This is a genomic window from Streptomyces sp. NPDC058812 (assembly GCF_042744565.1).
Lineage (GTDB): Bacteria > Actinomycetota > Actinomycetes > Streptomycetales > Streptomycetaceae > Streptomyces > Streptomyces thinghirensis.
Map to the genome: position 1 here is coordinate 57002 of NZ_JBHYOB010000019.1, position 51195 is coordinate 108196.

At 72.2% G+C, this 51195-nt stretch carries 39 protein-coding genes, 8 tRNA genes, 1 other RNA gene and 1 pseudogene (1 of these 49 running past the window's edge); 24 read left to right on the plus strand and 25 right to left on the minus strand.

The window, feature by feature from the left end:
- From ACFW48_RS30640 to ACFW48_RS30665, 6 genes are all read right to left on the minus strand, one after another.
- Nucleotides 1-438: the 5' portion of a Pycsar system effector family protein gene (locus tag ACFW48_RS30640; RefSeq protein ID WP_386320280.1), read on the minus strand. Its footprint begins 144 nt before the window's first position; 438 of the gene's 582 nt are visible here — the first part of the coding sequence; it begins with the start codon at nucleotides 436-438; its stop codon lies off the left edge, out of view.
- Nucleotides 435-1487 (minus strand): hypothetical protein, encoded by a 1053-nt coding sequence (locus tag ACFW48_RS30645; RefSeq protein WP_386320281.1) that lies wholly within the window; start codon nucleotides 1485-1487, stop codon nucleotides 435-437. The genes ACFW48_RS30640 and ACFW48_RS30645 overlap by 4 nt, the downstream gene beginning before the upstream one ends.
- Nucleotides 1480-4095, minus strand: a complete 2616-nt coding sequence (locus tag ACFW48_RS30650; protein ID WP_386320284.1) for a hypothetical protein — start codon at nucleotides 4093-4095, stop codon at nucleotides 1480-1482. The genes ACFW48_RS30645 and ACFW48_RS30650 overlap by 8 nt, the downstream gene beginning before the upstream one ends.
- The gene (locus tag ACFW48_RS30655) at nucleotides 4092-4961 is read right to left on the minus strand and encodes a hypothetical protein (protein ID WP_386320287.1); all 870 of its coding nucleotides are present in this window, start codon (nucleotides 4959-4961) and stop codon (nucleotides 4092-4094) included. Before ACFW48_RS30655 ends, ACFW48_RS30650 begins: the two co-directional genes overlap by 4 nt.
- Nucleotides 4962-5064: 103 nt before the next feature.
- Nucleotides 5065-5793, minus strand: a complete 729-nt coding sequence (locus ACFW48_RS30660) for a Crp/Fnr family transcriptional regulator (protein WP_386320289.1) — start codon at nucleotides 5791-5793, stop codon at nucleotides 5065-5067.
- A gap of 376 nt (nucleotides 5794-6169) precedes the next feature.
- Entirely contained in the window at nucleotides 6170-6616 is a 447-nt protein-coding gene (locus tag ACFW48_RS30665) for a hypothetical protein (RefSeq protein WP_386320292.1), read from the minus strand.
- 378 nt (nucleotides 6617-6994) lie between these two features.
- On the opposite strand from ACFW48_RS30665, the gene ACFW48_RS30670 reads away from it, so the two are divergent.
- From ACFW48_RS30670 to ACFW48_RS30680, 3 genes are all read left to right on the plus strand, one after another.
- A complete protein-coding gene (locus ACFW48_RS30670; RefSeq protein WP_386320296.1) occupies nucleotides 6995-8188 on the plus strand; it encodes a sensor histidine kinase in 1194 nt (397 codons plus the stop codon).
- Nucleotides 8185-8853, plus strand: a complete 669-nt coding sequence (locus ACFW48_RS30675; RefSeq protein WP_386320299.1) for a response regulator — start codon at nucleotides 8185-8187, stop codon at nucleotides 8851-8853. Before ACFW48_RS30670 ends, ACFW48_RS30675 begins: the two co-directional genes overlap by 4 nt.
- A 234-nt stretch (nucleotides 8854-9087) precedes the next feature.
- Complete coding sequence (locus ACFW48_RS30680; RefSeq protein WP_386320301.1) at nucleotides 9088-11268, plus strand: MMPL family transporter; 2181 nt, start codon at nucleotides 9088-9090, stop codon at nucleotides 11266-11268.
- Between the two features lie 191 nt (nucleotides 11269-11459).
- Here the strand turns inward: ACFW48_RS30680 and ACFW48_RS30685 are convergent.
- Nucleotides 11460-11547 (minus strand) — tRNA-Ser (locus ACFW48_RS30685).
- A gap of 74 nt (nucleotides 11548-11621) precedes the next feature.
- Here ACFW48_RS30685 and ffs point away from each other — a divergent pair.
- The 6 genes and pseudogenes from ffs (at nucleotide 11622) to ACFW48_RS30715 (ending at nucleotide 21013) form a co-directional block, all read left to right on the plus strand.
- An RNA gene (gene ffs / locus ACFW48_RS30690) (signal recognition particle sRNA small type) lies at nucleotides 11622-11716 on the plus strand.
- A 67-nt stretch (nucleotides 11717-11783) separates the two neighbouring features.
- The gene (locus ACFW48_RS30695; RefSeq protein ID WP_386320304.1) at nucleotides 11784-14147 is read left to right on the plus strand and encodes a DNA polymerase III subunit gamma and tau; all 2364 of its coding nucleotides are present in this window, start codon (nucleotides 11784-11786) and stop codon (nucleotides 14145-14147) included.
- A 119-nt stretch (nucleotides 14148-14266) separates the two neighbouring features.
- On the plus strand, nucleotides 14267-15520 hold the full coding sequence (purD, locus tag ACFW48_RS30700; RefSeq protein ID WP_386320307.1) for a phosphoribosylamine--glycine ligase: 1254 nt from the start codon (nucleotides 14267-14269) through the stop codon (nucleotides 15518-15520).
- 317 nt (nucleotides 15521-15837) lie between these two features.
- A pseudogene (locus tag ACFW48_RS30705) lies at nucleotides 15838-17104 on the plus strand (hypothetical protein); the annotation flags it as partial.
- A 1389-nt stretch (nucleotides 17105-18493) separates the two neighbouring features.
- A complete protein-coding gene (locus tag ACFW48_RS30710) occupies nucleotides 18494-19996 on the plus strand; it encodes a N,N-dimethylformamidase beta subunit family domain-containing protein (RefSeq protein WP_386320310.1) in 1503 nt (500 codons plus the stop codon).
- Between the two features lie 108 nt (nucleotides 19997-20104).
- The gene (locus ACFW48_RS30715) at nucleotides 20105-21013 is read left to right on the plus strand and encodes a phosphoribosylaminoimidazolesuccinocarboxamide synthase (RefSeq protein ID WP_386320311.1); all 909 of its coding nucleotides are present in this window, start codon (nucleotides 20105-20107) and stop codon (nucleotides 21011-21013) included.
- 76 nt (nucleotides 21014-21089) lie between these two features.
- On the opposite strand, the gene ACFW48_RS30720 is transcribed toward ACFW48_RS30715, so the two are convergent.
- The 8 genes from ACFW48_RS30720 to ACFW48_RS30755 form a co-directional block, all read right to left on the minus strand.
- Nucleotides 21090-21162, minus strand: a tRNA-Gly gene (locus ACFW48_RS30720).
- Between the two features lie 37 nt (nucleotides 21163-21199).
- Complete coding sequence (locus tag ACFW48_RS30725) at nucleotides 21200-21814, minus strand: response regulator (protein ID WP_386320314.1); 615 nt, start codon at nucleotides 21812-21814, stop codon at nucleotides 21200-21202.
- On the minus strand, nucleotides 21811-23046 hold the full coding sequence (locus ACFW48_RS30730; RefSeq protein ID WP_386320316.1) for a sensor histidine kinase: 1236 nt from the start codon (nucleotides 23044-23046) through the stop codon (nucleotides 21811-21813). The genes ACFW48_RS30725 and ACFW48_RS30730 overlap by 4 nt, the downstream gene beginning before the upstream one ends.
- A 30-nt stretch (nucleotides 23047-23076) precedes the next feature.
- On the minus strand, nucleotides 23077-23892 hold the full coding sequence (locus ACFW48_RS30735; protein WP_386320318.1) for an ABC transporter permease: 816 nt from the start codon (nucleotides 23890-23892) through the stop codon (nucleotides 23077-23079).
- A complete protein-coding gene (locus ACFW48_RS30740) occupies nucleotides 23889-24860 on the minus strand; it encodes an ABC transporter ATP-binding protein (protein ID WP_386320320.1) in 972 nt (323 codons plus the stop codon). The genes ACFW48_RS30735 and ACFW48_RS30740 overlap by 4 nt, the downstream gene beginning before the upstream one ends.
- A gap of 176 nt (nucleotides 24861-25036) precedes the next feature.
- Nucleotides 25037-25109 (minus strand) — tRNA-Gly (locus ACFW48_RS30745).
- 80 nt (nucleotides 25110-25189) lie between these two features.
- A tRNA-Gly gene (locus ACFW48_RS30750) sits at nucleotides 25190-25261 on the minus strand.
- A gap of 193 nt (nucleotides 25262-25454) precedes the next feature.
- The gene (locus ACFW48_RS30755) at nucleotides 25455-25772 is read right to left on the minus strand and encodes an Lsr2 family protein (RefSeq protein WP_310872538.1); all 318 of its coding nucleotides are present in this window, start codon (nucleotides 25770-25772) and stop codon (nucleotides 25455-25457) included.
- A 340-nt stretch (nucleotides 25773-26112) separates the two neighbouring features.
- Here ACFW48_RS30755 and purS point away from each other — a divergent pair, with 340 nt between their 5' ends.
- Genes purS through purL form a run of 3 tightly spaced genes read left to right on the plus strand, consistent with a single transcriptional unit; the run spans nucleotide 26113 to nucleotide 29317 of the window.
- A complete protein-coding gene (gene purS, locus ACFW48_RS30760; RefSeq protein WP_053133538.1) occupies nucleotides 26113-26385 on the plus strand; it encodes a phosphoribosylformylglycinamidine synthase subunit PurS in 273 nt (90 codons plus the stop codon).
- Entirely contained in the window at nucleotides 26382-27062 is a 681-nt protein-coding gene (gene purQ / locus ACFW48_RS30765) for a phosphoribosylformylglycinamidine synthase subunit PurQ (protein ID WP_386320323.1), read from the plus strand. The genes purS and purQ overlap by 4 nt, the downstream gene beginning before the upstream one ends.
- Nucleotides 27059-29317, plus strand: a complete 2259-nt coding sequence (purL, locus tag ACFW48_RS30770; RefSeq protein WP_386320326.1) for a phosphoribosylformylglycinamidine synthase subunit PurL — start codon at nucleotides 27059-27061, stop codon at nucleotides 29315-29317. Before purQ ends, purL begins: the two co-directional genes overlap by 4 nt.
- Nucleotides 29318-29374: 57 nt before the next feature.
- On the opposite strand, the gene ACFW48_RS30775 is transcribed toward purL, so the two are convergent.
- On the minus strand, nucleotides 29375-29950 hold the full coding sequence (locus ACFW48_RS30775; protein WP_386320329.1) for a Uma2 family endonuclease: 576 nt from the start codon (nucleotides 29948-29950) through the stop codon (nucleotides 29375-29377).
- A gap of 127 nt (nucleotides 29951-30077) precedes the next feature.
- Here ACFW48_RS30775 and ACFW48_RS30780 point away from each other — a divergent pair, with 127 nt between their 5' ends.
- The 7 genes from ACFW48_RS30780 (at nucleotide 30078) to purM (ending at nucleotide 37272) form a co-directional block, all read left to right on the plus strand.
- On the plus strand, nucleotides 30078-30611 hold the full coding sequence (locus tag ACFW48_RS30780; protein ID WP_386320331.1) for an ArsR/SmtB family transcription factor: 534 nt from the start codon (nucleotides 30078-30080) through the stop codon (nucleotides 30609-30611).
- Between the two features lie 55 nt (nucleotides 30612-30666).
- The gene (locus tag ACFW48_RS30785; RefSeq protein ID WP_386320334.1) at nucleotides 30667-31515 is read left to right on the plus strand and encodes a M23 family metallopeptidase; all 849 of its coding nucleotides are present in this window, start codon (nucleotides 30667-30669) and stop codon (nucleotides 31513-31515) included.
- Nucleotides 31516-31581: 66 nt separating this feature from the next.
- Nucleotides 31582-32838 carry a hypothetical protein gene (locus ACFW48_RS30790; RefSeq protein ID WP_386320336.1) on the plus strand — a complete coding sequence of 419 codons (1257 nt, stop codon included), beginning with the start codon at nucleotides 31582-31584 and terminating at the stop codon, nucleotides 32836-32838.
- A 10-nt stretch (nucleotides 32839-32848) separates the two neighbouring features.
- Nucleotides 32849-33646: a sterol carrier family protein gene (locus ACFW48_RS30795; protein ID WP_386320339.1), complete on the plus strand. Its 798-nt coding sequence runs from the start codon at nucleotides 32849-32851 to the stop codon at nucleotides 33644-33646.
- A 66-nt stretch (nucleotides 33647-33712) separates the two neighbouring features.
- Nucleotides 33713-34564 carry an META domain-containing protein gene (locus tag ACFW48_RS30800; protein ID WP_386320341.1) on the plus strand — a complete coding sequence of 284 codons (852 nt, stop codon included), beginning with the start codon at nucleotides 33713-33715 and terminating at the stop codon, nucleotides 34562-34564.
- A 62-nt stretch (nucleotides 34565-34626) separates the two neighbouring features.
- Nucleotides 34627-36153, plus strand: a complete 1527-nt coding sequence (purF, locus tag ACFW48_RS30805; RefSeq protein WP_386320343.1) for an amidophosphoribosyltransferase — start codon at nucleotides 34627-34629, stop codon at nucleotides 36151-36153.
- Nucleotides 36154-36204: 51 nt separating this feature from the next.
- Complete coding sequence (gene purM / locus ACFW48_RS30810) at nucleotides 36205-37272, plus strand: phosphoribosylformylglycinamidine cyclo-ligase (protein WP_386320345.1); 1068 nt, start codon at nucleotides 36205-36207, stop codon at nucleotides 37270-37272.
- Nucleotides 37273-37341: 69 nt separating this feature from the next.
- Here purM and ACFW48_RS30815 read toward each other — a convergent pair whose 3' ends face one another.
- Together ACFW48_RS30815 and ACFW48_RS30820 are read right to left on the minus strand one after the other, a co-directional pair.
- The gene (locus ACFW48_RS30815) at nucleotides 37342-37596 is read right to left on the minus strand and encodes a DUF3073 domain-containing protein (RefSeq protein ID WP_386320347.1); all 255 of its coding nucleotides are present in this window, start codon (nucleotides 37594-37596) and stop codon (nucleotides 37342-37344) included.
- Nucleotides 37597-37929: 333 nt separating this feature from the next.
- Nucleotides 37930-39024, minus strand: a complete 1095-nt coding sequence (locus tag ACFW48_RS30820; RefSeq protein ID WP_386320350.1) for a Leu/Phe/Val dehydrogenase — start codon at nucleotides 39022-39024, stop codon at nucleotides 37930-37932.
- A 219-nt stretch (nucleotides 39025-39243) separates the two neighbouring features.
- Between ACFW48_RS30820 and ACFW48_RS30825 the strand changes: the two genes are divergently transcribed.
- Both ACFW48_RS30825 and bldC read left to right on the plus strand, forming a co-directional pair.
- Nucleotides 39244-40095: a hypothetical protein gene (locus tag ACFW48_RS30825; RefSeq protein ID WP_386320352.1), complete on the plus strand. Its 852-nt coding sequence runs from the start codon at nucleotides 39244-39246 to the stop codon at nucleotides 40093-40095.
- Nucleotides 40096-40639: 544 nt separating this feature from the next.
- A complete protein-coding gene (gene bldC / locus ACFW48_RS30830; RefSeq protein WP_003949541.1) occupies nucleotides 40640-40846 on the plus strand; it encodes a developmental transcriptional regulator BldC in 207 nt (68 codons plus the stop codon).
- 430 nt (nucleotides 40847-41276) lie between these two features.
- On the opposite strand, the gene ACFW48_RS30835 is transcribed toward bldC, so the two are convergent.
- From ACFW48_RS30835 to ACFW48_RS30865, 7 genes are all read right to left on the minus strand, one after another.
- Nucleotides 41277-41471 carry a DUF6274 family protein gene (locus tag ACFW48_RS30835; RefSeq protein ID WP_386320355.1) on the minus strand — a complete coding sequence of 65 codons (195 nt, stop codon included), beginning with the start codon at nucleotides 41469-41471 and terminating at the stop codon, nucleotides 41277-41279.
- 179 nt (nucleotides 41472-41650) lie between these two features.
- Nucleotides 41651-41725, minus strand: a tRNA-Asp gene (locus ACFW48_RS30840).
- A 106-nt stretch (nucleotides 41726-41831) separates the two neighbouring features.
- A complete protein-coding gene (gene hrpA / locus ACFW48_RS30845) occupies nucleotides 41832-45785 on the minus strand; it encodes an ATP-dependent RNA helicase HrpA (RefSeq protein WP_386320357.1) in 3954 nt (1317 codons plus the stop codon).
- Between the two features lie 117 nt (nucleotides 45786-45902).
- A tRNA-Phe gene (locus ACFW48_RS30850) sits at nucleotides 45903-45976 on the minus strand.
- Between the two features lie 24 nt (nucleotides 45977-46000).
- A tRNA-Asp gene (locus ACFW48_RS30855) sits at nucleotides 46001-46075 on the minus strand.
- Nucleotides 46076-46111: 36 nt separating this feature from the next.
- A tRNA-Glu gene (locus ACFW48_RS30860) sits at nucleotides 46112-46184 on the minus strand.
- A gap of 80 nt (nucleotides 46185-46264) precedes the next feature.
- Entirely contained in the window at nucleotides 46265-47944 is a 1680-nt protein-coding gene (locus ACFW48_RS30865) for a metallophosphoesterase (RefSeq protein ID WP_386320360.1), read from the minus strand.
- A gap of 106 nt (nucleotides 47945-48050) precedes the next feature.
- On the opposite strand from ACFW48_RS30865, the gene ACFW48_RS30870 reads away from it, so the two are divergent.
- The 3 genes from ACFW48_RS30870 to ACFW48_RS30880 all read left to right on the plus strand — a co-directional run.
- A complete protein-coding gene (locus ACFW48_RS30870) occupies nucleotides 48051-48401 on the plus strand; it encodes a metallopeptidase family protein (protein WP_189869689.1) in 351 nt (116 codons plus the stop codon).
- Between the two features lie 96 nt (nucleotides 48402-48497).
- Nucleotides 48498-49052: a hypothetical protein gene (locus ACFW48_RS30875; protein WP_386320363.1), complete on the plus strand. Its 555-nt coding sequence runs from the start codon at nucleotides 48498-48500 to the stop codon at nucleotides 49050-49052.
- A 284-nt stretch (nucleotides 49053-49336) separates the two neighbouring features.
- A partial coding sequence (locus ACFW48_RS30880; RefSeq protein ID WP_386320365.1) for a DEAD/DEAH box helicase occupies nucleotides 49337-51195 on the plus strand: 1859 nt, incomplete at its 3' end.

Consider the following 51195-nt stretch of genomic DNA (forward strand, 5'->3'; position numbering starts at 1 on the left):
CCCGGCCTCGGTGATCCGGGCGGACAGCCACGCGAGGTCGCGGGCGGCCACCAGATCACCGAAGTACGTCACCCCGTCCTCGCCGCGGACCGTGCCGGTGCGTGGCATGAGCGCCCCGACCAGCGCGGTCACCGCGACCGCCCAGAGCAGCCCGGCGAGCAGCAGCGGCACGTCGACGAGCCCCCGCCAGCCGGGCGCGCCGTGCCAGCCGAGCAGGAACGCGGGCAGCGCCAGCGTCCCCGACAGCAGCACGGCCGCCTTGGAGTCGGCCCGGCCCAGGTCCTCGCGGACCGTGTTCAGCAGCAGCTCCGCGATGCGCTCCCCCGCCCGGTCCGGGCAGTGCCGACCCCCGTGCGGCACAGGCCCGGCCGGGTCGGGGGAGGCACGCCCCCCGCTCTCAGTGGTCCCAGTGGCCGGTTCCCCGCCCGCGGCGGTCACCGGTCCTCCTCCGCCCAGTCCCAGCCGTCGTCCCGCGAGCGTCTGCGGGAACGCGGCGGCGCGTCCTCGGCGTCCTGCACCGCGCCGGACCCGTCCCGGTACGGCGGCTCCTCCGCCACCCAGTCCGGGGTGAACGGCTCGGCGCGGGCCGGCTCCAGCCGCGCGGGCTCCCGGCGGGCGGGCACCGAGCCGATGGGCCCCTGGACGGGCCGGCCCCGCCCCTGGTTGAGGAGGTTCAGGGCCTGCGTCTCCACGTCGTTGGACTGGATCTGGCCGCTGTCGACCATCGCGAAGAGCCGGTCCACGCGCTCCTTCTCGTCCTGTCGCCCCTCCTGGCGGATCTGCTCCAGGAAGTCCTTGGCCCGCTCGGGTTCGGCCGCCAGCATGTAGCTGAGCTGCTCCAGGTCCCCGCCGCGCAGCATGGCGCGGAACGCGTCCTGTCGTACCCCGGTCAGCTCGGCCGAGGCGCGCGCGTCGCGGATCTCGTCCATGTGCTCGATGGTCCGATCGTCCACCCGCAGCCGGACGTACAGCCGTACCCGCAGACCGAGTTCGCCGCCCAGGCTGTCCCAGCGGCCGCCCGCGCACTCCCGGGTGAGGGCCCGGTCGGCCTGCTCGGCCTCGGTCACCCGGAAGGTCGAGGTGACCTCGCGCAGCCGCTCCAGCACCGGGGCGGTGAGCCGCTGGGCGACGTCGGTCACGACCTCGACGGCGGCCAGGTGGGGGTCGGTCACAGCCCAGTGGATGTCCACCTCGGCCTTGAAGAAGGTGGTGCCGCCGGCGGCCGGGAGGTCCATCTGGAGCCGCGTCTCATAGGTCCCGAGCGCGATCTCGCAGACGGTGTACGGCCGGGCCAGCGCCCGCTTGTCGACGTGCCGGGTGCCGGAGACGGTGACCACGCTGTGCCCGCCGTTGCGGTAGAACAGCACCGAGGCCCGCTGGGCGCTCACCGGCGGATGCCCGCCGGTCGGCGTGTACTCCCGCAGGAAGGGGCCCGCGGGACCCGCGTCCGCCCGAGCGGCCTGGTCCCCGTCCACGTCCTCAGCCATGCCTTGCCTCCTCGCGCGTCCGGTCCCGCGCCGCGACGGCGAGCCACCACAGGGAGCGCGCCTGCGCGTCGGGGAGCGGATCCTCCGGATCGTTCATCATTCGCCGCAGCAGCCAGTCCAGCCGCCGCCGGTCGTGCTCCTCGGTGGTCAGCGCGGGCAGCAGCGCCGCCAGCCCGGGCCGGGCCCACTCCGCCCCGTCACCGCGCACCGCCGAACGCAGCAGCGTCTCCAGCGCGTCCGTCGCCACCTCCTTGGAGCGCGGCGTGTTCAGCGCGGTCCACAGCAGGTCGGCCATGGGGCGTACGAGTTCGGGGCGGGCCGCGGCGAGGGCGAGCGGCAGCGGCCAGTCACCGCGGTCGCCCAGCGGGGAACCGGCGTCGTCGACCAGCACCTCGTCCACCGTCGTGAGCGCGAGCCGGACGGTGGTCACCAGCCCCAGGTCCTGGTGGATCTCGCGCTTGTGGTGGGTCCAGTCGGCCACTCGCCGCAGTACGGCCGGCGCGTCCGGGAGCGCCAGCAGCCGTACGACGTTGAAGGAGGCGACCGCCAGCTGGTCGCCCTCGTCGCGGACCGCGATCCGGGCCAGGGCGTCGAGCGTGTCGCCGGTCGTGGCCGCGGAGTTGCCGTAGCCCAGCGCCATCGCGGCCGTCCAGCGCAGCGGCCCGGTGCCGTACCGGCTCCAGTCGCCGACCACCTTGTGCACGATGCGGCGGTGCGAGTCGTGCCCGGCCGCCTGGTCGAGGGCGGTGGCCGCGAAGACCCGGCGCCGGGGCGTGGCCGCGTCGGCGAGCGGACGGATCAGCTCCGCGTAGCCGTGGTCGAAGTCCCGTACGCACAGCTCTCCCGCGGCGACCGCGGCCCGCATCCACACCTGGGAGCGCGGGTCGTCGGCCAGCAGCCGCAGCCAGCGCACCACCGGCGCCCGGACGGCGAAGTGCCGGTCCCACAGCTCGCTGAGCACCGCGGCCGGCAGGGCGGGACCCCGGTACCAGATCAGCCGCGACGCCACCTCGGCACCGGCCACCTCGACCCGGCCGTCCCTGAGTTCGGCCCGCGAGAGCGCGAGGTCGGAGCGGGGGTCGTCGCAGAACAGCGGCCGGGCGGGGGTGCGGTCCGGGTCGGACTGCACGGACAGTTCCCAGGTCAGCAGGTGGGCGGCGGCGGCCACGGCGCTGTGCGAGGCCCCGCCCAGTACGGCGAGCGCGATCCGGAACGCCACCGGGTGGAACAGGCTCGCGGTGCCCGGCCGTTCACCGCCCGGCTCGTCCCCGGCCGGTGCCGCCAAGGCCCGGTCCACCCCGGCGAACCACTCCTGGGCCTGGCGGGCGGCGAGGCTGCGGCAGTCGGACAGCAACTGCTCGTGGGTGAGGTCCCCCAGTACGTGCCCGGCCAGCAGGGAGGCGAGCACCTCGGCCTCGGCGGGGCGCAGGTCGTCCAGTCCGACGGCGTTCCTGACCTCCGGCCGGGCCCAGAGGGCCTCCGCCTCGGCCAGCAGACCGGCGGCGCGGCCGGCGTCGGACCCGGTCGCGGTTCCCTGCTCCTCCAGCAGCTCCCGCAGCCGGGTGACGAGCAACTCCCCGGTGGGGGCGGGCGGGCAGAGGGCGCCGTACCGTCCGGCCAGCATCGGATCGGCCGCCGAGCCGACCGGGACGACGACGACCGCGAAGGCGTCGCGGCGGGCCAGGGCGGCGGCGAGTTCGTCGAGGTCCATCTCGTCGGGGACCGACGCGCCGGGCCGGGTGAGGGACAGCTCGAACAGGTACCCGGAGAAGTGCCCGGCCTCCTCGTCCTCGTCGCCCAGGCAGTCGGCCAGCCGCCGGGTGCCGCCGGCCGGGTCGACCCGCCGTACCCGGGCCGCGGACCCGGTCGCGGACCGCGGCTCCGTGCCGTTCGCCGCCGGGCCGGTGACCTCGTCGAGGAGCGAGAGCGCGGTGCTGGTGCGTCCGGTGCCCGGTGCGGCCCCCAGCACCAGTAACCGGCGGGCGGTGAGCGCCTCGCGCAGCCGCACGTACCCCTCGGGTTCCACGTGGACCCGGCGGAGCCTGCGCAGTTCCTCTTCGGGCACGGGCCCGCCGCGCAGCGCCGAACCGGACCGGCGGGCGTCCATCCGCAGGTGGATGTCGCCGATGTGGGCGCTGGCGAAGTACGAGCGGTCGAAGCTGTGCAGGTCCCGGCCCGCGTCGAACAGCATGCGGGTGGCGCGGCGCGCCCGTGCGGCGGAGGCGAGGTCGGTGGGCGCGTCCTCGCCCTGCTCCTCGGCGAGCGGGTCACGGGTGTGCTCTTTGAACCGCCCGGCGGCGCGCTCCCGTTCCCGCTCCTGCTCCTCCCGCTCCTGCTCGGCGGCGTCCTCGCCGGTCCCCTCGCCGGCCTTCTCGCCGTCGTCGGCCTTGCCGTCGTCCGCGCGGGGCGCCTCGTCCCGGTCCTTGTCCCGGCTGCGGTCCCGGTCGCTGTCCCGGCTCCGGTCCCCGTCCTTGTCCCGGCTGCGGTCCCGCGCCTTGTCGCGGTCCGTGCCCCGTGCCTTCTCCCCGGCCCCGGGGGCGCGGGCGTCGTCGGCCTTTCGGGGCTTGTCCTGGCCCGCGTCGGCGCCCGCCCGCTGGTCGTCGCTCACTCGCCCCGCTCCTTCCGGGAACGGGCACTGTCGGTGATCCGCCCGATGTGCACGGGCTGCTGGTAGACGTTGTCGTGGTGCCGCGACATGTCGCCGTGCACGGTGTAGCGGGTCCCCGGGGATCCGGCGTCGTCGTCTTCGTCACCGTCCGCACCGGCGTCCGCACCGACGGGCGAATCAGGCGTGTCAGCGGCCGAGTGCGCACCACCTGTGGACGACGGTCCACCGGCTGGCGACGGACCACCGCCGGGCGACCGAGGCTCGGCCGGAATCTCCGGAGCGGGCCGCCCCGGAAGCTGGAACCAGGCGGTGACCTCGCCCTCCTTCAGCTCCAGACGGGCGGGCGAGTAGCGCGCGGCCTCGATGAACTTGCCGCCGCCGCTGACCACGTCCTCGTACAGGGAGTTCGACGTCACCAGCACCAGGTCCGCCTTCTCGGCGTCCAGCAGCCGCCGGGCGACGGGGGAGTCGGCCAGCCGGCAGGCGAGGTCGACCGCCCGTCCGCTGATGCCCCGGGCGTCGTGCCGGACCGGTCCGACGTGCATACCGATCCGCAGGCCCAGCGGCACCCGCAGCGCACGGTTCTCGTCCCGCAGGTTCTCGTGCACCTCGACCAGCCACAGGCCGAGCAGCCGGGTCACCGCGATCCGGCCGGCCACCGCCAGCAGCACCCCGTCGCCGCGGTCCTCCATGTGCACGGCGTCCCGCGCCACCTTGGCGTGGGTGAACGCCGTCTCCAGCACGCGGTAGATCCGTGCGCGCATCCGCGGCTTGTCGACGTCGTCGTACTCCCCGGAACGTCTGGCGTCGACGCTGATCACCAACTCGTAGCGCGCCTCGGTGAGATCCATGGCGTCGTCGTTCACCCGTGCCCCCTGCTGCCTGCCGGTCCGTCTGCTTGCCGTCCCCTCAGCTTCGGGCCCGGGACGAGAGCCGTCTGTAGCCGTTTACACACGGCGGAGCGCGGATCTACTCCTGATGGCCGTCCGCGAGGAGGGCGAGCAGTGTGGGGTCGAGGATCTCCACCATCCGGTTGCCGGTCCGCACGATGTTCTGGGTCCGCAGCAGCCGCAGCGCCTTGGCGACGGCTTCCCGGGTCGCTCCCACGGTCGCGGCCAGCTCGTCCTGCGCCAGATGGACGACGGACCGGGCGGCGGAGGGCGCGGACGGGGAGGAAGAGCCCCGCGAGGAGGGGGAGTAGGGGCCGGAGCTGTCGGGCTTCGACAGTTCGATGAGTCGATGGGCCAGGCGCTGCAGCACGGTGAGCGAGGCGAGGGCGGAACGCTCCTGGTCGGCGCTGCGCAGCCGGAAGGTGAGCTGACGTATCACCAGGCCGCTGACGCGGGGGTGCAGTGCGAGGAAACGGCGGAACGCGTCCCCGCCTATCACCTGGGCCTCGGTCGGCCCCAGCGCGCGCACGGTCGCGCTGCGGGGGTGGCGGTCCAGGGCGGCCATCTCGCCGAGCAGTTCACCTGGGCCGCGCAGACCGAGTATCAGCCGGGTGGCACCCCGGTCCGTGGCGAGGGAAACGGTCACCCATCCGTGAAGGATTATCAGGACGTGACTGGACCGCTCGCCCTCGGTCAGAAGATGGGTGTCGGCCGGGTAGCGCTTCCGGTTTCCGAGAGCCATCACGCCCTCGTGCTCCTGGACGGTCAGCGCCTGTGCGAACGCGAGTTCGTCGCCGAGCAGTCCCATGGCTACGCCCCCCGCCGCAGTCCGGACGCCTGGTTCTTGGATGGCGTTGATGGTGACAGAGTGATAATCGGGAGGGAGTGAATTGCGCCACATCCACGCTACTGTCCGGTAGTGACGGAACTGCCTGGCAGAAGCTCCGCCAGGGCCCGCCCCCTCCCCGCCCCGCTCCTCCGGCGACCGTGCGCGACGGCACCCTCACCGGTCGTGTTCAGGCGTGATCCTCAAGGTCAGCACCGGCCACCGGGTGACGAGGCCCGTCGGCCGCTGGAACCGGCCCACGAGGCGGAGTTGGCGGAAACTCGGGATCGTTTCCGGGCAGTCGTGGACTTCGCCGGTCACGCCGCCTTCCGCCCGCGTACGGTTCGCGCGGGCCGGCCTAGGACAGGCCGCCCCGACCGTCCACGCCCCGCATCCGGCGCACCCCCAGCGCGCAGGCGCCGCAGACCGCGCCCCACACTCCGTTGACGAGGAACATCGGCAGAATGGCCTGCGGTCGCGCGAGAGGTCCCCGCAACTCGCCCGTGAGGACGGGAGACAGCACCCCGCTGAGGACCACGGCGGCCAGCGCGTACGCCACCCCGGCGGCCACCGGCGTCAGCAACGGCTCGCGCACCCGGCTGAGCCCGACGGCCAGAACCCAGGCCAGGCTGATGCCCGCGGTGAGCAGCAGCGGCGTGAGCGGCCTGCCGAGGGCGTCGGTCAGCCCGGTGACCGAGAACAGCGGCCGGACGAGCGCGACGGCGGTCAGCAGCGCCACCATCGGCCGGTCCAGCCGGCGCAGGCGTACGGGGAGAGGGAGGCCGGGGGCAGGTTCGGTACTCATGACCCCAGCGTCGGCGGCCCCCTCGCGCGGGGGCGTCGGCCGGTGGCGGGTACGTGCCGTACCCCGGCGGTTGTGGCGCGGGGCGTCGGCTTGCGCCTGCGGGTGTGGGTGTCGCGACCACGACTACGACCACGACCACCGCCGGACTCCAGCGGCACCCACCGGCCTCACCGGCCTCAACGGTCCACGTTGTTCTCACCGACCATCACCGGCCGGCCCCACGCCTCCGACCTCGACCCCGACCCGTGGTCGCTACCTGCCGTACCCCGGCGGTTGCGGCGCCCGGCGCCCCGCTACGCCCGGAGTTGCGGATGGGCGCCGGGCGGTTCCGCCGCGCGGGGGACGGCACGGCGCGGGTGGCCTGCCTACGCTGGCGGCATGGTTCTCCGCGCCCTCCCGCCCCGCTCCCGGCCGCGGCTGCCGCGCGGTCGTGCGGCGGACGCCGCGCTGGCCGGGGCCGTGCTGGTCCTGGTGGCGGTGGGCAGCCTGCGCTCGCTGGTCGGTGAACGGGAGGAGACCTGGGAAGCCACCGCGCTCGGCTGGGCCCTGCTCGTCGCCGCCTGCGCCGCCCTGTACGTCTGCCGGCGCCACCCGGTGCCGACCGCGTCGTTCGTGCTGGCCGCCACCATCGCGTACTACCTGGTCAGCGCCTACGACGGCCCGCTCATGGTCGCCTTCGTCGTCGCCCTCTACACGGTCGCCGCCGAGGGCCGGCTCCGCGCGGCGATCCTCCTGGCCGCCCTCGGCCTGCTGCTCACCGGCACGGGCACGCTGCTCGGCAACCACGACGTCAACGGCGTCGCCCTGTTCATGATGACCGGCTGGCTGGTCGGCGTGGTCGCCCTCGGCTGGGTGCGCGAGAACCGGCTGGCCCTGGCCCGGGAGGCGGAGCAGCGGGCGGTGAGCGAGGAACGGCTGCGCATCGCGCGGGAGCTGCACGACGTCGTCGGCCACCACATCTCGCTCATCAACGTCCAGTCCGCCGCCGCCCTGCGCCGTCTGCGCAAGGACCCCGAGGGCGGCCCGAAACGGGCGGAGGAGGCACTCGGCGCCGTCAAGGACGCCAGCCGGGAGGCGCTGCGCGAGCTGAGGGCGACCCTGGGCGTACTGCGGCAGGCCGACGAGTCGGCGCCCACCGCGCCCGCGGCCGGCCTCGACCGGCTCGGCGAACTGGTGGCGGCCGCCCGGGTGGCCGGCCTCGACGTCCGGGTGAGCGCCGCCGGCGACCGGCGACCGCTGCCCGCCGAGGTGGACCTGGCCGCGTACCGCATCGTCCAGGAGTCGCTGACCAACGTCACCCGCCACGCCCACGCCACCGCGGTCGACGTCCGTACCGAGCACGGGCCGCGGCACGTCACGGTCGAGGTCACCGACAACGGCCGCGGGCCCGCCCCCGTGGGCGCCGGGTCGGGCAGCGGCATCACCGGGATGCGCGAACGGGCCCGGGCCCTGGGCGGCCGGCTGACCACCGGCCCGGCCCCGGACGGCGGCTTCACGGTCCGGGCGACGCTGCCGTGCCCCGAGGTGTCGGCGCAACCGGCGCAACCGAACGGAGAACCTCCCCGACCATGATCAGAATCGTGCTGGCGGACGACCAGCGTCTGGTGCGCGCCGGGTTCCGGTCGATCCTGGAGGACGAGGACGACCTGGAGGTCGTCGGCGAGGCGGGTGACGGCGCCGAGGCCCTGGCCGCCTGCCGCGCCCTGCGCCCCGACGTCGTCCTGCTGGACATCCGCATGCCGGGCGTCGACGGCCTCCAGGCGGCCCGGGACATCGCCGCCGATCCGCGCCTGAACGACGTACGCGTGGTCATCCTCACCACCTTCGACCTCGACGACTACGTGTACGGCGCCCTGCGCGCGGGTGCCACCGGCTTCCTGGTCAAGGACACCGAGCCGGAGGAACTGGTGCACGCCGTCCGGGTCGCGGCCCGCGGCGACGCCCTGATCAGCCCCTCCGTCACGCGCCGCCTGATCGCCGAGTTCGCGGGCCGGGTCCGCGCCCCCGAACCCGGCCCGCGGTTGAACGCCCTCACCGACCGCGAGCGCGAGGTCATGTCCCTGGTCGCGGCCGGCCTGACCAACGACGAGATCGCCGCCCGCCTCGTCCTCAGCCCCGCCACCGCCAAGACCCACGTCAGCCGCATCATGACCAAGCTGGACGTCCGCGACCGCTCACAACTGGTCGTACTGGCCTACGAGTCGGGGATGGTCAGCCCGGGCTGGCTGACGGAATGAGCCGGGCCCGCCCGGTATCGCGGCGGGCGCAGGGCGGCAGGCCCGCTGGCGATCCGGCGGTTGTACGGCGGGAGGCTGTCCCGCGATCCGGCGGGCGTACAGCGGGTGTACGGCGCGAGGCCGCCCCGCGACCCGGCGGGCGTACCGCGTCAGGCCCCCCGCAACCCACGGGGTACGGCGGATGCCCACCCGGGGCCGACGCCCGCGGGCATGCCGGGGCCGGACGCTTCGGGCATGGATCCACACCGCCTCCCTCCGCCACCCGTCGCCCGCCCCGGCGTCTTCGGCCGCCTCGCCTCCTGGTCCGGACGGCACCGCTGGGGCGCCCTGCTGCTCTGGCTGGCCGTGGTCGCCGTCATCACCGTCGGCTCCCAGGCCGCCGGCAGCGCCTACCGCAACGACTTCGGCCTCCCCGGCACCGACTCCCAGGCCGCCGCCGACCTGCTGGAGCGGCACGGTTCCGCGCAGGCGGGCGACAGCGTGCAGATCGTCCTCCAGGACCCCGCCGGACTGGCCGGCGACCGCGCCGCCGTGGAGCGGACCCTCGACCGGGTGCGCGACCTGCCGTCCGTCGCCGAGGTCCGCAGTCCGTACGCCGACGCGTCCGCCGTCTCCGAGGACGGCACCATCGGCTACGCGACCGTCGTCCTGGACGCCAAGGCCGAGGAGGTCCCCAAGGAGGACGTCACCCGGATCGCCGACACGGCGCGGTCGGCGGCCGGCGACGGTCTGAGGGTCGAGCTGGGCGGAGAGGCGGTGCGCGGCGCCGAGGAGGAGGGCGGCGGGTCCGCCGAGGGCGCGGGCATGCTCGCCGCGCTGGTGATCCTCGTACTGCTCTTCGGATCGGTCGTGGCCGCGGCGCTGCCCCTGGTCACGGCCCTGTTCGCGGTGGGCGGCGCGGTCGGGTTGATCGCGCTCGCCTCGCACGTCTTCACCGTCGCCGACTTCACCCCGCCGATCATGATGCTCGTCGGCCTCGGCGTGGGCGTCGACTACGCACTCCTGATCTTCTACCGCTACCGTCACGAACTCGTCCGGGGCACGGACCGCGACACGGCCGCCCGCACCGCCCTGGACGCCGCGGGCCGTACGGTCTTCTTCGCCGGCTGCACCGTCATCATCGCCCTGCTGGGCCTGGTCGCCCTGGGCCTCGGTGCCCTCCAGGGCGTGGCCCTGGCCGTGGCGTTGACCGTGCTGGTCACGATGGCCGCCTCACTGACCCTGCTGCCGGCCCTCCTCGCCCAGTTCGGCGCCCGCATCCAGCGGCACGTCCTGAAGCGCGCGGCGAAGGCCGGGGCCAAGGGCGCGGAGGAGGGCCGAGGCTGGCGCCGCCTCGCCACCGCCGTACAGCGCCGCCCGCTCCCCGCGCTGCTGGCGGCCGGCGTGGCGCTGCTGGCCCTGTCGGCGCCGGCCGCCGGGATGCGCCTGGGTTTCGCCGACGCGGGCAACGACCCGGCGACGTCCACCAGCCGCCAGGCCTACGACCTGCTGGCCGAGGGCTTCGGTCCCGGCTTCAACGGCCCGCTGGTCGCGGTGGCCCAGGGCGACGAGGCGGCGGCGACGGCACTGCGCACGACGCTCGCCGGCACTCCGGGTATCGCGGCGGCGACCCCGCCGCTCCCGTCGCCCGACGGCGCGGTCTCGACGGTCATCGCCTTCCCCACCACCGCGCCGCAGGCCGAGCCCACCGCCGACCTGGTCCACACCCTCCGCGACGAGGTGCTGCCCGGCCTGGCCGACCGCACCGGCGCCACGTACCTGATCGGCGGCCCGACGGCCGCGGCACAGGACTTCGCCGACTCGGTGTCGTCCCGTATCCCGCTCTTCGTGACGATCGTCGTGGGCCTGTCCTCGCTCCTGCTCCTCGTCGTCTTCCGCTCGCTCTGGATCCCGGTCAAGGCGGCGATCCTCAACCTCCTCTCCATCGCGGCGGCGCTCGGCGTGATCACGCTGGTCTTCCAGCACGGCTGGTTCGGGGTGCAGCCCGGCCCGGTGGAGGCGTTCATCCCGGTCATGATCTTCGCGATCGTCTTCGGGCTCTCCATGGACTACGAGGTCTTCCTGGTCTCCCGCATTCACGAGGAGTGGGAACGCACCCGCGATCCCGCCCTCGCCGTCCGCGAGGGCCTGGCCTCCACCGGCCGGGTCATCACCGCCGCCGCGGCCATCATGATCGTCGTCTTCGCGGCCTTCGTCCTCAGCCCGAGCCGCATGCTCCAGCAGTTCGGTCTGGGCCTCGCGACGGCGATCCTCCTGGACGCCGCGGTGATCCGCTGCCTCGTCGTCCCGGCGGTCATGCACCTCCTGGGCCGTCACGCCTGGTGGCTCCCGGCCCCGCTGGCCCGGCGGCTGCCGAGGGTGACGCTGGAGGCCGCCCGGCCCACCGAGCGACCGGGTGACCGAGCCACCGAGTGACCGAAGGCTCAGGTGGCGGTGGCGGTGGCGGTGGCGGCGGGCCGCGGGCCGCCGTGGAAGGCCCGCGCAGCCGCGCGGAAGTCCTCGCCGCGGTCAGGAGACGGTTGCTGGGCTAGGGCACGCGGCCCACGCACGTCGAAGGGCCCCACCGCAAGCGGTGGGGCCCTTCGACTTCGTGCCCGGTGAGGCACTGGCGGAGGATACGAGATTCGAACTCGTGAGGGGTTGCCCCCAACACGCTTTCCAAGCGTGCGCCCTAGGCCTCTAGGCGAATCCTCCGCAGAGAACATTACATGACGTCGGAGAGTGCTTGCGAACTCGTTCTCCGGGCCCCACATCGGGTAACGTGTGGCCCAGCCCCTCACGCGGCGCTATCTGACTGAACTCCCCCAGGGCCGGAAGGCAGCAAGGGTAGGTCGGCTCTGGCGGGTGCGTGGGGGGCGCCTGCGTTCGCGGGGTGGGTCCGGTTCCACGGGGCGGGCCGGTTGTCGGTGGGCGCCTATAACCTCGTATGCGTGTCGTCTCTCGCGCTCTACCGCCGTTACCGCCCGGAGTCCTTCGCCGAGGTCATCGGGCAGGGGCATGTCACCGACCCGCTGCAGCAGGCGCTGCGGAACAACCGGGTCAATCACGCGTACCTGTTCAGCGGTCCGCGCGGATGCGGCAAGACGACCAGCGCCCGGATCCTGGCCCGGTGCCTGAACTGCGAGCAGGGCCCCACGCCGACCCCGTGCGGCGAGTGCCAGTCGTGCCGCGACCTGGCGCGCAACGGGCCGGGTTCCATCGACGTCATCGAGATCGACGCCGCCTCGCACGGAGGCGTGGACGACGCCCGTGACCTGCGCGAAAAGGCCTTCTTCGGACCCGCCTCCAGCCGGTACAAGATCTACATCATCGACGAGGCCCACATGGTCTCCCCGCAGGGCTTCAACGCCCTGCTGAAGGTCGTCGAGGAGCCTCCGGAGCATCTGAAGTTCATCTTCGCGACCACCGAGCCCGAGAAGGTCATCGGGACCATCCGGTCGCGGACCCATCACTACCCCTTCCGCCTCGTGCCGCCCGGCACCCTGCGCGACTACCTCGGCGAGGTGTGCGGCAAGGAGGGGATCCCGGTCGAGGACGGCGTGCTGCCGCTGGTGGTGCGGGCCGGCGCGGGTTCCGTCCGGGACTCCATGTCCGTCATGGACCAGCTGCTCGCGGGCGCCGGTGCCGACGGTGTGACGTACGACATGACGACCGCCCTGCTCGGCTACACGGACGGCTCGCTGCTCGACTCCGTCGTCGAGGCGTTCGTCACGGGGGACGGCTCGGCCGCCTTCGAGGTCGTGGACCGGGTGATCGAGGGCGGCAACGACCCGCGGCGCTTCGTCACCGATCTGCTGGAGCGCCTCCGTGACCTGGTGATCCTCGCCGCCGTCCCCGACGCGGCGGAGAAGGGGCTCATCGACGCCCCGGCCGACGTCGTCGAACGGATGCAGTCCCAGGCGAGGTCCTTCGGCGCCGCCGAGCTGAGCCGTGCCGCCGACATCGTCAACGAGGGGCTCACCGAGATGCGCGGGGCCCACGCGCCGCGCCTCCAGCTGGAGCTGATCTGCGCGCGCGTGCTGCTGCCCGCCGCGTACGGCGACGAGCGTTCGGTGATGGCGCGCCTGGACCGGATCGAACGCGGCGTGCAGCTCTCCGCGGGCGCGGGGGCGCCCGCCATGGGATACGTGCCGGGACCCGAGGCGCATGCCGGTGCCGGCGGTACCGGTACCGGTGGTGTCGTGGCCGCCGCCGCTCCGGTTCCGCCGGGCGGCGGACCCGCCGCTGCCCGGGCGGCGGTCCGGGCGCCCGGACCCGGTGGCGGTGGCGGTGCCCCGGCGGCCGGTCAGGGCGGTCCGCCGCCCGCGGAGACAGCTGCCGGTGCCGGCACGGGTCCCGCTCCCGACGAAGGCGGCGGCCCCGCCGCAGGCGGGCAGCCCCAGGCCGCCCCCGCGCCCCCCGCCGCCCCCGCTGCGGCACCTTCTTCCGCACCCGCGCCCGGGGCCTGGCCGACCGCGGCTCCCGCGGGTGGCGGGCGGCGCCCCGGAGGGTGGCCCACGGCGGCACCGGCGGGCGGCGGCCAGTCCCGGCCCCCGGCTGCTCCCGCTCCCGCTTCCGGTCCCGCCTCGACTCCGGCTCCGGCCCCGACCCCGGCACCCGTGCCGGCCGCCGCCCCCGGGCCTGTCTCTCCGCCGCCGGGCACGGGAGTCGACCCCCGCACGATCTGGCCCAACATCCTGGAGGCGGTCAAGAACCGCCGCCGGTTCACCTGGATCCTGCTCAGCCAGAACGCCCAGGTGACCGGCTTCGACGGCACATCCCTCCAGATCGGCTTCGTCAACGCCGGTGCTCGCGACAACTTCATGAGCAGCGGCAGCGAGGACGTGCTGCGGCAGGCCCTGGCCGAGCAGTTCAACGTGCAGTGGAAGATCGAGGCGGTCGTCGACCCCTCCGGCGGCTCGGCACCTCCGCCCCCCGCCGGCCCCTCCGGTGGCTACGGCGGATCCGGTGCAGGTGGTGCCGGAGGCGCCGGTGGAGGCGGCTACGGCGGTGGGGGCGGCTACGGAGGCGGGGCGCCCGCACAGCGCCCGTCGGCGCCCTCGCCCGCGGCCCCGGCTCCCGCGCCGTCCGCGCCGTCCGCGCCGTCCGCGCCGGGACCGGCGTCCGACTCGGTGTCCGCCCCCGCCCCCGCCCCCGCGCCCCGGCCCCCGGCCCCCGAGCCGCGCCCGGTCTCCCCCGAGGACGACACCCCCGAGGACGACGACCCCGATCTCGACGAGTCGGCCCTCTCCGGCAAGGAACTGCTGGTACGGGAGCTGGGGGCGTCGGTGGTCGAGGAGATCCCGCACGAGTAGGCGGGGGTGCGGGCCGCGCGATCCGGGCCCCGCCCTGGAGGAACCCACAAGCCTCCCCGACCCGCCCCTTCGGAAGCCCGCACAAACCGCACCGGCCCGTTCCCATTAGGCTTCACCCCGTGAAGGTCCTTGTCATCGGCGGCGGCGCCCGCGAACACGCCCTGTGCCGTTCCCTGTCCCTCGACCCCGACGTCACCGCGCTGCACTGCGCACCCGGCAACGCCGGTATCGCCGAGGTCGCCGAACTGCACCAGGTCGACGCCCTCGACGGCGCGGCCGTCACCGCGCTGGCCACCCGGCTCGGTGCCGAGCTGGTCGTGGTCGGGCCGGAGGCGCCCCTCGTCGCCGGGGTCGCCGACGCCGTGCGCGAGGCGGGCATCCCGGTCTTCGGCCCCTCCGGGCAGGCCGCGCGGCTGGAGGGCTCCAAGGCATTCGCCAAGGACGTCATGGCCGGCGCCGGCGTCCCCACGGCCCGCTCCTACGTCTGTGTGAACCCGGCCGAGGTCGACGCGGCCCTCGACGCCTTCGGCGCGCCCTACGTCGTCAAGGACGACGGGCTGGCCGCGGGCAAGGGCGTCGTCGTCACCGACGACATCGAGGCGGCCCGCGCGCACGCGAACGCGTGTGACCGCGTCGTCATCGAGGAGTTCCTGGACGGCCCGGAGGTCTCCCTCTTCGCCGTCACCGACGGCGAGAACGTACGCCCGCTCCAGCCCGCCCAGGACTTCAAGCGCGCGCTCGACGGCGACGAGGGCCCGAACACCGGCGGCATGGGCGCGTACTCACCGCTGCCCTGGGCCGACCCCAAGCTGGTCGACGAGGTCGTGCAGAGCGTGCTGCAGCCGACCGTCGACGAGATGCGCCGCCGCGGCACCCCGTTCTCCGGACTGCTGTACGCCGGTCTCGCGATCACCTCGCGCGGCGTCCGCGTGATCGAGTTCAACGCCCGCTTCGGCGACCCCGAGACCCAGGTCGTGCTGGCCCGCCTCAAGACGCCGCTCGCCGGTCTGCTGATGGCCGCCGCCACCGGCAACCTCGCCGACCTGGAGCCCCTGCGCTGGAGCGACGAAGCGGCCGTCACCGTGGTCGTCGCCTCGCACAACTACCCCGGCACCCCGCGCACCGGCGACCCGATCACCGGCCTCGACGAGGTGGCCGCCGAGGACGCCCCGCACGCCTACGTCCTGCACGCCGGCACCCGCGGCGAGGGCGACGCCGTCGTCAGCGCCGGCGGCCGCGTCCTGTCCGTCACGGCCACCGGCACTGACCTCACCGAGGCCCGCGACCGCGCCTACCGGGCCGTCGCCCGCATCGGCCTCGACGGTTCCCAGCACCGCACCGACATCGCGGCGAAGGCGGCCGCGGGCGCCTGACCCGGCCCTGCGGAACACTCCCGCGCACTCAACGACAGGCCCCGGCTCCCCCTCAGAAGCCGGGGCCTGATCCTTGCTGTCCGTCATCCACCTTTCCCCAAAGCCATTCCATCGAGTGACCGATACGCCATACGGCTGACGGGCCCGGAGGCCCCAACTATGGTGCCGCGCAGGCATTCCGGCACTTGGCCCACCGGCATTGCGATGTCAGTGGCGGGTGCCACAGTGGGGGAGTGAGCAAGAGCCGGAGAGCAGCAAAGTCCAGGGCAGCAAGGAGGGGGTGAGGTCCGGCCGTGACCAGTACCGGTGGTGTGGAGATGGGCGCGCAGGCGGCGCGCTCCCGGGCGCTGGCCGTGCTGCGCGTCCGCAGCCGGGCGCTGGCCGTCGCCCTGTTGCCCGCTGCGGCCGCCGTGATCCTGCTCGTGGGCGGCACCACCGGGCACCTCGTGGGCGGGGGCTGGGACACAGCCCGCTGGGCGGTGTCGGCGCTCGCGCTTCTCGCACTGGCGGCCGCCGCCGCAGTCGCCCTCGTCGTCGCCCGCTCCCGGCCCGCCGTGACCCCGACGGTCACGATCGCCGAGGAGTCGGCGCCGGACCTCTACCGGATGGTGCGCGACCTGGCCGACCGGCTCGACGTCCCCGCCCCCTCCGCGATAGCGCTCACGCCGGACTGCGACAGCTGGCTGGAGGACCGTACCCACCCGGCCCACGGTCCGCCGCCCGTGGAGGAACACGACGACGTGGCCGGCATCGGCGGACCCGCCCACCGCCGGACCGCCGCCGCGCCCGTCCTCGTCATCGGCTCGCCTTTCCTGTGGTGGATGCGCGTGGGCGAACTGCGTGCCGTCCTCGCCCCGGTCGTCGCCGGTGCGGGTCCCTCGGCGCACCCCGACATAGCCGCGGCCCGCCGCTTCATACGGGGCCTGGACGCCGCGGTGGCGGTGGCCTCGTCGGGCGGGCGCGGCCCGCTCTCCCGGGCGGCGTGCGCGGGCCTCGGCTGGGTGTCCCGGCTCCTGCTGCGCAGCTGCCGCGTCCACGCGGCACAGATGGAGCGCGGGGTCGCGGCCGCGGCCGCCGAGCGTGCACAGGCTGTGGACTACGGTCTGCGGATCGTCGCGCAGGAGCAGGTCGGGCTCGCCTACGCGGGCTGGGACCGGCTGCTGACCCGGGTGGCGCTGCCCGCCTGGCGGATGGGCCGCTGGCCCTCCCGGCTGGACGTGGGCGTGGTCGCCGCGCTCACGGAGCTGTCCCGCCGCGACCGCCTGGCCGAGGGCTTCGCCTCCCGCCTGGGCGAGCGTCCGGCCTGCGACCTGCTGGAGGAGCCAGGGGTGATGGACGAGGCGGTCTCCCTCCTCGCCGCGCGCCTCTTCCACGGCGGGCCGGCCGAGACCGGCCCGGACTGGGCGCCGGTGGCTTGGGACGAGTATCCCGAGGAGGTCGTCGACCGGACCTGGCGCACGGACGCGGCGCGTCTCCACCGCGTCCTGGACACCCTGGGCGTCCGCCGCACCGCGGACGGCGCGACACCGGGCACGGACGGCCCGACCCTGGCCCGCGTCCTGGACCACCTCACGACAACCCCCGCCCCGCCCCCCGACGCCCCCTCCACTCCGCGCAACACGACAGCCACGACCGACACCGGGCCGGGCCCCGGCCCCGGACCGGCGACCGAGCCCGACACGGACTCCGACACCGGCCCCGGACCGGTGACCGAGCCCGGCACCGGCACCGGCGCCGGACCCGGGACGGCGACCCCCCAGCCCGGCACCGGCGCCGGACCCGGGACGGCGACCCCCCAGCCCCGCACTGACACCGGACCGGTGATCGAGCCAGGCACCGGCACCGGACCGGTGACCGAGCCCGGCACCGGACCGGTGACCGAGCCCGGCACCGACGCTGAGCCCGAGACCGGCGCCGAGGCCACCGCGTATCCGCCGTACAGCGACCATGGCGCGCACGCCGCCCACGACAGGCACGACGTCCACGCTGGGCACGACGTCCACACCGCCCACGCTGGGCACGACGTCCACACCGCCCACGCTGGGCACGACGTCCACACCGCCCACGCTGGGCACGACGTGTACGACGCCCACGACGCCCACCTCGGCACCCACGGCGACGGGAACACTCCCGGCGGCCACCACCCGGACCACCGTGCCGCCACGGCCTCCGCCGCCTCCGCCTCCGCCGCCTCCGCCTCCGCCGCCTCCGCCTCCGCCGCCTCCGCCTCCGCCTCCGCCGCCTCCGCCGCCTCCGCCTCCGCCGCCTCCGCCGCCTCCGCCTCCGCCGCCTCCGCCGCCTCCGCCGCCGTCTCCTCCGCTGCCGACGCCGACGCCGACGCCGACGATGACGATGACGACCTGGCCGGCACCACGGCCCGCGGCGCCGCCCTGGCGGCAGGGCTCAGTGCCCAGCTGGCCCGCGAGGAGGCGGAGGCGCAGCCGACCGGGGCCCAGTCCCCCGCCCAGGGAGCCCCGGCGCCGGTCGGCCCCGACACCGCCCTCTGGGACGACCGCGCACTGCCCCTCTTCCCCCTGCAGCCCCCGCGCACCGGCCGCGAGATCCTCACCGCCCACATCACCGCGATGGTGTGCTGCGCGGCGATGGACACCGCAGGCGCGACCCCCGGCCTCGACTGGCTCGACGGACCGTCCCTCCTGGTCGACGGCGCCCGCGCCGTGGACCTGGCCCCCCACGTCCGCAGCCTCGTCGAGACGGGCGACCCGGGCCCCCTGCGCGTCTGGATGACCGAGCTCGGCATACGCCCGGAAAAGCCGGTGCGCCTGGTCTGACCCGCCCCACCGGCTGCCGTGGCGGAACGCCGAAGCGGAACCACCGATTCCACTTTGGGCCACTTCGCAACGAACAGTGACAGCACGCGCGCGAAATGTGATGTGCTGGGACCGATCGCGCACATGGCAAAGGCGTTCGTCATACGCACGACCACGGGGGCACGAGGGAGGGGACTGTCCCATGGGGCCCGAACAGATCCGCCGCTGGGAGTCGGGAGCACTCGCGCATGCCGTGACGGATCCCTTCGGACAGGGGCCCGTCCCCTGGTTGCGCGGCGGCGAGACGTACTTCGGCGACACCGGCCAGGTCGTCGCCTGGTACGCGGACCAGGACGCCGTACCGGACCCGGACGGCGGGTCCGGCACGAAGACCCGAGGGCAGCGCACCGACCGCGGCGGCCCGCGCGCCGCCGACGACGTCCGCCGCCAGATCAAGGGCTTCACCGCCACCGGAGCCGCCGCCCCCGGCGAGGCCATCGACTTCCACATCACCGTCGACCCGCCCCAGGAGTTCAGCGTCGACGTCTACCGGATCGGCCACTACGGCGGTGACGGCGCCGCCAAGATCACCACCAGCCCCCGCCTGTCCGGCATCGTCCAGCCCCCGCCGCTCACCGCCGACCGCACGGTCTCCTGCCACCACTGGTGGCTGTCCTGGCGGCTCCAGATCCCGTCGTACTGGAACATCGGCGCATACGTAGCCGTCCTCACCACCGCCGACGGCTACCGCTCCCACGTGCCCTTCACGGTCCGCGACAGCCACCCGGCCGACCTGCTCCTCCTGCTGCCGGACATCACCTGGCAGGCGTACAACCTCTACCCGGAGGACGGCCGCACCGGCGCCAGCCTCTACCACGCCTGGGACGAGGAGGGCCGGCTGCTGGGCGAGGCGGACGCCGCGACGACCGTCTCCTTCGACCGCCCGTACGCGGGCGCCGGCCTGCCCCTCCACGTCGGCCACGCCTACGACTTCATCCGCTTCGCCGAGCGCTACGGCTACGACCTCGCCTACGCCGACGCCCGTGACCTGCACTCCGGCCGCGTCGACCCCACCCGCTACCGGGGCCTGGTCTTCCCCGGGCACGACGAGTACTGGTCCGTCCCCATGCGCCGCACCGCGGAACTCGCCCGCGAGCACGGCACGTCCCTGGTCTTCCTCTCCGCCAACACCATGTACTGGCAGGTGGAGCTGGCCCCCTCCCCGTCCGGCGCCCCCGACCGCCTGCTGACCTGCCGCAAGCGCCGGGGCCCGGGCCGGCCGGTGCTGTGGCGGGAGGTCGACCGCGCCGAACAGCAACTGCTCGGCATCCAGTACGCCGGCCGCGTCCCCGAACCGCACCCGATGATCGTCCGCAACGCCGGGCACTGGCTCTGGGAGGCCACCGGAGCGCACGAGGGCGACGAGATCGAGGACCTGGTCGCGGGCGAGGCCGACCGCTACTTCCCGCGCACCGCGCTCCCCGAGCACGACGAGCGGGTCCTGCTCGCGCACAGCCCGTACACCGACGTCGAGAACACCCGGCGCCACCAGGAGACGTCGCTGTACCGGGCGCCGTCGGGCGCCTGGGTCTTCGCGTCCGGGACGTTCGCCTGGTCGCCGGCGCTGGACCGCCCGGGCCACGTCGACCCCCGTGTCCAGCGGGCCACCGCCAACCTCCTGGACCGCATCTGCAAACGGGACTGACCCGCACCCGGGCCCAGACCCCGCTCCACCCCCGGACCGACCCGCCGTCCCCGATCACCCACCCGTACGGGACAATCGGAGCATTGGACAGAACCACGGGGAGGAACCGTGTCCGGATTCGTTGAAAAGCCCGAGCCGATCCAGGTTCCGGGTCTGGTGCATCTGCACACCGGCAAGGTGCGCGAGCTGTACCAGAACGAGGCGGGCGACCTCGTGATGGTCGCCAGCGACCGCATCTCCGCCTACGACTGGGTGCTGCCGACCGAGATCCCCGACAAGGGCCGGGTCCTCACCCAGCTCTCCCTGTGGTGGTTCGACCAGCTCGCCGACCTGGTCCCGAACCACGTCCTGAGCACCGAGCTGCCCCCCGGCGCCCCCGCCGACTGGGAGGGCCGCGCGTTGGTCTGCAAGTCCCTGCGGATGGTCCCCGTGGAGTGCGTGGCCCGCGGCTACCTCACCGGCTCCGGGCTGGCCGAGTACCGGCAGACCCGCACCGTCTGCGGCCTCGCCCTCCCCGAAGGCCTCGTCGACGGCTCGGAGCTGCCCGCCCCGATCTTCACCCCGGCCACCAAGGCCGAGGTCGGCGAGCACGACGAGAACGTCTCCTACGAGGAGGTCGCCCGCCAGGTCGGCGCGGACACCGCGGCCGCCCTGCGCCAGGCCACCCTCGCCGTCTACTCCCGCGCCCGGAACATCGCCCGCGACCGCGGCGTCGTCCTGGCGGACACCAAGTTCGAGTTCGGCTTCGCGGGCGAGAGCGGCGACGACCTCGTCCTCGGCGACGAGGTCCTCACCCCGGACTCCTCCCGCTTCTGGCCGGCCGACCAGTGGCAGCCGGGCCGCGCGCAGCCGTCGTACGACAAGCAGTTCGTCCGGGACTGGCTGACCTCGGCGGAGTCCGGCTGGGACCGGAAGAGCGAGCAGCCCCCGCCGCCGCTGCCGCAGCGGGTCGTGGACGCGACCCGAGCCAAGTACGTGGAGGCGTATGAGCGCCTGACCGGCCTGAGCTGGTCGTAGCCGCCGTAGCAGCCGTAGCCGCCGCACCGCGGACACGAGAAAGCCCCCGGCCGGAACCGGGGGCTTCCTCACACTGAGCGAACGACGAGGTTCGAACTCGCGACCTCAACCTTGGCAAGGTTGCGCTCTACCAACTGAGCTACGTTCGCACTGCGCGCCGTGGACTTCGCCGTGGCGCGACAGCCACTATACCCAACCCCGCTCCCGTGCGAGCCGCACCGCCGCGTGCCGGTTCTCGGCGCCGAGCTTGCTCGCGGCCGACGACAGATAGTTCCGTACGGTCCCCTCCGCGAGCGCGGCGCGCTCGGCGATCTCCGCGACGGGCGCCCCGTCGGCGGCGTGCTCCAGCACCTCCGCCTCACGCGCGGTCAGCGGCGAGTCCCCGGCGGAGATCGCGTCGGCGGCCAACTCCGGGTCGACGTAGCGGTTTCCGGCGTGCACCGCGCGGATCAGCTCGGCGAGCCGCTGGGCGCTGACCGTCTTGGGGACGAACCCGCGCACTCCCGCCGCGAGCGCCCGCTTCAGGTGGCCGGGCCGTCCGTGACTGGTCACGATCAGCACCCGGCAGGCGGGCAGCTCGGTCCGCAGGGATGTGGCGACCTTCACACCGTCCGCGCCGGGCATCTGGAGATCCAGCACGGCGACGTCCGGCGCGTGCGCCCGTGCCATCGCCAGCGCCTCCGGCCCGGTGGCCGCCTCGGCGACCACGACCAGGTCGTCCTCCAGGGACAGCAGGGCCGCCAGCGCCCCGCGGATGAGGTGCTCGTCGTCGGCGAGCAGCACCCGTACGGGGGTCGTCACGACGCGGCCTCCAGCACTGCGGAACCGGCCACCGGCAGCGGCACCTGGGCCGTGAGCCGGAACACGCCCTTGCCGACCCGACCGGCGTCCAGCGTGCCGTCCACGGCGGACAGCCGCTCCCGCAGCCCGGCGAGCCCGGACCCACCCGAGGGCTCTTCCCCGGCCGCCTCCGCCACCCCGTCGTTCTCCACCGTCAGCACTACCCGCCCCTCCGAAATCCGCACCGTCACGGCGCACTTCTCCGCGTTGCCGTGCCGCAGCACGTTCGTCGTCGCCTCCCGCACCACCCAGCCGAGTGCCGACTGGACCTCGGCGGGCAGTCCGGCCGTCTCGCCGGTGACCTCCGAGACGATGCCGGCCGCCGAGAGCACACCCCGGGCGCCGGCCAGTTCGACCTCCAGGGCGACCTCCCGGTAGCCGCGCACGACGTCCCGGACCTCCCGCTGCGACTCCTGGGCGATGCGCTGCACCTCGATCATCTGCTCCACCGCTTCGGGCCGGCCGCGCCGGGACAGCTGGACGGCCAGTTCGCTCTTGAGCGCGATCACCGCCAGGTTCCGGCCCATCACGTCGTGCAGGTCCCGGCCGAACCGCAGCCGTTCCTCGGCGACCGCGAGCCGGGTGCGGGTCTCCTTGGCGCCGTCGAGCGTGTAGACCGCGTTGAGCAGCCAGACGGAGAAGATCGAGGTGAAGGCGAGGAACCCGCCGGCCACCAGCACCATGCCCGCCAGTACGACCGAGGCGAGGGCCGGCATGCCCAGCGGGAACGTGATGACGCCGGAGCCCAGCGCGAAGCCGCCGACGACGGCGACCACGCGCCGGCGGTCGCGCAGCCCGAGCGTGATGACGCCGGCGCCGAAGCACATGACGCCCCCGTAGACCGAGCCGGCCGCGGTGTCCACCTCGCCGCCCGGCCCGCGCTCCGCGATCCCGACCGCCGCGATCGCGATCGCGGCCGTGACCACGGCGAGGCCCCACACCAGCCGCACGGGCTGCGGCCGTCGCCCGAGCGTCCAGTCCAGTGCCCGGGACGAGACCAGCATGCAGACGGCGGCATGCACGGTGACCAGCAGGCACAGTGCGGTGGCGAGCCCGGCTCCCGCCCGGCCGTAGGCACTCACCCCGAGCGCGACGACCTCGATGACGCCGAAGAAGTGGAACGACCACCGGGTGTACGTCTCCACCTTCTCCGGCGTGCTCTTCCGCCGCCACCATCCGCCCGGCCTGCGCATCCGACCCACTGCTCCCACTCGCCCCGTACCTCAGTGCCGCGGCTCCCAGCGGAACCACCGCCGTACAGCAAACACCGCCACCACGGTCCAGGCCACCGCCGTCGCCACGGAGCCCAGCGCCTCGTAGGCCGACAGGTCGCCGGTCCAGCCACCGCGCACCAGGGTGATGACGGGTGTCAGCGGCAGCAGCTCGCAGAAGGAGGCCAGCCGGTCGGGGAGCACCTCCAGCGGCACGAACATGCCGGAGCCGAACATCGAGACGAACATGAACGGCAGCGGCGTGACCTGCGCACTCTCACCGGTCCGGGTGAAGCTCGCGGTGACGGCCGCGAGCGCGGCGCACATCACCAGGCCGAGCAGCAGACCGAGGACGGCCAGATGGGGCGCGGACGGCGCGGACAGGTCGAGCAGCACGAAGCAGCCCGCCGCCAGGAGCAGGCTCTGCACGAGGCCGCTGAGGACGGCCGGCATCGCGGAGCCGCTCAGGATCTCGACGTCCCGCAGCTCACCGGTGCGCAGTCGCTTGAGGACGAGTTCCTCGCGCCGGACGACGAAGACGCCGACGAGGGCCGAGTAGACGGCGAACAGCAGGGAGAAGCCGATCGCGGCGGGCAGGACGAGCGTCCCGGTGGTCAGTCCGGCCTCGGCGAGATCCATCTCCTTGGACGCCGACCAGACGCTGAGCGGCAGCACCAGCGGCACGAACAGCGCGGCGAAGAGGGTGCCCTTGTTCCGCCCGAGCAGGGTCATCTCGGCACGGGCGAGGGCGGTCATGCGCCCCATCGGTGTGGTGACCGGGGCGTTCGTGGCGCGCGCCGCGGGGTGCTTGGTGGTCGTGGCGCTCATGCCGCGTACTCCTTCGTCGTGGTCCCCTCGGCCGTCCTCGCGGACGCCTCCTTCGCGATCCCCAGGAACGCCTCCTCCAGGGACGCCGACCGCACGTCCAGGCGGCGCAGCTCCACTCCGGCCTGTCCGGCCCACACCAGCAGTCCGGTGGCGGCGCGCTGCAGTTCGTGGGTGCGCAGCCTGACCATCCGGCCGTCGGCCTCGTGACCGCTGACGCCCAGCTCGCCGAGCGGCGGCAGGTCGCCGACGAAGTAGCCGTCGGGCAGCTCGAAGGAGATCCGGGACGGCTGCGCGGCGGTCACCTCGGCCGGGGTCCCGGTGGCGGCGATCCGGCCCTCGTGCATGATCGCGAGCCGGTCGGCGAGGTTCTCGGCCTCCTCCAGGTAGTGCGTGGTCAGCAGCACCGTCGTACCGCCGTCGCGCAGCGCGCTCACCAACTCCCAGGTGTCCCGGCGGCCTTCGGCGTCCAGCCCGGTGCTGGGCTCGTCGAGGAAGAGCACCTCGGGGTCGCCGAGCAGCGCGAGCGCCAGGTCCAGGCGGCGCCGCTGGCCCCCGGACAGCTGCTTCACGCGGGTGCCGGCCTTGGACTCCAGGCCGACCATCGCCAGCACCTCCGCCGGAGGGCGGGCCCCGCTCACACAGCCCGCCCACATCCGCGCGGTCTCCGCGACGGTCAGCTCGGACGGGAAGCCGCCCTCCTGGAGCATCACCCCGGTGCGGGGGCGTATGGCGGCCCGCTCGGTGTACGGGTCGTGCCCGAGGACGCGCACCCGGCCGCCGGCCGGAGCGGCGAGGCCCTCCAGGAGCTCGACCGTCGATGTCTTGCCGGCGCCGTTGGTGCCGAGGAGGGCGAAGACCTCTCCGCGGCGCACGGAGAAGTCGATTCCGCGCACGGCCTCGAACCCGCCCCCGTACACACGTCGCAGGTCGGTGACCTCAATCACGTGTTCGTGTCCGTTTGATTGCATGCCTCAAGCATTCCGGTCTCCCGGGCCGTACGACAGTGCGGCTCGTCATCACCGGGCATGACAAATGTCAGACGGAGGCCGCCCGGTCCCCCCTGGCCCGGACTCCGGACTCCGGGCGCCGGGCTCCGGGCGCACGAAAAGACCCCGGTCCTTGGAGGACCGGGGTCTGATTCCCGAGCGGACGACGAGGCTCGAACTCGCGACCTCAACCTTGGCAAGGTTGCGCTCTACCAACTGAGCTACGTCCGCATTGCCCCCGACCGGCCTTCACCGATCGGTGCGAGCACCAGCCTACCTGATCAAATCGAGTGATCGGTACGGCGATGCAGAGCGGGTGACAGGAATTGCACACTGCGCCTTCCCCCTGGAAGGGGGATGTTCTACTACTGAACTACACCCGCGTGTTCCGTGAGCTGGGCCTTTCGGCCTCGCCCCTCGGCGTGCTCCAGACTTTAGCTGATCACCCGGGGTGCTGCGCAAGTCGGTTGCCGCGAGGGGCGGCTGAGCGGCCGTCGGCCGCTCCTGCCAGGAGCAGCTCCCATCGCGCACGGCTCATCCCGCACCGCTCACCGCTCACCGCTCACCGCGCACGGCTCACTGTGCCGCGGCGAACGCCTCGTACACCTTCTTCGGGATCCGGCCGCGCGCGGGCACGTCCATCTTGTTCGCCTGCGCCCAGGCCCGGACCGCCGCCGGGTCGGGGGCGACCTCCGTCTGCCGGTACGCCTTGCCGGACCGTGACCGCTTGCGGCCGGCCGACACGAACGGCTCGAGAGCCTTGCGCAGCTTTCGGGCATTGGCTTCGTTCAGGTCGATCTCGTACATCCGGCCGTCGACACCGAAGGCGATCGTCTCCGCCGCTTCCGAGCCGTCGATGTCGTCAAAGAGAGTGACCACGACACGCTGCGCCACGAATATCGGTCCCTTCGTGCGGCATCTCCGCGATGACGTGCCAAGGCACCGCGATGATGCCGACTGTTCGCCTGTAATTGGGCAAAGTATCGGCTAATGACATTTCATTTGTACAGTGCCCGGCATTGCAATGGGAAGCCCGACTAAATCTCTCCGCGTGTCCGTCGCGCAATAGGCGTCCATGCCTGATCCGGGATCTTTCCCGAAGCTTTTCGTGAGCACCTCCTCCCGATGCCGAATCGTGACAGGGCTCACGTAGTTTCCTCCAAGGCTACGCGCGTAGAAATTTTGTACGGGTAGTCTGAAGGAACCTGCTCAGCACCACACACCGGGAGTGCCAGTGGCACGCGTCGTAGTCGACGTCATGCTCAAGCCGGAGATCCTCGACCCCCAGGGCCAGGCGGTGCAGCGCGCACTGCCGCGGCTGGGTTTCGAGGGGATCTCGGACGTACGTCAGGGAAAGCGATTCGAACTGGAAGTGGACGGGCCGGTCGACGACGCCGCCCTCGCCCGCATCCATGATCTTGCGGAATCCTTCCTCGCCAACACCGTGATCGAGGACTTCACCGTCAAGGTCGAGTCCGACGACGTAGTCGCGGGGGCAGTGAAGTGACCGCTCGTATTGGCGTCGTCACTTTCCCCGGCAGTCTCGACGACCGGGACACGCGGCGCGCGATCCGCGTCGCCGGTGCGGAACCCGTGGCTCTCTGGCACAAGGACAAGGACCTCAAGCAGGTCGACGCCGTGGTGCTCTGCGGTGGTTTCTCTTACGGCGACTACCTGCGCGCCGGCGCGATCGCCCGCTTCTCGCCGGTGATGGACACCGTCATCGAGCAGGCGAAGGCCGGGCTGCCGGTGCTCGGCATCTGCAACGGCTTCCAGATCCTCACCGAGGCGCACCTGCTGCCGGGCGGCATGCTGGGCAACGACCACCTGCACTTCATCTGCCGCGACCAGAAGCTGCGGGTGGAGAACGCGGGCACCTCCTGGACCAGCGACTACACCGCCGGCCAGGAGATCCACATCCCGCTGAAGAACATGGACGGCCGCTACGTCGCCGACCAGCGCACGCTGGACGAGCTGGAGGCGGAGGGCCGGGTCGCGTTCCGCTACCTGGACATGAACCCCAACGGCTCGCTCAACGACATCGCCGGCATCACCAACACCGCCGGGAACGTCGTCGGCCTCATGCCGCACCCCGAGCACGCCGTCGAGCCGCTGATCGGCAGTGGCCGCACCGACGGCCTCCCGTTCTTCACCTCGATCCTCAAGAAGCTGGTCAACGCATGAGCCGGACGCCTCTGGACACGGTCGAGCACGCGACCGCGACCCCCGACGTCGAGCTGCCCTGGGCCGAGCTGGGCCTGAAGAAGGACGAGTACGAGAGGGTCGTGGAGATCCTCGGCCGCCGCCCCACCGGGGCTGAGCTGGCCATGTACTCCGTCATGTGGTCCGAGCACTGCTCGTACAAGAGCAGCAAGGTCCACCTGCGCCAGTTCGGCGAGAAGGCCCCCGAGTCCGACGCGATGCTCGTCGGCATCGGCGAGAACGCCGGTGTCGTCGACGTCGGCCAGGGCTACGCGGTCACCTTCAAGGTCGAGTCGCACAACCACCCTTCGTACGTCGAGCCCTACCAGGGCGCGGCCACCGGCGTCGGCGGCATCGTCCGCGACATCATCGCGATGGGTGCCCGCCCGGTGGCCGTCGTGGACCCCCTCCGCTTCGGCGCCGCCGACCACCCCGACACCAAGCGCGTCCTGCCCGGCGTCGTCGCCGGCATCGGCGGCTACGGCAACTGCCTGGGCCTGCCCAACATCGGCGGCGAGGTCGTCTTCGACGCCTGCTACCAGGGCAACCCGCTGGTCAACGCCGGTGCCATCGGCGTCATGCGGCACGAGGACATCCACCTCGCCAAGGCATCCGGCGCGGGCAACAAGGTCATCCTCTACGGCGCCCGCACGGGCGGCGACGGCATCGGCGGCGCCTCGATCCTGGCCTCCGAGACCTTCGACGACGCGAAGCCGTCGAAGCGCCCCGCCGTCCAGGTCGGCGACCCCTTCCAGGAGAAGCTCCTCATCGAGTGCACCCTGGAGGCGTTCAAGGAGAAGCTGGTCGTCGGCATCCAGGACCTCGGCGCGGCGGGCCTGTCCTGCGCCACGTCCGAGCTGGCGTCCAACGGCTCCGGCGGCATGCGCGTCACCCTGGACGACGTACCGCTGCGCGACTCGACGCTCTCGCCCGAGGAAATCCTCATGAGCGAGTCGCAGGAGCGCATGTGCGCGGTCGTGGAGCCGGAGAAGGTCGACCGGTTCCTGGAGATCTGCGACAAGTGGGACGTCATCGCCACCGTCATCGGTGAGGTCACCGACGGCGACCGCCTCGAGATCTACTGGCACGGCGGCAAGATCGTCGACGTCGACCCGCGCACGGTCGCCCACGACGGCCCGGTCTACGAGCGTCCCTACGCCCGCCCCGAGTGGCAGGACGCCCTCCAGGCCGACGACGCGAACAAGCTGCCCCGGCCTCAGACGGGCGAGCAGCTCAAGGACCAGGTCCTGAAGCTGGTCGGTTCGCCCAACCAGGCGTCCAAGCAGTGGATCACCCAGCAGTACGACCACTTCGTGCAGGGCAACACCGTCCTCGCCCAGCCCGAGGACTCGGGCATGATCCGCGTGGACGAGGAGTCCGGCCTCGGCGTCGCCATCGCGACCGACGGCAACGGCCGGTACGCCAAGCTCGACCCGTACACGGGCGCGCAGCTGGCCCTCGCTGAGGCCTACCGCAACGTGGCGACGACCGGCGCCAAGCCGCTCGCCGTCTCCGACTGCCTGAACTTCGGCTCGCCCGAGGACCCGGCGGTCATGTGGCAGTTCGCGGAGGCCGTGCGCGGTCTGGCGGACGGCTGCCTTCAGCTGGGCACCCCGGTGACCGGCGGCAACGTCTCGCTCTACAACCAGACGGGCGAGGCGGCCATCCACCCGACCCCGGTGGTCGCGGTCCTCGGTGTGATCGACGACGTGGCCCGCCGCACGCCGGTCGCCTTCCAGGAGGAGGGCCAGCTGCTCTACCTCCTCGGCGACACCCGTGAGGAGTTCGGCGGCTCGGCCTGGTCCCAGGTGATCCACGACCACCTCGGCGGCCTGCCCCCGAAGGTCGACCTGGAGCGTGAGCGCCTGCTCGGCGAGATCCTGATCTCCGCTTCCCGCGACGGCATGATCGACTCCGCGCACGACCTGTCCGACGGCGGTCTGGTCCAGGCGGTCGTCGAGTCGGCGCTGCTCGGCGGCAAGGGCGCGCGTCTGGTCGTACCGGACGGGCTCGACGCCTTCACCTTCCTGTTCTCGGAGTCGGCGGGCCGCGCGGTCGTCGCCGTCCCGCGCTCGGAGGAGCTGCGCTTCAACGACATGTGCGGTGCGCGGGGCCTGCCGGCCACCCGCATCGGTGTCGTGGACGGCGACGCGGTGGAGGTCCAGGGCGAGTTCTCGCTGCCCCTGGCCGAGCTGCGCGAGGCCCACGAGAGCACGATCCCGGCGCTGCTCGCGTAGGCGCACGGCCCCTGGAAGACTGAGGTCCCGTCCGGTTTTGGGCGGGACCTCGTCGTTTCAGCGCACGTAGTTCTTGAGGATCTCCGTGTCGAGTTCGATGCCCAACGGGTCGGGGAGCGCCACCGTCTCGCCGAACTTCGCGACGTGGGCGACGCGGTAGCCGCCGACTTGCCGGTCGGGGCTGCTGCGCACAGTGACCGTGCGGGAGTCCCTGTCGATCAAGAGGTACACGGGGATCCCCGACTCCCCGTACGCGGTCGGCATTTCGTGCCGGACCCGCCGGTCTGTGTCCGCGTCGTACGAGGTGACCTCGACGACCATGAGCGCTCCGGCCGGGTCGGCCCATGCGCCGTGACCCGCGAAGTGGGCCTCGGGCGCGAGGACGGCGTCCGGCCGGGCTCTGCTCTGCCGGTACGCGTCGACCCGCAGGCCTTGTGCCGGGCACAGATCCAGGTCGGGCCGGGCCCGCATACAGCGTTTGGCCAGCCAGGACACGATGGTGCCGTGGTCCCCGTCCGTCGCCTTCCTGACTCCGATCCGTCCGTCGATGAACTCCAACATGACGGTCTCAGGAGCGGCGGAGGCGATTGTTTCGAACTCCTCCACCAATATCTGAGACGTGTGCTCGGCCATCACCGTCGTGCTGCACCCCCTTCCAGGTGAAAACAAGTGTCGCCAGGGGTGGGCGCTCGGGTGACGGCTTTCCCCGGCCGGACACACGCACGGGTGACTGCCCTCATGGCCGCATTCCCTCTTGCGCATGATTACGTACTTACGTAATCTCAAAGAAGTGGAGCAACTGGAACAACGCGTAGCCGACCTCGAACGGCGCCTGGCCGCCCTGGAAGCCGCCGACCGGCCCGCGCCCCACCTCGGAGAGGGCGAGTTCTGGGCCCTCGAAGGGTTGAAGGAGCAGCTCGCCGAGATGCCGGCCGCCGACGGGGGCGTCCTGTTCACCGGCGCCGTCCGCCTGCCGGCCGGTGAGCGGTACGAATGGCAGCAGGGCGCCCTGACCGAGGGGCTGCTGGAGGCCGACTGGTCCGAGTCCGCCGAGGTGTTCGCCGCGCTCGGTCACCCCGTACGCCTGCGGCTGCTGCGCGAGATCCTCGGCGGCCGGCGCACCGCCGCGGAGCTGGCCGAGCTGGACGAGGTGGGCACGACCGGCCAGATCTACCACCACCTCCGCCAGCTCACCGGCGCCGGCTGGCTGCACACCACCGGCCGGGGCCGCCACGAGGTGCCGCCGGGGCGGGTCGTACCACTGCTGGTGGTGCTGTCGGCGGCCCGCGGGTGACCAGGCTGACCAAGGACCGATCAAAGCCCGATCAAGGTCCGATCAAGGGGGAACCATGACCGCACGCAAGCTAGCCATGAACACCTTCCGGGCGCTGCAACTGGGCTTCATAGCCCTGGTCTCCGCCCACGTCATCTTCGATTTCGGGTATCCGTGGTGGTGGAACTGCCTGCCGCTCGTCCTTGCCTACGTCCTCATCACCGTCATCAACCGGTGGGGCGGCGGCGCTCCGGACGCCCCGCGCGTCGCCCGTGAAACCGTCGAGGTCGACCCGCCCGTCACCGGCCGCTGGTCCGCGCTGAACAGCCCCGCCGACCGCACTCCCAGCCACGGCACCCACGCCTACGGCCAGACCTTCGCCGTGGACCTCGTCGCCGAGCCGGAGCCCGGCGCCCGTCCCGGCTTTCGCGTCCTGTGGCCGATCGCCCGCCGCAGTCGTGACTTCCCGGCGTTCGGTGCCCCGCTGCTCGCGGTCGCCGACGGCACGGTCGTCCGGACCGACGACACCCAGCGCGACCACCTGAGCCGCAACTCGCTGCTCGCGCTGCTGTACCTGATGCTCGTGGAGGGCTCGGTCCGCGAGATGGGCGGGGTCCGCCGGATCGTCGGCAACCATCTGGTGCTGGACCTCGGCGACGGCACGTACGCGATGTACGCCCATGTGCGGCGCGGTTCCTTCGCCGTGCGCGAGGGCGACCGGGTGCGCGCCGGCGCGCTGCTGGCCCGGTGCGGCAACTCCGGCAACTCCTCCGAGCCGCACGTCCACTTCCAGCTGATGGACGGCCCCGACCCGGACACCGCCCGGGGCGTCCCCTTCACCTGGCGAGGGATCGGCGTCCCGCGAGGCGGCGAGGTCTTCGACGTACCCGAACCGGCGGACCACGCCTCCCACCGCGGCTGTTAGCTTCGTCGGGCGGTCGCGGAGCCGGTGGAGCCGCCGGAAGCCGCGGAACGGGGATACGGGGGAGCGGTGCGGGTTCCAGACGGTGTGCGCAAGTCCGTGAACGTCCTGCTGTGCCTGGGCGCCGTCGTGGCGATCGGCTGGAGCGGCCGCGAGACATGGCAGGTGTGGGACGGCCGGCGGCAGATCGACGAGGCCTGCGCGGGACTCGTCCCGGCCGGGCGGGTGCTGGCGCTCTCCCCGGCCGGCGGCCGGATCACCCACCGCGAGGCCGACGAGGGCGTGATCGAGATCGACGGTGGCCTCGGCGCCGGGTCCGCGCAGGACTGCGAGATCTTCAGCACCGAGGCCGGCGAGAAGGACGGCGAGGAGACGGGCGGGCGGTGGTTCTTCACGGGCGCGGTGGGGGTGCTGCCGGCCGACCGCCCCGTGATCGCCGACGGCCCGCTGGAGGACCTCGTCGACAGCTTCGGCGGTCCCACCCACCCCGACCAGCCCCTCGGCGGAGACATCGCGGGATGGGTCACGGAATCCGACGTCGTCGTCCAGCTCCCGTGCGCCGAGGGCAGGCTGAACGGACGGCAGGTGAAGGCCCTGTGGGCGCGGGCCTCGCTGCAGAACCCCGGGCGGCGGTTCACCGTCGGCGGTCAGCTCAGCGCGGACGACCGCGACATCCTCGCCGAGACGGCCGTGATCACCGCCAACAACCTCGCCGACCGGCTGGGCTGTGCCGACCGGCTGCCCGACCCGCCGGAGAACGTCCCCGCGCTGCCCGAGGGGCCGGTCCCGGCGGCGGGCGCCGAGGGCACCTGCGCCTGGTACGGCAAGGCCGGCTTCGCCCGCCGGGAGGGGTTCCCGGACCAGGTCGTCGAGAGCCGCACGGACGACCGGCTGTGGGACCAGCGGTGCGGCCTCGTACTCAGCGAGAGCCGGGCGAGCGCCCTCTACCTGGCCGAGGGGAGCGAGCACCGCGTCAGCCGCCCGGAGCGCCCCGGCCGGTGGTTCGTCTCTCTGCACACCTACGCCGGCGAGGAGGCGAAGACCCTCCTGCTCACCAGCACCAACCCGCGCGAGGAACCCGAGCCCGCGACACCCGGCCGGGCCGGACGCAGCGCCGAGGACCCGATCTGGTGGGCGTCCTCCGTCTGCGACGGGAAGCCGCAGATCCACACCATGACCGTCTCCCTGGGCTACCACAGCATCATGGCCCCGCGGATGGAGCAGGTCTTCCGCGCCTACGTCGACGACGTGACGAACCGCCGGCACTGCACGGACCTGGTGTTTCCCGAGAGCGTCACGTTCCGCGCCGGAGAGGACAGGCCCTAGGCTCGCCGCCATGCCGCCTGCCAGGAAACGCGCCCGCGCCTACGACCCCGCCCGGACCCGCACCGCCGTGCTGGCCCAGTTCGGAAACGTACGGGCGGCCGTCCGCACCCTCACCCCCGGGCAGCTCGCCCTGCCGACACGGCTCGGCGACTGGACCGTACGGGAGCTGGTCGCGCACATCGGAACAGCGTTGACGGTGGTGGACCGGCTGCTCGGCGAGCCCGAGCCGACGCGGCAGGACGGGCACCTGCTCGACTGGCCGTTCGCGATCGCCGCCGACGCGGACGCCATCGCCGGAACCGCCCGGCGCCTAGCGGCCGAGCATCCCGACCCCGACGCCCACCTCGCCGAGGTCGAGCGGCGCTTCACCGACCGCCTCGACGCCCACCCCGGCAGTCGGCTGCTGCCCACCAACGCGGGCGTGCTGCCGCTGGCCGACTACGTCGTCACCCGCACCGTCGAGCTGGTCGTCCACACCGACGACCTGAACGCCGCCGTGCCCGGCCTCGACGTGTCGTACGACCGGCAGGCCCTGGCCGCCGCGACCCGGCTGCTGGCCGACGCGCTCGCCGCGAAGGCACCCGGCGGCTCGACGGAGGTGCGGATCCCGCCGTACGCCGTCGTGCAGTGCGTCGAGGGTCCCCGGCACACCCGTGGCACCCCGCCCAACGTCGTCGAGACCGACCCGCTGACCTGGGTACGGCTGGCCACCGGGCGGCTGGCCTGGGAGGACGCCGTGGCCGGGGCGAAGGTGAGCGCGAGCGGGGAGCGGGCCGACCTCGGAGAGCTGCTGCCGCTGCTCAGGTGACGCAGGGGGCGACGAAGGTGAACAGACAGAGGGGAACCAGTTCCTCCGCACCTCCGTCGAATGGGCATGTACAGGCAGAAGCAGCAGCAGCGCAGCATGACCCTGACCGTGGCGGCAGTCGCCGCGCTCGTGCCGCTCGCGGCGGCCTGCGGCAGCGAGAAGGCCGATGGCGGCAGCGGCTCCGTCGGCGCGGGCAAGCCCCTCACCGGCGTCCAGTGGAGCATCGACAGCGTCACTGTGGACGGCACCACCCGCCAGGCGCCGGACGCGGCGCGGGTCCGGATCGACGACAGCGGCGAGGTGGCGGGCAGCACCGGCTGCAACACCTTCAGCGCCCGCGCCGACATCGACGGTCAGCGCGTCCGGCTCAGCGACGCCATGTTCACCGAGAAGGCCTGCGAGAAGACGCCCATCGACTTCGAGAAGTCCCTCGGCCGCACCCTCACCACCGGCCCGCTCACCACGAAGACCGAGGGCGAACGGCTGACCCTCACCACCGCCGACGGGGACACCGTCCGGCTCAGCAGGCAGCCGGACGCACCCCTGTACGGCACGAAGTGGACCGTCACCACCCCGGGCCAGAAGGACGCGGACCAGAACGACGCGGACCAGAAGGACGCGGATAAGAAGGACGCCGACCACAAGGGCAGCGCCCACCTCACCTTCGACCGCGACGCGAAGACCGTCTCCGGCCGCCTCCCCTGCAACCGCGTCAACGCCGAGGCCACCGTCAGCGACGGACATATCACCCTCGGCGCTCCGTCCACCACCCGAATGGTGTGCGAAGGCTCACTCATGGACGCCGAGAAGCGGATACTGCGCCTCTTCGACGGCCGGGTCGACTATCGGATCGATCAAGAAACCCTGACGCTGACCAGCGAAGACGGCACCACCGTCCGAGCAGTCGCCGAACAGTGACCCACGCGTGAGCCCATGTCACCAATTCGGACCAGTGGTCGATCTCGCCTACACTCGAAGACGTGCCACGTGGTGACGGTCGACTCAATCACGATCTGCTTCCCGGCGAGAAGGGCCCCCAGGACGCTTGCGGCGTCTTCGGTGTCTGGGCCCCGGGTGAAGAGGTCGCAAAGCTCACGTACTTCGGGCTCTACGCCCTCCAGCATCGGGGCCAGGAATCCGCGGGAATCGCGGTCAGCAACGGCTCCCAGATCCTCGTCTTCAAGGACATGGGGCTGGTTTCCCAGGTCTTCGACGAGACCTCTCTCGGTTCGCTCCAGGGTCACATCGCGGTCGGTCACGCCCGCTACTCGACCACCGGCGCCTCCGTGTGGGAGAACGCCCAGCCGACGTTCCGTGCCACCGCGCAGGGCTCCATCGCGCTCGGGCACAACGGCAACCTCGTCAACACCGCCCAGCTCGCCGAGCTGGTCGCCGACCTGCCCAAGCAGGACGGCCGCTCGACGCGGGTCGCGGCGACCAACGACACCGACCTGGTCACCGCCCTGCTCGCGGGCCAGGTGGACGACGACGGCAAGCCGCTGACCATCGAGGAGGCGGCCGGCAAGGTGCTGCCCGAGGTGCGCGGCGCCTTCAGCCTGGTCTTCATGGACGAGCACACCCTCTACGCCGCCCGCGACCCGCAGGGCATCCGCCCGCTGGTCCTCGGCCGCCTCGAGCGCGGCTGGGTGGTCGCCTCCGAGTCCGCCGCCCTCGACATCTGCGGCGCCTCCTACGTCCGCGAGATCGAGCCGGGCGAGTTCGTCGCCATCGACGAGAACGGCCTGCGCACTTCCCGATTCGCGGAAGCGAAGCCCAAGGGCTGTGTCTTCGAGTACGTGTACCTGGCCCGCCCGGACACCGACATCGCCGGCCGCAACGTCTACCTCTCGCGCGTCGAGATGGGCCGCAGGCTGGCGAAGGAGGCCCCCGCCGAGGCCGACCTCGTCATAGCGACCCCCGAATCCGGCACCCCCGCCGCGATCGGCTACGCCGAGGCCTCCGGCATCCCCTTCGGCGCCGGTCTGGTGAAGAACGCCTACGTCGGCCGCACCTTCATCCAGCCCTCGCAGACCATCCGCCAGCTCGGCATCCGCCTGAAGCTGAACCCCTTGAAGGAAGTCATCAAGGGCAAGCGGCTGGTCGTCGTCGACGACTCCATCGTCCGCGGCAACACCCAGCGGGCCCTGGTCCGCATGCTCCGCGAGGCCGGCGCCGCCGAGATCCACATCCGGATCTCCTCCCCGCCGGTGAAGTGGCCCTGCTTCTTCGGCATCGACTTCGCCACCCGCGCCGAGCTCATCGCCAACGGCATGAGCGTCGAGGAGATCGGCACCTCCATGGGCGCCGACTCCCTGGCGTACATCTCCATCGACGGCATGATCGAGGCGACCACCATCGCCAAGCCGAAACTGTGCCGCGCCTGCTTCGACGGCGAGTACCCGATGGAGCTTCCCGACCCCGAGCTGCTCGGCAAGCAGCTCCTGGAGACCGAGCTGGCCGCCGGGCCCGCCGGTACGGCCGCCACCGACGCCATCCGTCGCCCGTAGCCGTCCGCCTCCCTGGCCTCCCTGCAGTACGACACGAAGGTTCTCATCGTCATGCCTGACACAACTGGTGCCAGCTACGCAGCCGCCGGCGTCGACATCGAGGCGGGCGACCGCGCCGTCGAGCTGATGAAGGAGTGGGTGAAGAAGACCCAGCGCCCCGAGGTCCTCGGCGGCCTCGGCGGCTTCGCCGGTCTCTTCGACGCCTCCGCCCTCAAGCGCTACGAGCGTCCCCTGCTCGCCTCCGCCACGGACGGCGTCGGCACCAAGGTCGACATCGCCCGGCAGCTGGGCGTCTACGACACCATCGGCCACGACCTGGTCGCCATGGTCATGGACGACATCGTGGTGTGCGGCGCCGAGCCGCTCTTCATGACCGACTACATCTGCGTCGGCAAGGTCCACCCCGAGCGCGTCGCCGCGATCGTCAAGGGCATCGCCGAGGGCTGTGTGCTCGCCGGGTGCGCCCTGGTGGGCGGCGAGACGGCCGAGCACCCGGGCCTGCTCGGTGCGGACGACTTCGACGTCGCGGGCGCCGGTACGGGCGTCGTGGAGGCCGACCGGCTGCTGGGCGCGGATCGCATCCGTAAGGGTGACGCGGTGATCGCCATGGCGTCCTCCGGGCTTCACTCGAACGGGTACTCGCTCGTCCGCCACGTCCTGCTGAACGAGGGCGGCCTGTCCCTGGACGCGCACCTCGACGGCCTCGGCCGCACCCTCGGCGAGGAGCTGCTGGAGCCCACCAAGATCTACTCCCTGGACTGCCTGGCCCTCATGCGCACCGCCGAGGTCCACGCCTTCAGCCACGTCACCGGTGGCGGTCTCGCCGCCAACCTGGCCCGCGTGATCCCCGACGGCCTGCACGCCGTCGTCGACCGCTCCGCCTGGGCCCCGGGCGCGATCTTCGACCTCGTCGGCACGACGGGCCGGGTGGAGCGCCTGGAGCTGGAGAAGACCCTCAACATGGGCGTGGGCATGATCGCCATCGTCCCCGAGGAGTCGACGGACGTGGCCCTGGCGACCCTGGCCGACCGCGGCGTGGACGCCTGGGTGGCCGGCGAGATCACCGACCGGGGCGACCACGAGACGGGCGCGGCGCTGGTGGGCGACTACGCCGTCTGAGACGCCGCGGGTAGCACAGAACCCGGTCGGTGACAGATGCCACCGACCGGGAAGGTGTTCAGTGCAGGGTCAAGCGCCGCGTCGCTGTTGAGACGGGGACTGGCCGTCCTCGTCCTCGTCGTCGTCCTCATAGAGGTCGGCGTACTTTGCGTACACGTCATCGTCTTGCTCATCGTCCTCGAATCGCTCGCCGTTAGGCGGTTGCGGATTCGACGGCGATGCGCCCAGCTCCTCGGCCAGGCGGGAGAGATCAGTCCCACCGCTGTTGTACTTCAGCTGGCGGGCGACCTTCGTCTGCTTGGCCTTGGCCCGGCCGCGCCCCATGGCTCGACCCCCTCAACGACGGGGCTCGACGGCCCCAGAGTCTTGACACGCGTTCATGGTCCGGCACGGGCTCTCCGCGGAGAGACCGGTCCGTAGGGCTTCCACGGTACCTGAGCCCACGCCCATACGGTACGTCGCCCGCAGCACGTGGCCATGCCCAGGACCTTCGAGGCGCCCCGTCCTCGCTGGTCAACGGCGATTTTAACCACCTTTCGACGGTCGACCCGCCGGGATAAGTGAGAGTTCTCTCTAACTGCCCCCCGACGGGTACCGGTCAAACCTGCGAAGACCCCGCCCCGACCAGCGCGCGATCACCGCGGGATCACCGCGCGATCACCGTCGGGTACGTGCCTCCGCCATCCGCTGCTCGGCGATCCGGTCGGCCGCCGCGGCCGGCGGAATGCCGTCATCCTTCGCACGTGCGAATATGGTCAGCGTGGTGTCGTAGATCCTCGACGCCTTCGCCTTGCACCGGTCGAAGTCGAAGCCGTGCAGCTCGTCGGCGACCTGGATGACACCGCCGGCGTTCACCACGTAGTCCGGCGCGTAGAGGATCCCGCGGTCGGCGAGGTCCTTCTCCACACCCGGGTGCGCGAGCTGGTTGTTGGCCGCGCCGCACACCACCTTGGCGGTCAGCACCGGCACGGTGTCGTCGTTCAGCGCGCCGCCCAGCGCGCAGGGGGCGTAGATGTCCAGGCCCTCGACGCGGATCAGTTCCTCGGTGTCCCGGACGGCCGACACGTCACGGTGCCGCTCGGTGACGCGCCGCACGGCGTCCTCGCGCACGTCCGTCACGAAGACCTCGGCGCCCTCCGCCACGAGGTGGTCGACCAGGTGGTGGCCGACCTTGCCGATGCCGGCGATGCCGATGCGCCTGCCGCGCAGCGTCGGGTCGCCCCACAGGTGCTGGGCGGAGGCGCGCATGCCCTGGTAGACGCCGAAGGCGGTGAGCACGGAGGAGTCGCCGGCGCCGCCGTTCTCGGGGGAGCGGCCGGTCGTCCAGCGGCACTCGCGTGCCACGACGTCCATGTCGGCGACGTACGTGCCGACGTCGCAGGCGGTGACGTACCGGCCGCCGAGCGAGGCGACGCACCGGCCGTAGGCGAGGAGCAGCTCCTCGGACTTGATCTGCCCCGGGTCGCCGATGATCACGGCCTTGCCGCCGCCGTGCTCGAGGCCGGCCATGGCGTTCTTGTACGACATCCCGCGCGCGAGGTTCAGCGCGTCGGCGACGGCGTCCGCCTCGCTCGCGTACGGGTAGAAGCGCGTACCGCCGAGCGCGGGGCCCAGGGCGGTGGAGTGGATGGCGATGACGGCCTTGAGACCGCTGGCACGGTCCTGGCAGAGCACGACTTGCTCATGACCTCCCTGCTCCGAGTGGAACAGGGTGTGCAGTACATCAGCAGGTGCGCCGGTTACGTCGGTCACGGTGGTGACTCCTGTGTAGGTGCGGCGGGTGGAGACGGCCCCCGTGCGGGTGGCGGGGACTTTGGCATGAGATTAGAGCCTGCCGGTGCCCGCCCGCCGCACAGTGCTCAGGATCACCTCCGCACGGAGTACGGGCGTGCGACGATTTGCAGAGATTCCCGCGCGTTTGTGATCGGTTCCCGCAGGTTTTCGCGGCGGTGCGCGGGGGAGGGAGCAGGCGTGCCCAAGGTGTCCTCGGTGATCGTCCCCTACGCCGCGTATCTGCGCGTGTACGAGCCGCTGGCCGCCTTCCCGGAGGCGGAGCGAGCCCACTGGTCCCGTTACGCCCGCCGCGCGGACCTGCCCTCCTACCAGGACGAGCTGCGCCGCTCCCTGGCCGACCTGCTGCCCACCCCGCCCGTGGCGGTGCCGGTGCACGAGAGCGCCGACGCCTTCGTGACCGAGGTCGACGGCGTGGTCTGCGTCTGCCCCTGGCGGACCCGGCTGCGCGGCTGGCAGGCGCTCGGCGAACTGGCCGAGGACTTCCCGGAACCGGTGCTGGACGCCCTGCTCCCGCCGGTCGTACGCCGTGAGAGTGCCCAGGACTACGAGCGCTGGCTGGAGCGCAACCCGGACGCCCGCCCCTGGATCCGCACCGCGACCTGGCAGGTGCCGATCAACTGGTTCGTGCTGGTCTCCGACGCGGAGCGGGAGTACGACAAGGGCGGCGACGGCGAAGGGGCGGCGGCACCGGTGCTGCGCTACCGGACGCCGATGGTGCAGGCCCGCCGGCGGGTGGCCCGGGGCCTGCGGGCGCTGAAGGAGGCCATGGACGAGGGGCCGCTCATCGACGGCCTGGTGGACGTGGGGCGCTGGCTGGAGGAGTTCCACCCGCGTTCCCTGGTGGAGCTGGACTACGGCGGGCTCGTGCACGCCCTGTCGGCCGGTGAGTTGGAGGGCGACCACTCCGCGGCGGACGTGGCCGAGGGCATCGAGGCGCTGCGGCACGGCGACGGGGCCACGGCGGGGGCCGCGTACGGGCGGCTGGTGCAGCGCTGGCGGGCGGTCCGGGACCGGCGGTCGACGAACTGACGTTTGACGTACCGCCCGATGTGGGGTTTCGTCTTCCGATCCGACACTTGTCCGGTGTGGGCTGATGTTCTGTCAACAAGGGACGTAGGTCCCGATCCGGGCGTATGCGTCAAGCGTGACGGACCGCACGTACATCACTCTTGCGCCCCTTCCCCCTCCTCATGCCAAAATAGGACAAGGAGTCCGGGGAGGGCTCCTTCCGTCCTGCCGTGATGCACTGTGGGCGGAATCTCCGCATTGCACGCTTTGGGGGGTCTGATGACGGGTCTGGTGACCCCTGATCGCCCTGTGACTGATCGTCACAGTGGCGTGACTGTCCGCTATGGCATGGTCCATCGGCTTCCGTCGCTGATGAACACCTGGGAGGGCAATTCCATCGGTTTGGCCGACGCGGCTGGACAGATGGTGTAGTTGTAGTGCCGAGGACAAGCCGTTCGTCCTATAACCGACTCGACTCGCGTCCGCCATTTCGGGCAACGCGGGTCAAGGTGCAGAATTTAGAGGAAAGAACCGAGAAGGTTCGGTTCTCCCGAGGAGGCCGCTCATGACCGCTCGCACCCCTGATGCCGAGCCGCTGCTGACCCCGGCTGAGGTCGCCACCATGTTCCGCGTCGACCCGAAGACGGTCACGCGCTGGGCGAAGGCCGGCAAGCTCACGTCGATCCGCACGCTCGGCGGGCATCGCCGCTACCGCGAAGCCGAGGTCCGCGCTCTGCTCGCGGGCATTCCGCAGCAGCGCAGCGAGGCCTGAACAACTGAATAACCGGGCAAAACGGCAGGTCCCCCAACCCGCCGAGGCGCTCGGAACCACAGCTCCGAACGACGTCGTTCCTGCCCCAACAGGGGTGCGTCGTGGATCGCGCTGGACTCCGCCGGGTCCAGCGCGATCTTTTTTGTGTCCGGTCCTGTGCCTGGTGAGGGCCTGCCGGCCGGCTCTGTGAGCGGGCTTGTCGGAGTCTGGGGAGGGGTGTCGGATCAGCTGTGCGCGCGCCCTGGGAGGTGGTGCAATTGCACATATTAAATTGACTACTTGTAGGGGAGCCGTAAGTGCCACGGTTTCAAAAACTCATGCGGTGACACCCGTCACATGGCGCGACGCTTGTTGGCTCTGGCATATGTGCGCTAGAGGAGGCGTGGGCTCCAGTAGGTCTGCGTGGCAAGGGTGTTGGGGCCGACGGGGATCACGCGGTGGACGCGCTCCCCTCCTCGACGCCCTCTTGACGGCCCGTCGGAGACTGCGGAACGGGCGAGTCCAACGCCAGGCGCAGCAGCCGGTGACAGATCGGGCAGTGGCGCGTCAGGTGGCGGTACGACGAAGCGGCCGACAGATGCGCGCGGAGCAGGGCTCGCGTCTCGTGCCTGACCGATGCCGCCATACGCCACCTCCGGGGGTCGCACGGAGAACGTGCCCTGTCTTTGGAGTACCGAGCGAATGTGACGCCGTCAAGGCCGCGAGAGGGCCACTCAGGGCCTTCTGGGGGCGAGGGGTGGGGCGGGGCGAGTGGGGGGGCACGCCAAGAGGGCCCGCACCAATCGGTGCGGGCCCTCTTCACTGCGGTCCTGACGGGATTTGAACCCGCGGCCTCCACCTTGACAGGGTGGCGAGCACTCCAAACTGCTCCACAGGACCAGGTTTTGCTGCGCTTTTGCTGCGTTGCGCTGCGAGAAGAGACTCTACAGGAGGGCGAGCCCCTAGAGCGAACTCACCCTCCGTGCGCCCCTCGTCACGGGAACGGCTACGGCGCGAGCGCGTCGATCGCCTTCACGATCCGCTTGTCGGAGACGGGGTACGCCGTGCCCAGCGCGTGCGCGAAGTAGCTGACCCGCAGCTCCTCGATCATCCAGCGGACGTCCAGGACCTGCTGCGGAACCGGCCGTCCCCGCGGCATCTGCTCCAGCAGCCACGCGTACTCGTCGCGCATCTCGTGGACCTTCTCCATCCGGGACGTGTCCCGCTGGACGCCGGTCGGCATCTGCTGCAGCCGCCGGTCGGCGGCGACCAGGTAACGCATCAGGTCCGGCAGCCGCCTGATCCCCGCCTCCGTGACGAAGCCGGGCTTCACCAGCGCGTCCAGCTGCCCGCGCACGTCCTGGAGGTTCGCCAGCAGCGCGGGGCTCCGTACGGCCTTCAGGCGGCGCTCACAGGCCTGCCATGCCGCCAGCACCTGCTGCACCTGCCCCACCGTACGGACGGTCGTGTCGACGATCTCCGCGCGGACCTTGTCGTAGAGCTTGCGGTACGACTCCTCGTCCCACGCCGGCCCGCCGAAGTCCGCGATCAGCTTGTCCGCCGCCGCCGTCGCGCAGTCGTCGAACAGGGCCTGGATCGAACCGTGCGGATTCGCGGACAGGTTCAGCTTCTGTTGGTTGGTCAGCTTCTCGGACGCGAACTTCGCGGGGCTGACCGGGATGTTGCGCAGGATCAGCCGACGCGTGCCCTTCCACATCGCCTGCGCCTGCTCGGCCTCGGTGTCGAAGAGGCGTACGGAGACGGTGTTCGCCGTCGGCCCGTCGTCGACCAGTGCCGGATACGCCCTCACCGGCTGACCCGCCCGACGCGTCTCGAAGACACGGGACAGCGTGCCGATCGTCCAGTCCGTCAGTCCGGCGCGCTCCAGTGACTCGCCGCCACTGCGCTCGGCGGTGGCCGCCGCGGCCTGTGAGAGGGCCTTGCGTGCCTTCGGCTTCAGGCGGAGCTTCAGTGCCTCCAGGTCCTTGTCCTCGGCCAGCTTGCGGCGCCGCTCGTCGACGATCCGGAAAGTGATCTTCAGGTGGTCGGGGACCTTCGACCAGTCGAAGTCCTCCGCGTCGAACGGCACCCCCACCATGCGCTTCAGTTCCCGCGCCATGGTCACCGCCAGCGGCTCCTGGAGCGGCACGGCCCGGTCGAGGAACGCCTGCGCGTAGTTCGGCGCCGGTACGTAGTGGCGGCGGATCGGCTTGGGCAGGGACCGGATCAGCTCCGTGACGACCTGCTCCCGCAGGCCCGGGATCTGCCAGTCGAAGCCCTCGTCCGTGACCTGGTTGAGCACCTGGAGCGGAACGTGCACGGTCACGCCGTCGGCGTCCGCGCCCGGCTCGAACTGGTACGTGACACGGAACTTCAGCGGCCCCTGGCGCCAGGAGTCCGGATAGTCGTCCTTGGTGACCGCCCCGGCCTTCTCGTTGATGAGCATCTCGCGCTCGAAGTCGAGGAAGTCGGGCTGCTCGTGCCGCTTGTGCTTCCACCACGAGTCGAAGTGCGCACCGGAGACGACGTGTTCGGGCACCCGCTGGTCGTAGAAGTCGAACAGCGTCTCGTCGTCGACCAGGATGTCCCGGCGCCGTGCGCGGTGCTCCAGCTCCTCGACCTCGGTCAGCAGCCGGCGGTTGTCCGCGAAGAACTTGTGGTGCGTACGCCAGTCGCCCTCGACCAGGGCGTTGCGGATGAACAGCTCACGGCTGACCTCCGGGTCGATCCGCCCGTAGTTCACCTTGCGCTGCGCCACGATCGGCACGCCGTACAGCGTGACCTTCTCGTACGCCATCACGGCCGCCTGGTCCTTCTCCCAGTGCGGCTCGCTGTAGGTGCGCTTGAGGAGATGCCCGGCGAGCGGCTCCACCCACTCGGGCTCGATCTTCGCGTTGACGCGGGCCCAGAGCCGGGAGGTCTCCACCAGCTCGGCGGACATCACGAAACGCGGGGGCTTCTTGAAGAGCGCCGAGCCCGGGAAGATCGCGAACTTGGCGCCGCGCGCGCCGAGGTACTCGTTCTTCGCACCCTCCTTCACGTCCTTCATGCCGACGTGGGAGAGGAGCCCGGCCAGCAGCGAGACGTGGACGCGGTCGTCCGGCGCGTCCTCTTCGTTGAGGTGGATGCCCATCTGCTTGGCGACCGTGCGCAGTTGCGTGTAGATGTCCTGCCACTCGCGGATCCGCAGGAAGTTGAGGAACTCCTGCTTGCACATCCGGCGGAAGGACGACGAGCCCCGCTCCTTCTGCTGCTCGCGGACGTACCGCCAGAGATTGAGGAACGCCAGGAAGTCGCTGGTCTCGTCCTTGAAGCGGGCGTGCTGCTGGTCGGCCTGGGCCTGTTTCTCCGCCGGGCGCTCCCGCGGGTCCTGGATGGACAGTGCCGCCGCTATGACCATGACCTCGCGGACACAGCCGTTCTTGTCGGCCTCCAGGACCATCCGCGCCAGCCGCGGGTCCACGGGCAGCTGGGCCAGCTTGCGCCCGGTGTCGGTCAGCCGCTTGCGTACGTCCTTCTGCCCGGGGTCGAGTGCGCCCAGCTCCTGGAGAAGCTGTACACCGTCGCGGATGTTGCGGTGGTCCGGCGGATCGATGAAGGGGAACTTCTCGATGTCGCCGAGGCCGGCCGCGGTCATCTGCAGGATGACGGAGGCGAGGTTCGTACGGAGGATCTCCGCGTCCGTGAACTCCGGCCGCGCGGTGAAGTCGTCCTCGCTGTACAGCCGGATGCAGATGCCGTCGCTGGTCCGCCCGCAGCGGCCCTTGCGCTGGTTCGCGCTGGCCTGCGAGATCGGCTCGATCGGCAGCCGCTGCACCTTGGTGCGGTGGCTGTACCGGGAGATCCGGGCGAATCCGGGATCGATGACGTACTTGATGCCCGGGACGGTCAGCGAGGTCTCGGCGACGTTGGTCGCCAGAACGATCCTGCGCCCGGTGTGCTGCTGGAACACTCGATGCTGCTCGGCGTGCGACAGCCGGGCGTACAACGGCAGCACCTCGGTGAATCTGTACTTCTTCTTCTCCAGCGCGTCGGCCGTGTCCCGGATCTCCCGCTCACCGGAGAGGAAGACGAGGATGTCGCCCTTGCCCTCGCCCATCAGCTCCTCGACGGCGTCGGTGATCGCCGTGATCTGGTCACGGTCGGCGTCGTCGCCCTCTTCTTCCAGAAGCGGGCGGTACCGCACCTCCACCGGATACGTCCGCCCGCTGACCTCGATGATCGGGGCGTCGCCGAAGTGCCGGGAGAAGCGCTCGGGGTCGATGGTCGCCGAGGTGATGACGACCTTGAGGTCCGGCCGCTTCGGCAGCAGCTGGGCGAGATAGCCCAGCAGGAAGTCGATGTTGAGGGACCGCTCGTGCGCCTCGTCGATGATGATCGTGTCGTAGGCGCGCAGCTCGCGGTCGGTCTGGATCTCGGCGAGCAGGATGCCGTCCGTCATCAGCTTGATGAAGGTGGCGTCCGGGTTCACCTGGTCGGTGAACCGCACCTTCCAGCCGACGGCCTCACCGAGCGGCGTGTCCAGCTCGTCCGCCACCCGCTCGGCGACGGTGCGGGCGGCGATCCGCCGCGGCTGGGTGTGCCCGATCATGCCGCGGACGCCGCGGCCGAGCTCGACACAGATCTTCGGGATCTGGGTGGTCTTCCCGGACCCCGTCTCGCCGGCGACGATGACGACCTGATGATCACGGATGGCCTCCGCGATCACGTCCTTCTTCTGGCTGACGGGCAGCTGCTCGGGGTAGCTGACGGCGGGCACGCGGGCCCGGCGCTCTCCGATGCGCAGCTCGGCCTTGGCCACCTCTGCCTCGATCTCGGCGAGAACGGTGGCGCGGGCCTCCGGCTTACGGATCTTCCGCGCACCCTCCAGCCTGCGGCCGAGCCGGTGCGCGTCGCGCAGGGACAACTCGGTCAGCCGGGGGGCGAGGGTGCCGAGGGCGGGGGCGGGGTGCGTAGACATACGGGTTCCAGGATCTCATCCCCGCGAATTTCGTGGCGAACGATTTCTGTCCGGCCGCGCCGACCGTCCCCCACGCAACACAAAACCCCCGTCGATGATCTCGACGGGGGTTGCATGTGGCTGGGGCCGGGGTCGAACCGGCGACCTATCGCTTTTCAGGCGATCGCTCGTACCAACTGAGCTACCCAGCCGCGAGGTTTCACGTGAAACCTCAGCGGTCCTGACGGGATTTGAACCCGCGGCCTCCACCTTGACAGGGTGGCGAGCACTCCAAACTGCTCCACAGGACCAAGCTTGTGTACGACAGTGTCGCACACCGTACTGCGTGCCCCCAACGGGATTCGAACCCGTGCTACCGCCTTGAAAGGGCGGCGTCCTAGGCCGCTAGACGATGAGGGCTATCGGCCCGCCTGGGCGCTTCTCAGCGCGTCGGGGACGTGAGAAGCATATGGGATGGCGGGAGGTATCGCCAAAACGGTTTACGGACGGCTGGGGGCCGGGCCGGTCGGGGGCGGGCTCGTGCCGGACGGAGACGGCCCCGTGCCGGTGGGGGACGGGCTTGTGCCGCTGGGGGATGGACCCGTGCCGCTGGGGGACGGCCCCGTGCCGCTGGGGGACGGGGTCGCGCCCGGCTGGTTCTCCTTGGGGAGGTGGCGGCTGACCTCGGCCGTCGTCAGGCCCAGGCCGCCCAGCTTGATCTGGTCCCAGGCCTGGAGGCGCCGGCTGTCCCGGTCGAAGTAGAGGATCGACGCCTGGATCGGGTCGGGGTGCTTGCCCTCGACCGCGCGCAGGCCGCTGCCGCCGGTGGAGCCCTCGATGCGCAGGCGGGTGCCGTACTTCATGAGCTCCATGTCCTCGCGGTGGACGTGACCGGCGAGGACCAGTGGCACCGCGCCGTCGACCTCCCGGGCCGCCGACGGCTCGTGGGCGACGGCGACGTCCACGGGGGTGCCGGCCGCGCTCTGGTCGCGCAGGGCGGAGGCCAGGCGGGCGCCGGCCAGCTCCTGGGAGGCCTCGGCACCGTCCGGCTTGGAGCGGTCGGGGGTGAACTGCGGGTCCCCGATGCCGGCGAAGCGCAGGCCCGCGACGGTCCGGGCCCGGCCGTCGTCCAGGACGTGCGCGTTCTTGAGGCCCTTCAGGTACTCCTGGGTGACGCGGGAGTCGTGGTTGCCGCGGACCCACACGTAGGGGGCGCCGAGGTCCTCGATGGGGTCCAGGAAGCCGTTCTCCGCGGCCGTGCCGTGGTCCATCGTGTCGCCGGAGTCGACGATCACGTTCACCTTGTACTGCTCCACCAGCGAGGCGATGATCTTCCAGCTCGCCGGGTTCAGGTGGATGTCCGACACGTGCAGGACGCGGATCGTGGTCGGGTCGGGCTGGTAGGCGGGGAGCGTGGACGTGACGTCGTAGAGCTTGGTCACGTTCGTCACCAGGCGTGCGAGTTCCTTCTGGTAGACGTCGAACTCGGTGACGATGCTGCGCGCGTTGCCGACGAGGGAGGGCGCGGAGGAGAGCAGGCCGGAGAACCTCGGTTCCAGGACCGAGTCGGGGTTCCAGGTGGCGTACGCGGTGCCGCCGGAGGCGGCCAGGAGGCTGAGGGCGAGGCCGCCGGCCGCGAGGGCGCGCCGGGGGCGGCGGTAGACGGCGAGGCCGAGGGCGGTGGCGCCGGTGACGACGGCGACGCAGGAACGGACGGCGAGGTCGAGGGTGCCGTGTTCGACGTCCTGGGCGACCTCGTCCTGAAGGCCGGAGAGGCGCTCGGGGTGGTCGACGAGTGCCTGGGCGCGGTCGGGGTCGAGTTGGTCGACGTTGACGTCGAGGCGGACCGGGGCGAAGTGGCTGTCGAGCTGGAGGGCGCCCAGCGGTGAGACGTTGATCTTCGTGCCGCCGGTGACGGACGGGCGCAGGGTCATCGTCGTGTCCATGGGACCGACGGGGACGCGGACGTCGCCCACGACGAGCAGGCCCAGCCAGGCGCCGAGCAGGACGACGCCGACGAGGCCGACGGCGCGGGTCCAGGGGCGTGACCGGGGGGCGAGTTCGACCGCCGGGGACGTCCGGCGGGCGCGGTGGCGGCGGATGAGGGCGCGCGGGGCGTTGCGGATGGGGTTCATCACCTCGGCCAGGACGTGCGGGACTGCTGCTCGGACGCGGGCCATTGGTCCCGTATGCCCATGGCCCGGGTCGGGTATGCGGGGGCGGCCGTGTCGACGGTCGGCGCCGACGGCTGTGTCGTGTGCCACGGTCGTACCCGACAATGGGCCTGTGCTGGAGATGACGCGCGAGGAGTTCGAGGAACTGGTCGCCGAGGCCCTGGACCGGATTCCGCCGGAGCTGACGCGGCTGATGGACAACGTGGCGGTGTTCGTCGAGGACGAACCGCCGACGGACGATCCCGAGCTGCTCGGGCTGTACGAGGGGACACCGCTGACCGAACGCGGGGAATGGTACGCGGGCGTGCTGCCGGACCGGATCACCATCTACCGGGGGCCGACGCTGCGGTTCTGCGAGACGCGGGAGGACGTCGTCGCGGAGACGGAGGTGACGGTGGTCCACGAGATCGCGCACCACTTCGGAATCGACGACGCGCGGCTGCACGCCCTCGGGTACGGGTGACGCGCTCGGGTCAAGGTCCGCCGCTCGTGGCGCGTGTCCTCTTGTGGGTGACGGGAGTTGGGCACGGCGACTCCTGACCCCCGGAGGTGGCCGCCCGTGCGCCCCTTGTACGTTCCCGTCCGTCTGGCCGCCACGGTGGTGGCCGTCGCCGCCGCCACCGGCTGCATGAGCGTCGGCGACGACGCGTCCGGCGGGGGCGCCAGGCCGTCGCGCTCTGCCGGGGAGCGCGGCGGCGAGGTACCCGACGGCGGCCCCGCGGCGACGGGAGGGAACGCCGGGTACGACGCGACGGTGGCCGACAAGGACCGGGGGCGCGGCAAGGGGAAGAAGGCCAAGGGTGACGGCAAGGGGAAGGGCAAGGGCGAGAAGGAGGGCGGCACGGGGAAGGACGCCACCCCTTCGGCCCCGCCGCCCGAACGCCCGACCGGGGCCCCGCCGGCCAAGGGCGGGGACGACGGGTCGGCGCCCACCCGTACGCCGCCCGCGGAGCCCACCCGGACGGTCGAGCCGCAGCCGACGCCGCCCCCGGAGCCACCCGCCTCACCGACGCCGGAGCCGACGGTGGCGGAGCCGTCCTCGTCGGCGCACGAGCCTCCGGGGACGCAGCTGGCGCAGCGGGAGCCGGCTCCCGAGGCCGGGGCTCCGGTGTAGGGCGAGCGCGTCCGCGCGAGGGCTGTCGCACGAGGGCTCCGGCGCGGGGCGACAGCCCGGCTGAGCTGGGCATGTGCTACTCGGTTTGCCTTCCGGGGGGAGGGGTGCGTATGGTGGTAGATCGTTTGATCCCATTTGCCCGGCGCCACCGCAGAGCGCGCCGTGTGGCGCGTACTCTCTCCCTTGCCGTGGTGGACCGCATTGAGGCGGTCGTATTGCGAATCGCGATTCACGGAGTTGACGGGCGCGTGCCGACGAGAGACTCCGGAAGGTTTCGCATTCGCATGTCCATCATCAGTACTGATCACGTCGTCGTGCCCGAGAACGCCGACATCCCCGACATCACCGAGACGGTCGAGGAGACCGGGACCGAGGCCGTCGAGGCCGCTCCCGAGGTCACCTTCGCCGGGCTCGGCCTGCCCGAGGGCGTCGTGCGCAAGCTCGCGCAGAACGGCGTGACCACCCCCTTCCCGATCCAGGCCGCGACCATCCCGGACGCGCTGGCGGGCAAGGACATCCTCGGCCGTGGCCGCACCGGCTCCGGCAAGACCCTCTCCTTCGGTCTGCCGGCCCTGGCGACGCTGTCCGGCGGCCGCACCGAGAAGCACAAGCCGCGCGCCGTCATCCTGACGCCGACCCGCGAGCTGGCCATGCAGGTGGCCGACGCGCTCCAGCCGTACGGGGACGTCCTCGGGCTGAAGATGAAGGTCGTCTGCGGCGGTACCTCCATGGGCAACCAGATCTACGCCCTGGAACGCGGCGTCGACGTCCTGGTCGCCACCCCGGGCCGACTGCGCGACATCATCAAGCGCGGCGCCTGCTCCCTGGAGAACGTGCAGATCGCCGTTCTCGACGAGGCCGACCAGATGTCCGACCTGGGCTTCATGCCCGAGGTCACCGAGCTGCTGGACCAGGTGCCCGCGGGCGGTCAGCGGATGTTGTTCTCCGCGACCATGGAGAACGAGATCAAGACTCTCGTCGACCGGTACCTGAACAACCCGGTCAGCCACGAGGTCGACGCCGCCCAGGGCGCCGTGACGACCATGTCGCACCACATCCTGGTCGTGAAGCCCAAGGACAAGGCGCCGGTCACCGCGGCCATCGCCTCCCGCAAGGGCCGCACCATCATCTTCGTCCGCACCCAGCTGGGCGCCGACCGCGTCGCCGAGCAGCTGCGCGACTCGGGCGTGAAGGCCGACGCGCTGCACGGCGGCATGACCCAGGGCGCGCGTACCCGCACCCTGGCCGACTTCAAGGACGGGTACGTCAACGTCCTGGTCGCCACCGACGTCGCCGCGCGCGGCATCCACGTCGACGGCATCGACCTGGTCCTGAACGTGGACCCGGCCGGTGACCACAAGGACTACCTGCACCGCGCCGGCCGTACGGCGCGCGCCGGTCGTACCGGCACCGTCGTCTCCCTCTCCCTGCCGCACCAGCGGCGCCAGATCTTCCGGCTGATGGAGGACGCGGGCGTCGACGCCACGCGCCACATCATCCAGGGCGGCGCGGCCTTCGAGCCGGAGGTCGCCGAGATCACCGGGGCCCGGTCGATGACCGAGGTCCAGGCCGAGTCGGCGGGCAACGCGGCGCAGCAGGCCGAGCGCGAGGTCGCCCAGCTCAACAAGGAGCTGGAGCGCGCCCAGCGGCGTGCGACCGAGCTGCGCGAGGAGGCCGACCGGCTGGTCGCGCGGGTCGCGCGGGAGCGCGGTGAGGACCCGGAGGCGGTGCTCGCCGAGGTGGCCGCCGCCGCGTCCGGGACGGCGGAGGCCGAGGTCTCGCTGCCCGAGCAGCCGGGCGCGCGGGACGTGGAGAAGGTGGAGAAGACCGAGCGGAGCGGCGGCGGCAACGGCCGGGACCGCTTCGCCGACCGCGGCGACCGTTCCTACGACCGCAATGACCGTGGCGGCGACCGCGGTGGGCGCTCCTTCGACCGTCGTGACGACCGGGGTGGCGACCGTGGCGGCTTCCGCCGTGACGACCGCAATGACCGTGGCGGCGACCGTGGCGGCCGTTCGTTCGACCGTCGTGACGACCGCGGTGGCCGTTCCTTCGACCGTCGTGACGACCGGGGTGGCGACCGTGGCGGCTTCCGCCGTGACGACCGCAATGACCGTGGCGGCGACCGTGGCGGCCGTTCGTT

What these genes read in the sequence shown, in the direction of transcription:
- ACFW48_RS30645 (WP_386320281.1), bottom strand. Translation starts at nt 1,487, where the DNA reads ATGGCTGAGGACGTGGACGGGGACCAGGCCGCTCGGGCGGACGCGGGT.
- ACFW48_RS30660 (WP_386320289.1), bottom strand. Translation starts at nt 5,793, where the DNA reads ATGGGACTGCTCGGCGACGAACTCGCGTTCGCACAGGCGCTGACCGTC.
- ACFW48_RS30665 (WP_386320292.1), bottom strand. Translation starts at nt 6,616, where the DNA reads ATGAGTACCGAACCTGCCCCCGGCCTCCCTCTCCCCGTACGCCTGCGC.
- ACFW48_RS30670 (WP_386320296.1), top strand. Translation starts at nt 6,995, where the DNA reads ATGGTTCTCCGCGCCCTCCCGCCCCGCTCCCGGCCGCGGCTGCCGCGC.
- ACFW48_RS30675 (WP_386320299.1), top strand. Translation starts at nt 8,185, where the DNA reads ATGATCAGAATCGTGCTGGCGGACGACCAGCGTCTGGTGCGCGCCGGG.
- ACFW48_RS30680 (WP_386320301.1), top strand. Translation starts at nt 9,088, where the DNA reads ATGGATCCACACCGCCTCCCTCCGCCACCCGTCGCCCGCCCCGGCGTC.
- ACFW48_RS30710 (WP_386320310.1), top strand. Translation starts at nt 18,494, where the DNA reads ATGGGGCCCGAACAGATCCGCCGCTGGGAGTCGGGAGCACTCGCGCAT.
- ACFW48_RS30730 (WP_386320316.1), bottom strand. Translation starts at nt 23,046, where the DNA reads ATGCGCAGGCCGGGCGGATGGTGGCGGCGGAAGAGCACGCCGGAGAAG.
- ACFW48_RS30735 (WP_386320318.1), bottom strand. Translation starts at nt 23,892, where the DNA reads ATGAGCGCCACGACCACCAAGCACCCCGCGGCGCGCGCCACGAACGCC.
- ACFW48_RS30740 (WP_386320320.1), bottom strand. Translation starts at nt 24,860, where the DNA reads ATGCAATCAAACGGACACGAACACGTGATTGAGGTCACCGACCTGCGA.
- purL (WP_386320326.1), top strand. Translation starts at nt 27,059, where the DNA reads ATGAGCCGGACGCCTCTGGACACGGTCGAGCACGCGACCGCGACCCCC.
- ACFW48_RS30775 (WP_386320329.1), bottom strand. Translation starts at nt 29,950, where the DNA reads ATGGCCGAGCACACGTCTCAGATATTGGTGGAGGAGTTCGAAACAATC.
- ACFW48_RS30780 (WP_386320331.1), top strand. Translation starts at nt 30,078, where the DNA reads ATGATTACGTACTTACGTAATCTCAAAGAAGTGGAGCAACTGGAACAA.
- ACFW48_RS30785 (WP_386320334.1), top strand. Translation starts at nt 30,667, where the DNA reads ATGACCGCACGCAAGCTAGCCATGAACACCTTCCGGGCGCTGCAACTG.
- ACFW48_RS30795 (WP_386320339.1), top strand. Translation starts at nt 32,849, where the DNA reads ATGCCGCCTGCCAGGAAACGCGCCCGCGCCTACGACCCCGCCCGGACC.
- ACFW48_RS30800 (WP_386320341.1), top strand. Translation starts at nt 33,713, where the DNA reads ATGTACAGGCAGAAGCAGCAGCAGCGCAGCATGACCCTGACCGTGGCG.
- purM (WP_386320345.1), top strand. Translation starts at nt 36,205, where the DNA reads ATGCCTGACACAACTGGTGCCAGCTACGCAGCCGCCGGCGTCGACATC.
- ACFW48_RS30815 (WP_386320347.1), bottom strand. Translation starts at nt 37,596, where the DNA reads ATGGGGCGCGGCCGGGCCAAGGCCAAGCAGACGAAGGTCGCCCGCCAG.
- bldC (WP_003949541.1), top strand. Translation starts at nt 40,640, where the DNA reads ATGACCGCTCGCACCCCTGATGCCGAGCCGCTGCTGACCCCGGCTGAG.
- ACFW48_RS30835 (WP_386320355.1), bottom strand. Translation starts at nt 41,471, where the DNA reads ATGGCGGCATCGGTCAGGCACGAGACGCGAGCCCTGCTCCGCGCGCAT.
- hrpA (WP_386320357.1), bottom strand. Translation starts at nt 45,785, where the DNA reads ATGTCTACGCACCCCGCCCCCGCCCTCGGCACCCTCGCCCCCCGGCTG.
- ACFW48_RS30865 (WP_386320360.1), bottom strand. Translation starts at nt 47,944, where the DNA reads ATGGCCCGCGTCCGAGCAGCAGTCCCGCACGTCCTGGCCGAGGTGATG.